At 68.2% G+C, this 57671-nt stretch carries 46 protein-coding genes (3 of these 46 running past the window's edge); 28 read left to right on the top strand and 18 right to left on the bottom strand.

The window, feature by feature from the left end; all coding sequences use genetic code 11:
- A protein-coding gene (locus ACOGXE_RS07815; RefSeq protein ID WP_419933381.1) for a Flp family type IVb pilin crosses the window boundary here: on the top strand, window position 1 shows a 1-nt sliver of it. Its footprint begins 263 nt before the window's first position; a 1-nt sliver of its 264-nt coding sequence is all that appears in the window; its start codon lies beyond the left edge, outside the window; its stop codon straddles the left edge of the window (only 1 of its three bases is visible, at window position 1).
- Window positions 1-450 carry the 3' portion of a TadE/TadG family type IV pilus assembly protein gene (locus ACOGXE_RS07810; protein WP_419933491.1) on the top strand. It extends 75 nt beyond the left edge of the window, so only the last 450 of its 525 coding nucleotides appear in the window; its start codon lies off the left edge, out of view; the stop codon is at window positions 448-450. The genes ACOGXE_RS07815 and ACOGXE_RS07810 overlap by 76 nt, the downstream gene beginning before the upstream one ends.
- 121 nt (window positions 451-571) lie before the next feature.
- Window positions 572-850, top strand: a complete 279-nt coding sequence (locus ACOGXE_RS07805) for a WhiB family transcriptional regulator (protein ID WP_419933380.1) — start codon at window positions 572-574, stop codon at window positions 848-850.
- 101 nt (window positions 851-951) lie between these two features.
- Window positions 952-1146: a twin-arginine translocase TatA/TatE family subunit gene (tatA, locus tag ACOGXE_RS07800; protein ID WP_419933490.1), complete on the top strand. Its 195-nt coding sequence runs from the start codon at window positions 952-954 to the stop codon at window positions 1144-1146.
- A gap of 3 nt (window positions 1147-1149) precedes the next feature.
- Here the strand turns inward: tatA and ACOGXE_RS07795 are convergent, their stop codons facing one another.
- A complete protein-coding gene (locus ACOGXE_RS07795; RefSeq protein WP_419933379.1) occupies window positions 1150-1458 on the bottom strand; it encodes a WhiB family transcriptional regulator in 309 nt (102 codons plus the stop codon).
- A gap of 101 nt (window positions 1459-1559) precedes the next feature.
- Between ACOGXE_RS07795 and ACOGXE_RS07790 the strand changes: the two genes are divergently transcribed.
- The 9 genes from ACOGXE_RS07790 (at window position 1560) to ACOGXE_RS07750 (ending at window position 9856) form a co-directional block, all read left to right on the top strand.
- Complete coding sequence (locus ACOGXE_RS07790; RefSeq protein WP_419933378.1) at window positions 1560-1844, top strand: hypothetical protein; 285 nt, start codon at window positions 1560-1562, stop codon at window positions 1842-1844.
- An 88-nt stretch (window positions 1845-1932) separates the two neighbouring features.
- Window positions 1933-2985 carry a PstS family phosphate ABC transporter substrate-binding protein gene (locus tag ACOGXE_RS07785; RefSeq protein WP_419933377.1) on the top strand — a complete coding sequence of 351 codons (1053 nt, stop codon included), beginning with the start codon at window positions 1933-1935 and terminating at the stop codon, window positions 2983-2985.
- A complete protein-coding gene (gene pstC, locus ACOGXE_RS07780) occupies window positions 2985-3911 on the top strand; it encodes a phosphate ABC transporter permease subunit PstC (protein ID WP_419933376.1) in 927 nt (308 codons plus the stop codon). The genes ACOGXE_RS07785 and pstC overlap by 1 nt, the downstream gene beginning before the upstream one ends.
- A gap of 7 nt (window positions 3912-3918) precedes the next feature.
- Window positions 3919-4851 carry a phosphate ABC transporter permease PstA gene (gene pstA / locus ACOGXE_RS07775; protein WP_419933375.1) on the top strand — a complete coding sequence of 311 codons (933 nt, stop codon included), beginning with the start codon at window positions 3919-3921 and terminating at the stop codon, window positions 4849-4851.
- A 25-nt stretch (window positions 4852-4876) separates the two neighbouring features.
- Entirely contained in the window at window positions 4877-5764 is an 888-nt protein-coding gene (pstB, locus tag ACOGXE_RS07770; RefSeq protein ID WP_419933374.1) for a phosphate ABC transporter ATP-binding protein PstB, read from the top strand.
- 46 nt (window positions 5765-5810) lie between these two features.
- The gene (gene phoU, locus ACOGXE_RS07765; RefSeq protein ID WP_419933373.1) at window positions 5811-6518 is read left to right on the top strand and encodes a phosphate signaling complex protein PhoU; all 708 of its coding nucleotides are present in this window, start codon (window positions 5811-5813) and stop codon (window positions 6516-6518) included.
- A complete protein-coding gene (locus ACOGXE_RS07760) occupies window positions 6515-7855 on the top strand; it encodes a sensor histidine kinase (RefSeq protein ID WP_419933372.1) in 1341 nt (446 codons plus the stop codon). The genes phoU and ACOGXE_RS07760 overlap by 4 nt, the downstream gene beginning before the upstream one ends.
- Window positions 7852-8547 (top strand): response regulator, encoded by a 696-nt coding sequence (locus ACOGXE_RS07755; RefSeq protein ID WP_419933371.1) that lies wholly within the window; start codon window positions 7852-7854, stop codon window positions 8545-8547. The genes ACOGXE_RS07760 and ACOGXE_RS07755 overlap by 4 nt, the downstream gene beginning before the upstream one ends.
- A 7-nt stretch (window positions 8548-8554) precedes the next feature.
- Entirely contained in the window at window positions 8555-9856 is a 1302-nt protein-coding gene (locus ACOGXE_RS07750; RefSeq protein ID WP_419933370.1) for an MFS transporter, read from the top strand.
- On the opposite strand, the gene ACOGXE_RS07745 is transcribed toward ACOGXE_RS07750, so the two are convergent.
- Window positions 9853-10995 carry a zinc-dependent metalloprotease gene (locus ACOGXE_RS07745; RefSeq protein WP_419933369.1) on the bottom strand — a complete coding sequence of 381 codons (1143 nt, stop codon included), beginning with the start codon at window positions 10993-10995 and terminating at the stop codon, window positions 9853-9855. The two genes, ACOGXE_RS07750 and ACOGXE_RS07745, sit on opposite strands and share 4 nt — an antisense overlap.
- 17 nt (window positions 10996-11012) lie before the next feature.
- Here ACOGXE_RS07745 and ACOGXE_RS07740 point away from each other — a divergent pair, with 17 nt between their 5' ends.
- The 5 genes from ACOGXE_RS07740 to ACOGXE_RS07720 are packed head-to-tail and all read left to right on the top strand — an operon-like array spanning window position 11013 to window position 15158.
- A complete protein-coding gene (locus ACOGXE_RS07740) occupies window positions 11013-11969 on the top strand; it encodes an NAD-dependent epimerase/dehydratase family protein (RefSeq protein ID WP_419933368.1) in 957 nt (318 codons plus the stop codon).
- Window positions 11969-12418: a molybdenum cofactor biosynthesis protein MoaE gene (locus tag ACOGXE_RS07735; RefSeq protein WP_419933367.1), complete on the top strand. Its 450-nt coding sequence runs from the start codon at window positions 11969-11971 to the stop codon at window positions 12416-12418. Before ACOGXE_RS07740 ends, ACOGXE_RS07735 begins: the two co-directional genes overlap by 1 nt.
- A complete protein-coding gene (locus ACOGXE_RS07730) occupies window positions 12415-12879 on the top strand; it encodes a hypothetical protein (protein ID WP_419933366.1) in 465 nt (154 codons plus the stop codon). Before ACOGXE_RS07735 ends, ACOGXE_RS07730 begins: the two co-directional genes overlap by 4 nt.
- A gap of 34 nt (window positions 12880-12913) precedes the next feature.
- Window positions 12914-13873: a rod shape-determining protein gene (locus ACOGXE_RS07725; RefSeq protein WP_419933365.1), complete on the top strand. Its 960-nt coding sequence runs from the start codon at window positions 12914-12916 to the stop codon at window positions 13871-13873.
- A 16-nt stretch (window positions 13874-13889) separates the two neighbouring features.
- Window positions 13890-15158 carry an ABC transporter substrate-binding protein gene (locus ACOGXE_RS07720; RefSeq protein ID WP_419933364.1) on the top strand — a complete coding sequence of 423 codons (1269 nt, stop codon included), beginning with the start codon at window positions 13890-13892 and terminating at the stop codon, window positions 15156-15158.
- Between the two features lie 28 nt (window positions 15159-15186).
- Here the strand turns inward: ACOGXE_RS07720 and ACOGXE_RS07715 are convergent, their stop codons facing one another.
- Window positions 15187-15894: a hypothetical protein gene (locus ACOGXE_RS07715; RefSeq protein WP_419933363.1), complete on the bottom strand. Its 708-nt coding sequence runs from the start codon at window positions 15892-15894 to the stop codon at window positions 15187-15189.
- Window positions 15891-16115, bottom strand: coding sequence for a hypothetical protein (locus ACOGXE_RS07710; RefSeq protein ID WP_419933362.1), 225 nt, complete (start codon window positions 16113-16115; stop codon window positions 15891-15893). The genes ACOGXE_RS07715 and ACOGXE_RS07710 overlap by 4 nt, the downstream gene beginning before the upstream one ends.
- Before the next feature lie 71 nt (window positions 16116-16186).
- Between ACOGXE_RS07710 and ACOGXE_RS07705 the strand changes: the two genes are divergently transcribed.
- Window positions 16187-17422, top strand: a complete 1236-nt coding sequence (locus ACOGXE_RS07705) for a PDZ domain-containing protein (RefSeq protein WP_419933361.1) — start codon at window positions 16187-16189, stop codon at window positions 17420-17422.
- Here ACOGXE_RS07705 and ACOGXE_RS07700 read toward each other — a convergent pair.
- Together ACOGXE_RS07700 and ACOGXE_RS07695 are read right to left on the bottom strand one after the other, a co-directional pair.
- Window positions 17419-18567, bottom strand: coding sequence for a hypothetical protein (locus ACOGXE_RS07700; RefSeq protein ID WP_419933360.1), 1149 nt, complete (start codon window positions 18565-18567; stop codon window positions 17419-17421). The two genes, ACOGXE_RS07705 and ACOGXE_RS07700, sit on opposite strands and share 4 nt — an antisense overlap.
- Before the next feature lie 68 nt (window positions 18568-18635).
- Complete coding sequence (locus ACOGXE_RS07695; protein ID WP_419933359.1) at window positions 18636-19604, bottom strand: hypothetical protein; 969 nt, start codon at window positions 19602-19604, stop codon at window positions 18636-18638.
- A 243-nt stretch (window positions 19605-19847) separates the two neighbouring features.
- Between ACOGXE_RS07695 and ACOGXE_RS07690 the strand changes: the two genes are divergently transcribed.
- Complete coding sequence (locus ACOGXE_RS07690) at window positions 19848-23144, top strand: spondin domain-containing protein (protein ID WP_419933358.1); 3297 nt, start codon at window positions 19848-19850, stop codon at window positions 23142-23144.
- Between the two features lie 46 nt (window positions 23145-23190).
- On the opposite strand, the gene ACOGXE_RS07685 is transcribed toward ACOGXE_RS07690, so the two are convergent.
- The 3 genes from ACOGXE_RS07685 to ACOGXE_RS07675 all read right to left on the bottom strand — a co-directional run bounded on the left by ACOGXE_RS07685 (window position 23191) and on the right by ACOGXE_RS07675 (window position 28643).
- A complete protein-coding gene (locus ACOGXE_RS07685; protein ID WP_419933357.1) occupies window positions 23191-27009 on the bottom strand; it encodes a hypothetical protein in 3819 nt (1272 codons plus the stop codon).
- Window positions 27010-27234: 225 nt separating this feature from the next.
- Window positions 27235-27876, bottom strand: coding sequence for a TetR/AcrR family transcriptional regulator (locus ACOGXE_RS07680; RefSeq protein WP_419933356.1), 642 nt, complete (start codon window positions 27874-27876; stop codon window positions 27235-27237).
- A 116-nt stretch (window positions 27877-27992) separates the two neighbouring features.
- The gene (locus tag ACOGXE_RS07675) at window positions 27993-28643 is read right to left on the bottom strand and encodes a TetR/AcrR family transcriptional regulator (protein WP_419933355.1); all 651 of its coding nucleotides are present in this window, start codon (window positions 28641-28643) and stop codon (window positions 27993-27995) included.
- A 111-nt stretch (window positions 28644-28754) separates the two neighbouring features.
- Between ACOGXE_RS07675 and ACOGXE_RS07670 the strand changes: the two genes are divergently transcribed.
- Window positions 28755-30440, top strand: a complete 1686-nt coding sequence (locus ACOGXE_RS07670; RefSeq protein WP_419933354.1) for an RCC1 domain-containing protein — start codon at window positions 28755-28757, stop codon at window positions 30438-30440.
- A 62-nt stretch (window positions 30441-30502) separates the two neighbouring features.
- Here ACOGXE_RS07670 and ACOGXE_RS07665 read toward each other — a convergent pair whose 3' ends face one another.
- Entirely contained in the window at window positions 30503-31168 is a 666-nt protein-coding gene (locus ACOGXE_RS07665) for a hypothetical protein (RefSeq protein WP_419933353.1), read from the bottom strand.
- A gap of 47 nt (window positions 31169-31215) precedes the next feature.
- On the opposite strand from ACOGXE_RS07665, the gene ACOGXE_RS07660 reads away from it, so the two are divergent.
- Window positions 31216-34290, top strand: a complete 3075-nt coding sequence (locus ACOGXE_RS07660; protein ID WP_419933352.1) for a pre-peptidase C-terminal domain-containing protein — start codon at window positions 31216-31218, stop codon at window positions 34288-34290.
- A 14-nt stretch (window positions 34291-34304) separates the two neighbouring features.
- On the opposite strand, the gene ACOGXE_RS07655 is transcribed toward ACOGXE_RS07660, so the two are convergent.
- Both ACOGXE_RS07655 and ACOGXE_RS07650 read right to left on the bottom strand, forming a co-directional pair.
- Entirely contained in the window at window positions 34305-35606 is a 1302-nt protein-coding gene (locus ACOGXE_RS07655; RefSeq protein ID WP_419933351.1) for a HipA domain-containing protein, read from the bottom strand.
- Window positions 35603-35875, bottom strand: a complete 273-nt coding sequence (locus ACOGXE_RS07650; RefSeq protein ID WP_323671226.1) for a helix-turn-helix domain-containing protein — start codon at window positions 35873-35875, stop codon at window positions 35603-35605. Before ACOGXE_RS07650 ends, ACOGXE_RS07655 begins: the two co-directional genes overlap by 4 nt.
- A 295-nt stretch (window positions 35876-36170) precedes the next feature.
- Here ACOGXE_RS07650 and ACOGXE_RS07645 point away from each other — a divergent pair, with 295 nt between their 5' ends.
- Window positions 36171-38090, top strand: coding sequence for a fibronectin type III domain-containing protein (locus ACOGXE_RS07645; RefSeq protein ID WP_419933350.1), 1920 nt, complete (start codon window positions 36171-36173; stop codon window positions 38088-38090).
- Window positions 38091-38335: 245 nt separating this feature from the next.
- Here ACOGXE_RS07645 and ACOGXE_RS07640 read toward each other — a convergent pair whose 3' ends face one another.
- A complete protein-coding gene (locus ACOGXE_RS07640) occupies window positions 38336-38599 on the bottom strand; it encodes a type II toxin-antitoxin system RelE family toxin (RefSeq protein WP_419933349.1) in 264 nt (87 codons plus the stop codon).
- Window positions 38577-38798 (bottom strand): YlcI/YnfO family protein, encoded by a 222-nt coding sequence (locus ACOGXE_RS07635; RefSeq protein ID WP_419863172.1) that lies wholly within the window; start codon window positions 38796-38798, stop codon window positions 38577-38579. Before ACOGXE_RS07635 ends, ACOGXE_RS07640 begins: the two co-directional genes overlap by 23 nt.
- A 128-nt stretch (window positions 38799-38926) precedes the next feature.
- On the opposite strand from ACOGXE_RS07635, the gene ACOGXE_RS07630 reads away from it, so the two are divergent.
- Window positions 38927-43837: a fibronectin type III domain-containing protein gene (locus ACOGXE_RS07630; RefSeq protein ID WP_419933348.1), complete on the top strand. Its 4911-nt coding sequence runs from the start codon at window positions 38927-38929 to the stop codon at window positions 43835-43837.
- A gap of 64 nt (window positions 43838-43901) precedes the next feature.
- On the opposite strand, the gene ACOGXE_RS07625 is transcribed toward ACOGXE_RS07630, so the two are convergent.
- Window positions 43902-45206 carry an RCC1 domain-containing protein gene (locus tag ACOGXE_RS07625; protein ID WP_419933347.1) on the bottom strand — a complete coding sequence of 435 codons (1305 nt, stop codon included), beginning with the start codon at window positions 45204-45206 and terminating at the stop codon, window positions 43902-43904.
- Between the two features lie 50 nt (window positions 45207-45256).
- Window positions 45257-45625 carry a hypothetical protein gene (locus tag ACOGXE_RS07620; RefSeq protein ID WP_419933346.1) on the bottom strand — a complete coding sequence of 123 codons (369 nt, stop codon included), beginning with the start codon at window positions 45623-45625 and terminating at the stop codon, window positions 45257-45259.
- A 210-nt stretch (window positions 45626-45835) separates the two neighbouring features.
- Here ACOGXE_RS07620 and ACOGXE_RS07615 point away from each other — a divergent pair, with 210 nt between their 5' ends.
- Entirely contained in the window at window positions 45836-48646 is a 2811-nt protein-coding gene (locus tag ACOGXE_RS07615; RefSeq protein ID WP_419933345.1) for a cell wall-binding repeat-containing protein, read from the top strand.
- Window positions 48647-48942: 296 nt separating this feature from the next.
- On the top strand, window positions 48943-49140 hold the full coding sequence (locus tag ACOGXE_RS07610; protein ID WP_419933344.1) for a hypothetical protein: 198 nt from the start codon (window positions 48943-48945) through the stop codon (window positions 49138-49140).
- 174 nt (window positions 49141-49314) lie between these two features.
- Here ACOGXE_RS07610 and ACOGXE_RS07605 read toward each other — a convergent pair whose 3' ends face one another.
- Together ACOGXE_RS07605 and ACOGXE_RS07600 are read right to left on the bottom strand one after the other, a co-directional pair.
- Window positions 49315-52074 (bottom strand): cell wall-binding repeat-containing protein, encoded by a 2760-nt coding sequence (locus ACOGXE_RS07605; protein ID WP_419933343.1) that lies wholly within the window; start codon window positions 52072-52074, stop codon window positions 49315-49317.
- A gap of 100 nt (window positions 52075-52174) precedes the next feature.
- On the bottom strand, window positions 52175-54967 hold the full coding sequence (locus ACOGXE_RS07600) for a cell wall-binding repeat-containing protein (RefSeq protein ID WP_419933342.1): 2793 nt from the start codon (window positions 54965-54967) through the stop codon (window positions 52175-52177).
- Between the two features lie 255 nt (window positions 54968-55222).
- Between ACOGXE_RS07600 and ACOGXE_RS07595 the strand changes: the two genes are divergently transcribed.
- The gene (locus ACOGXE_RS07595) at window positions 55223-56407 is read left to right on the top strand and encodes a tyrosine-type recombinase/integrase (RefSeq protein ID WP_419933341.1); all 1185 of its coding nucleotides are present in this window, start codon (window positions 55223-55225) and stop codon (window positions 56405-56407) included.
- Window positions 56408-56735: 328 nt separating this feature from the next.
- On the top strand, window positions 56736-57671 hold the beginning of the coding sequence (locus ACOGXE_RS07590) for a cell wall-binding repeat-containing protein (protein WP_419933489.1). Its footprint extends 1917 nt past the window's final position; only the first 936 of its 2853 coding nucleotides appear in the window; it begins with the start codon at window positions 56736-56738; its stop codon lies beyond the right edge, outside the window.

Below are 57671 nucleotides of genomic sequence, written 5' to 3'. Positions count from 1 at the left end.
AGCTCACGCCCGCGGCGGGAGCAGGGGCAGGCCACCGTCGAGCTGGCCCTGCTGTTGCCGTTCCTGGTGTTCCTGCTCATGTGCATTGTCCAGACAGCGCTGGTGGCGCGTGACGCGGTGCTGGTGTCGCACGCGGCCCGGGTGGGCGCGCGCATAGCGGCGGTGAATCCGTCCATGGACGCCGTGCGCGACGCCGTTGCGTCCGCTGCGCCGCTCGATCCCCACCGGCTGGATGTCGAGCGAATGGTCGCCGGGGATCTGGTGCGTGTCACCGTCCGTTACCGCTCTGCGACGGAGGTTCCGCTGGCCGGTGCGCTGGTCGGCGACGTCCATCTGTCCGAGTCAGCGGCGATGCCCGATGAGCGCTCGCACGGCCAGAGAGCATCGGCCGAAATTGCCGCTTGCGCATGTCACACCCATGGGGTTCAATGGCAAGTCACACACCTGTAATTACAGCTGAGCAATCTCGGCAGCCACTGAACCCGGGGGGCACGGCCCACCGGATCGCTGGACCCAATCCACTGGACCCAGTCCACGGGATGCAGTCGCCGGGGCAAGCCGGGGAGGGCAGATGGCATTCGCAACTGACATGGCGGTCGAGGTGACAGAGGGGAATTGGTGGGACGAGGCGAATTGCCTCGGCGTCGATCCCGATTTGTTCTTTCCCGAGCGCGGGGCGAGCACCCGCGAGGCCAAGGCGGTGTGCCGCGGCTGCGTCGTCAGCGACGATTGCCTCGAATACGCACTCCAGAACAGCGAGAAGTTCGGCATCTGGGGCGGCATGAGCGAGCGTGAGCGCCGCCGCGTACGCCGCCAGCGGGCCCTGACGAGGCGCGCCGCCGCCGGCTGACAGCTCGAGCTCGCTGCAGGGCGGCCGGCCGCCGCTGCAGTTCGCCGGGCGTGCGGGCCCGGCGACCGGTCTGATCGGGCACTGGTACGCTCGCGAGCGTGATGGCAATCGCGCTCGGACCGCCCGAACTGCTCATCCTGCTCATCATCGTGCTCGTGCTGTTCGGAGGCGCCAAGCTGCCCAAGCTGGCGCGCTCGCTGGGCCAGGCTCAGCGCGAGTTCCGTGAGGGCGTCAACGAGGAAGACAAGGCGGCCGGCGACAGCTCGTCGAGCGACTCCAAGTCGAAAGACGCCTGAAGCTCAGGCGGCGCGGGCGGCCCTGCTGGCGCGCCGGCGGTCTCGCAGGATGCGCCGGCGCTGCCGCTCCGAGGTGCCGCCCCACACGCCGTGGGTGATGTTGTTGGCCAGCGCGTACTCGCGGCAGGGGTCCTTCACCGGGCATTCGGCGCAGACCTTCTGAGCGGCGATCACCCCCGCACCGTCATTGGGAAAGAACACGTTGGGATCGACGTCCGCGCACCTGCGGAACGCAACCCACTCGCCGGCCAGGCTCTCTGAGCCCGGGCCATTGCATACTTTCGGCTCATAACTGGGATTGACCTGCAACATCGTGAGAACCAACGCCGCAGGCAGCCAACTGGTTCCCTCAATCGCCGACTCTCATCAAACTCTCATTCAGTACCCTTCAGCGATCGCAATCGAGGAGCACTGTGACCGACATCGCCACCGAAGCTGAAGCCGAGCAACTCCCGCCAGAAGTCGGCATCCGCATCATCTACCTGGGCCCCGTCGCGCCGCACTGGGAGATCGAGGGCATCTACGGCGACGAAGCCGCAGTCGACGAGTTCCGTCGCCGCACCAACGCCCGCCTGCAGCTGCTCCCGCCCCACGACCCGCAGTTCCGCCGGAACCGCGAGCGGGTCGTGCGTGACGCCGAGCGCGAGAACTACGAGCTGCACTGGGACCTCGGCATGCCCGACGAAGAGGACGAATAGCGCGTTCACTCGTTGTTCACGGCATCCGTTCCGGCCGTTCACCTTCACACCGCGGCGATGTCACCGGCCCTTCGTAGCGTGCGCGTCCATGCGCAGGAAATGGCTCACGCTCGCAACGGCACTCGTTGCGTCCGCCCTGGTCGCCGCGGCATGCGGGGGCGGCAGCGAGCCCTCTGAAGCGGGCGACGCCCCCGGGTCCGCGGTCGACGGTGACCGGCTCAGCGGCTCCATCAGCGTCACGGGCTCGTCCACTGTCGAGCCCATCACGAACCTGCTCGCTGAAGCCTTCGCCGAGGCGCATCCCGGTGTGGCGTTCTCGGTTGCCGGTCCTGGCTCAGGCGACGGCCACAAGGCCGCTGCGGCCGGCGAGGTGCCCATCTGGAACAGCTCGCGCCAGATCAAGGAGTCCGAGGCCGCCGACCTCAACGCCGCCGGCATCGAGTTCATCGAGCTGCGCGTCGGCATCGATGGCATCTCGGTGATCACGGCGGCCGGCAACGACGCCATCGACTGCCTCAACTTCGCCGACCTGTACAGCCTCGTCGGCGACGAGGCGACCGGCTTCGGTGACTGGGCCGACGCGAACGCCCTGAACGCCGAGCTGGGCGGCACCGGTCCGTTCAGCAGCGGCGCGCTCGAGATCTTCGCTCCGGGCGAGGAGTCGGGCACATTCGACAGCTTCATCGAGATCGCCCTCGAAGACGTCTGGGAGCACCGTGTCGAGAGGGGCCACGCGGATGAGAACTTCGCGGTGCGTCCCGACTACAACGCCTCGGCAAACGACAACGTGATCATCGACGGGGTCTCGGGCAACCAGACGAGCCTGGGCTGGGTGGGCTTCGCCTTCGCCGACGAGAACCGCGATGTGGTCAAGCTGGTCGAGATCGACGGCGGCGACGGCTGCGTGGCGCCCACGGCCGAGACCATCGCCTCGGCTGAGTTCCCGATCGCCCGCTTCCTCTACACCTACATCGACGCTGCGTATGCCTCCGACCCGGCCGTGAAAGCGTTCGTCGACTTCATGCTGAGCGACGAGGGGCAGACCTATGTGGTCGACGCCGGGTATGTCAACCTCAGCCCGGCTGATCTGGAACAGTCTCGGAGCAACTGGAACGACCTGACGACAGGCCCGACATTCTGATGACACGAGGCCAGCTCACCGCTGCCGATCTGCAGACCTCGGTCATGCGCCGGGTGCGCTCGCACACCGTCCGCTGGCTGTTCCTGGGGGCCGCGACCGTTACCGTGCTGGTCAGCGCGCTGATCATCTGGACGGTGGCCTCGGGGGCGTGGACGTTCATCAGCCAGGTCGAGCTCACCAAGCTCACCGACATCGGCTGGTTCCCCCGCCGGGGCCTGTTCGACCTCACCACCCTGCTGGTGAACTCGGCGCAGATCTCCGTCATTGCCATGGCGGTAGCGGTGCCGTCGGGCTTCGGAGCGGCCATCTACCTCTCCGAGTACGCGCACCCGAAGGTGCGCAAGGTGATGAAGCCCACGCTGGAGCTGCTGGCCAGCGTGCCCAGCGTCGTGCTGGGCGTGTTCGCCATCAGCTTCATCACCCCGTCGCTGCTCACCAACTTCTTCAGCGACATCAACTTCTTCAACAAGCTGGCAGCGGGCATCGCGGTGGGCCTGCTGGTCATCCCCCTCATTGCCTCGATCGCGGAGGACGCCCTGCGGGCCGTGCCGCTGGCGCTGCGAGAGGCCTCGGCCGGTCTGGGGGCCCGCAAGGTCACCACCTCGATCCGGGTGGTGCTGCCGGCGGCCATGTCGGGCCTGATGGCGGCCATCATCGTGGGCTTCAGCCGGGCCATCGGCGAGACCATGGTGGTGACGATCGCCTCGGGCGGCGGCGACACGTCGCTGTTCAACCTGTCGCTGTTCGAGTCCGGCGGCACCCTCACCTCGGCGATGGCTGCGCTGGGTCTCGGCACCGACCAGGTGGCCGGCAGCACCCTGGCGTTCCAGAGCCTCTACTTCCTGGGGGCCCTGCTGTTCGCCATGACGCTGGTGCTCAACATGGTGGGCGACGTGATCGTTCGCCGGCTGCAGAACAGGTACTGAGATGGCCGTGCTGACGACGCCCGCCGGCATCGCCACCGGCACTGCCGACGCCCTGCGTCGGCGCCCCGGGGCCGATGTGGGCGGCGCCGTGTTCAAGTGGCTGCTCATCGGCGCCACCGTGTTCGCGACGGGCTTCCTGGCCGTCCTGCTCGCCGTCATGATCGTGGACGGCTGGGACGTCTTGTCGGGGAACCTCTGGTACTTCCTGACCCACGGCTTCTCGCAGCGCTCGGCGGGCGAAGCCGGCGTCTGGCAGGGCATCATCGGCAGCCTGCAGGTGGCGCTGGTCACGGGCGGCTTCGCCGTGCCGATCGGCGTCGCCACGGCCATCTACCTCGTCGAGTACGCCCAGGACTCCCGCTTCGCCCGCATCGTCGAGCTGAACATCCGCAACCTGGCCGGCGTGCCGTCCATCGTGTACGGCCTGCTCGGGCTGGCGGTGTTCGTGCAGACCATCTCGGGATTCACCCAGGGCAAGACGGTCATCGCCGGCGGCATGACGCTGGCGGCGATGGTGCTGCCGATCATCGTCATCACCTCGGTGGAGGCGCTCAAGGCGGTGCCCGACTCGCTGCGCGAGGCCGCCTACGGTGTGGGAGCCACCAAGTGGGAGGTGCTCTCACGTCAGGTCCTGCCTGCTGCGCTGTCCACGATTCTCACCGGCACCGTGCTGGCACTGGCGCGCGCTCTCGGCGAGGCGGCACCGCTGATTCTGGTGGGTGCCGCCACCGGCTTCCTCAGCTTCGGCGACGCCAACATGCTGGAGACCTTCACCGGCCCCTACACCGCGCTGCCCGTGCTGATCTTCAACTTCGCGCAGCTGCCCGGCGCAGACTGGGGAGTGAACGCCGCCGCGGCCAGCGTCATCATCCTGGTGCTGGTGCTGGCCGTGAACGGACTGGCCATCTACCTGCGCAACCGATTCGAGAAGCAATGGTGAGGCAATGACACCCGAAGAGGCGGTGATGACGCAAGAGCCAGACGCATCGGTTGTGTCGGCAGAAGCGACCCCCGGGTCGCCCCAGGCACGCATCGACGTGAGCAGTGCCGCCGCCGGCAATCATCGCGACGACGCCCAGACCGTTTTTGAGTGCAGCGGCGTGGATGTGTACTACGACGACTTCCGCGCGCTGCGCGACGTCACGCTGGACGTGGCCTCCCACGAGGTGACGGCGCTGATCGGCCCCTCGGGCTGCGGCAAGTCGACGTTCCTGCGCTGCTTCAACCGGATGAACGATCTCATCGAGGGCGCCCGCGTGGAGGGCACCATCAACTATCACGGCGTCGACCTGTACCAGGACGAGGTGGACCCGGTGGAGGTGCGGCGACGGGTCGGCATGGTGTTCCAGAAGCCGAACCCGTTCCCCAAGTCCATCTACGACAACATCGCGTACGGCCCCCGGCTGGCGGGCGTCAAGCGCTCCGAGCTGGATGACGTGGTGGAGGGCTCGCTGACCCGGGCGGCGCTGTGGGACGAGGTGAAGGACCGCCTGAAGACCTCCGCGTACGGCCTGTCGGGCGGTCAGCAGCAGCGGCTGTGCATCGCCCGGGCCATTGCGGTGCAGCCCGACGTGGTGCTGATGGACGAGCCCTGCTCGGCCCTCGACCCCATCGCCACGGGCCGCATCGAGGAGCTCATCGCCGAGCTGAAGGCCGAGTACACGATCATCATCGTCACCCACAACATGCAGCAGGCCGCCCGCATCAGCGACATGACGGCGTTCTTCTCGGTGCAGCCCAACGAGCTCGGGCATCGCACCGGCGAGCTGGTCGAGTACGCACCCACCACGCTGATCTTCACCAACCCCGACGACCCCCGCACGGAGGCCTACATCACCGGACGGGTGGGCTGAGCCGGTAAACGGCCACTAGGCGGCGCAGATACGCCACACTGCTGACATGACCGAGGAAGTACGGACCGAGTTCCATCAGCTGATGGACGAGGTTCGTGCCGATCTCGTCCAGATGGGCGGCATGGTGGCCGAGGGCATCTCGGCGGTGACCGCCGCGCTGCTCGCCGGCGACATCGGCAGTGCCGACCAGATCATCGCCGCCGACGACGAGCTCGACCTGCTCAGCCTCGAAGCCGAGGAGAAGTGCGTGCAGCTGCTGGCCCTGCAGCAGCCGGTGGCGGTGGACCTGCGCACCATCCTGACCGACCTGCGCATGATCTCCGAGATCGAGCGCAGCGGCGACCTGGTCACCAACATCGCCAAGGCGGTCGCCCGGCTGCACGGTGTCGAGCTGGAGCCCCGGCTTCGGGGGCTGATCGACCGCATGCGGGAGCAGGCGGTGAAGCTGACGGCCAAGGCCATGGACGCCTACGCCGAGCGGGACGCGGGCTTGGCGTCGGTGCTCAACGACATGGACGACGTGCTCGACGACCTGCACAACACCTACATCGTGGCGGTGTTCGAGTCGCACGAGCTCGGCAAGATCATCATCCAGCACGCCGTGCAGCTCGCCGTGGTGGGCCGCTTCTACGAGCGCATCGGCGATCACGCGGTGAACGTCGCCGAGCGCGTCGAGTTCCTGGTGACCGGGGAGCTGCCCGAGCACCTGGGCGCCAACCGGGCCCGTGCCCGGCGGGAGCAGGAAGAGATGTGATCGCGGCGCTGGTGGCGGTGGCGACGGCACTGGCAGCAGCGCTGATTGCTGTGCTGCTGCTGGTGCGGGATCGCAGGTCGGCGGGGGAGCGGCTCGGACGGGTGGTGCACCGGTTCACCGGTGAAGGCGACGCGCCCCGTCCCGGCGAGGCGCGTCTCGACGACAACAGCCTGGACGGCTGGATCACCTACCTGGAGTCGATCGCCACGACGGCGGCCATGACGGCCAACCTGGCCGAGCGCGACCGGGCTCGCTGGCAGCACGCGATGAACGAGCTCTCAGTGGGCGTCGTGCTGGTGGACGAGGACGGCACCGTGTGCGCCAGCAACGCGCTGGCCGACGAGATGATGTCGGCCCGCGATGCGATGGCGCTGGTGGGCGCAGGGGTCACGCAGCTCCTCGAGTCGGCCCAGGACGGGCAGGCTCGCTCGCGCACGGTGAAGCTGACGGGCCCGCCGCCGCAGGTCATCGAGATCAGCGCGCATCCCGTCGTCAGCGACAGCCACGCGCTGGGCGCGGTGGCCGAGATGGCGGACCGTACTGACGGTGTGCGCACAGATGAGGTGCGCCGCGACTTCGTGGCCAATCTGAGCCATGAGCTGCGCACGCCGGTGGGCGCCATCGCGCTGCTGTCCGAGACGCTGGCCGAGGAGAACGACGCAGCGGTGCGCACCCGCCTGGTCGACCGCATCGGCACCGAGGCCGAGCGCGTGCGGCACATCATCGACGACCTGCTGGAGCTGAGCCGGGTGGAGCTGGAGGGCTCCATGCGCCAGGAGCCGGTGCCGGTGGTGCCGCTGCTGTACGAGGTTGCGCACCAGTACTCCGAGCACGCCCGCAAGCACGAGGTGTCGCTGGTGCGCCCGCCCGCCGATGAGCAGACTGAGCCCGTCATGCTCCATGCCGACCGGGGGCAGCTGCTGCGTGCGGTCGGGAACCTGGTGGACAACGCGATCAAGTACAGCGATCCCGGTTCGGAGGTCCGCCTGTCCGCAGCGCCGAGCGCGGAGCACCCGCCCTCGGCGGTGGACATCGTGGTTTCCGACGAGGGCATCGGCATTCCCGCCGACGAGACCGAGCGGGTCTTCGAGCGCTTCTACCGGGTGGACAAGGCCCGCGCGCGCACCACCGGCGGCACCGGGCTGGGTCTGAGCATCGTGCGCCATGTGGTGATGAATCACGGCGGCGAGGTGATGCTGCACACCCGTGAGGGCGTCGGCACCACGTTCACGCTCAGGTTCCCGGCGCCAGTCGGCCCCGAGGCGCCAGACGGCCCCGAGGCGGCAGTCGGCCCCGAGGCTGCAGAACCGGCGGCGACAAGCAAGGCGAGCACATGACATCGGTACTGGTGGTTGACGACGAGCCGTCGTTCACCGAGGCCCTCTCGGTGGGCCTGCGGCGCGAGGGCTTCGAGGTGCGCACGGCGGCCGACGGCCGTGCCGCGCTGGCCGAGATCAGCGAGGCCGAGCCCGATTTGGTGCTGCTGGACGTGATGCTGCCGGGCATGTCGGGCCTGGACGTGTGCCGGGAGATTCGCAAGCAGTCGCGGGTGCCGCTGATCATGGTGACCGCCCGCGCCGAGGAGATCGACGCGGTGGTGGGCCTGGAGGTGGGCGCCGACGACTACGTGGCCAAGCCGTACCGGATGCGTGAGCTGGTGGCGCGCATGCGGGCGGTGCTGCGGCGTGCAGGGGTTCAGCCGGCCCAGCCGCAGGCCGATGCGACCAGCCTGGTCGAGGGCGATGTGGTGCTCGACATCGACCGCCACGAGCTGCGGGTGCGCGGCGAGCTGGTCACCTTGGCGCTGAAGGAGTTCGAGCTGCTGGCCTACCTGCTGGCCCATGCCGGCCGGGTGGTGACCCGGGACAGCCTCATGCAGAACGTGTGGGGCTACGAGTACGTGGGCGATACCAAGACGATCGACGTCCATGTCAAGCGGCTGCGGGCCAAGATCGAGGACGATCCGTCGAACCCGCAGCGCATCACGACGATTCGTGGTCTGGGGTATCGCTACGAGCGAGCCGCCTGAGCGGCTGATGCAGCCTTTCACGTGGCTTGCCCGTACCCATCTGCTGTCGGCCGCCGGCGACGCGCTGATTGCGATCGCGCTGGCCGGGTCGCTGTTCTTCAACCTCGATCCTGCGGCTGCCCGGCCGAGGGTGGCGCTGTACCTGCTGGTGACGATGGCGCCGTTCGCGGTGGTGGGGCCGCTGATCGGGCCGCTGGTGGACCGCAGCCGCGGCGGGCGCCGGGGGATGATCATCGGTGCCGGCATGGCTCGGGCGGTGCTGGCGCTGCTGATGGTGCGCCACCTCGATTCGCTGCTGCTGTTCCCCGAGGCGTTCGGCGCGCTGGTGGCGGGCAAGACGTACCACGTGGCCAAGAGCGCGGTGGTGCCGGGGCTGGTGCGCGAGGAGCGCGACCTGGTCGAGGCGAATTCGAAGCTGATGCTGCTGAGCGGGCTGGGCGGCGCGCTGGCTGCGGGGCCCGGCGTGCTGCTGAGCCTGGCGTCGTCGCGCTGGGTGCTCGTGCTGGCGGCGGTGGTGTTCGTGCTGATGACGTTCCCGGCGGCGCGCCTGCCGCGCACGGCGGTGCGCCCGCATGAGCTGAGTCAGCCTCCCGGGCCCGGCCAGCCGATCCAGCCCGGCCAGCCGGCCCAGCCCCGGCAGCCTCGACCTGGGCGGCAGCGGGGAGGGATGCTGCTGGCGGGTTCGGCCATGGGCGTGGTGCGGGCCATGACCGGCTTCACGCTGTTCCTGATCGCGTTCTGGCTCCGCACCGACGGCGCAGCGCCGTGGTGGTTCGGCTTCATGTTCACGGCGAGCGCCGTGGGGCAGCTCGCTGGCGCGCTGTCGGCGCCGTGGCTGCGCCGGCGCATCCGCGAGGAGCTGCTGCTGGCCAGCACGCTGCTGCTGGCGGCCGCCGTGTCGTTCTATGTGGTGACGGCGCCCGACCGCTTCTCGGTGCTGGTGCTGGCCATGGTGATCGGGCTCATGTCCGCGCTGGGGAAGCTGTGCTTCGACGCGATCGTGCAGCGCGACGAGGTGCCTGCCGACCGGGGCCGCACGTTCGCCCGCTTCGAGACTCGCTTCCAGCTGATGTGGGTGATCGGCGGGCTGGTGCCGGTGGCGGCGCCCAGCGGCATCCTGCCGCTGCGGGCCGGGGTGATGCTGCTGGGCATTGCCGGCCTGGTCGCGGTGGTGCTGTATGCGGGCGGGATGTGGGCGCTGGCTCGGGGGCGGCGTCCCCCGTCGGAGATCATCGCCACCCGGGTACGCGCCCGCATCGTGCAGACCCGGATGCGACGACGCAGGGTGAACCGGCCCGAGACCGGCTAGTCCGGCGGCAGGTCCAGGCGGGCCAGCCAGAGGCCCGGCGCGACGAGCTCGCTGGGCGTGGGAATGCCGGCAGGCTCGAACAGCCGCGCCAGCCCCTCGCTGCCGGTTCGCATGACCACGCCTGAGACGAAGTCCTCTCCCCGGTCGCGTGCCTCGACGCTCAGGCGCACGCCGAGCAGCCGGTCGGCGTAGTCGGCGCCCTCGGTGATCTGGCGGCGGCGCACGGCCTCGCTGAGCGCGTCGAAGCTGCCGATGAGGCGGGGGCCCGCTTTGGCGACCACGTGGTCGATGTACGCAGTCAGGACGCTGATCAGCGTCTCGAGCTGGCTGATGTTGTGGCTCTCGTCCCGGGCGATGCCGAGCAGCAGCTCCGGATTGCCGAAGATGCGCTGCAGCTGTTCCTGCATCTGGGCCTGGAACTGCTGCGGGTCGCCGGCGCTGTCGAACGAGGCGGGCAGCTCGAGGTCGCCGAAGTCTTCCAGGGAGGGATCCCTGCGGCGGAAGCCCTCGATGTGCTCGAGCAGCAGCGTGTCGAGCCGCTCGTGCACGCTCGGCACTGCCAGCGCCGAATGCAGGGCGTGCTCGCGGATGGCGACCCACAGCATCACGTCGTCGACGTCGAGGCCCCATTCGCCGGCGAAGTCGCTGATGTTGGCGGTCACCATCAGCACGCGTGACCGGGGCACGATGAGGTCCGAGTTGCCGAATGCCTTGGCACCGAGGTGGCCGGCCATCATGCCCGCGGTCATGGCCACGGTCATGGGGCTCATCATGGAGAGCAGGCTGGCGAAGGGATCGGCGCTGGAGGGGCTGTCCTCGCTCAGCCGCTCCGACAGCCGATCCATCAGCGGGCGGATGGCGTCGAGGGCATCAGCCGCCCAGCCCGAGCGGGTGACGGGCTCGATGTGGGAGGTGACGTCGAGACCGGTGATATGTCCCACATGCAGCTCTGCCACCCGGCTGATCTCGCTGAGGCGATGCCGCTCCACCGGGTCGACGTTGTGCTCGGGCTTGCCGCCGGTGGCGAGCTGGTTGGCCGCCTGGCGGGCGCCCTCCCAGAGCGACTCGGAGCTGCCGCCCAGAATGGAGGCGATGTCGCCGAGGAAGGGGATGCCCTTGAACGGATCTCCATCGGCCACAGTGGCATCGTAGGGGCATGACTCGGCTGGCCGTGTCGGGTGCGGGCGGCGTCATCGGCGCCCGGGTGCTGCAGTGGCTGGCGCAGTCGTTCGATGTGCTCGACGTCGACGATGCGCATCGCTCCGGCGATTACGACCTGGGCGGCGCCGACGCGCTGGTGCACCTGCGGCTGACCCGGGAGGTGACATCGGATCGGCTCCGCCGGGTGCTGGCGGTGGCAGATGTGCGGCATCTGACGCTGGTGTCCAGTGCCAGCGTGTACGGGGCGTGGCCGAACCACCCCACGCCGATCTCGGAGGACCTGCCGGTGCGCCCCAACCTGGAGGCGTCGTGGGCGGTGCACCACGCCGACGCTGAGCGGATGGTGCTGGAGTGGAGCGATGCAGTCCCCGACGGCGCGGGGCGCTCGGTGGCCATCCTGCGGCCGGCACCGGTGGTGTCGAGCGGCGTGGGCGGACCGATCGGCGAGGCGATGCTGGCCGCAGCCCCCATCCGCACCGGCAGCGACGATCCGCCGGTGCAGTTCCTGCACGTCGACGACTTGGCCTCCGCGGTCGTGCTGGCCACCCAGCGCCGCCTGTCGGGCGTGTTCAACGTGGCGCCGGACGGCTGGCTGTCGCCGGGCGAGCTGCGGGCGCTGCTGGGTGCCCGCCCCAAGATCCGCCTGCCGATGCCGCTGCCCAAGCGGCTCGACCGCTACGTGGCCCGGCGGGTGGGCCACGCTGCACCGGAAGGGCTGCTCCCGTACACCCGCTACAGCTGGGTGGTGGCCAATGATCGGCTCCGTGCCCAAGGCTGGGAACCCCGCTACAGCAGTGCCCAGGCGTTCGTGATCGCGGACGTGGGCATGCCCTGGGACGACCTCAACGCACGGCAGCGCCAGTACGCCACATTGGTGGGCGCGGGGGCTGCGGTGGCGGCCGGCGGCTGGGCTGCCGCGGCCTGGCTCCGGCGCTCCTACGCTTTGCGATGATGGATACCTGGCTGGAGCTCACTCACGGCGAGCTGCCGATAGCCGCCATCTACTCCTGGGCGCTTGATCCGGCAGCGGGAGCTGTGGTGCTGTTCTCGGGCACGGTGCGAGATCACGCCGAGCATCGCACGGGCGTCACGCAGTTGATCTACGAGGCGTACGAATCCGAGGTGACACCACGGCTCGCCGACATCGCCGCCGAGATGGGCCGGCGCTGGCCGAGCGTGCGCAAGGCGGCGCTGCTGCACCGGGTGGGCACGCTGGGCCTCACCGAGAGCTCGGTGGTGGTGGCTGCCTCGGCGCCGCACCGGGATGCAGCATTCGAGGCGGCCCGCTTCGGCATCGACACGCTGAAGGCCACGGTGCCCATCTGGAAGCAAGAGCATCATGACGCCGGCACCGACTGGGGCCTGCAGTCGCAGCCGATCGCGCAGGTGCCCCGGTCATGAGCCCGCTGCTGTTCCTGGCCATTGCGCTGGTGGTGCCGCTGATGGGCATGATCGTGCTGGGCGTGGGTGCTCGCATCCGGAACCAGAAGATCACCGACGACGAGACCGGGCCGTTCCGGCGCCGGCTGGAGTCGATCGCTCCGCTGGACGCGAACGACGCCGAGCCGTCGGGCACGCCCGGACTGGTGCGGGCCATGCGCCGGCGCCGGCGCGTCGATCAGCCGGCCACGCGCAAGCCGTCACCTTCGACGACGTTGCAAGAGCGGCCGACACAGGCCAGCATCCGGCTGGTCGAGCGTGACTACTCCGTGCCGCTGCTGCCGCCGATGAGCGCCGACCTCGACGACCCGCCGCCCGAATCGCGGCCGCGCAGCCGCCGGGCGATACCGCGCCCGCCCGCGGCCGCACGACGGCACGACCGGGTGATCTCCCCCAGCCAGAGGCGCCGTTCTGGCTCGTGACCTGGCGATCGATCTCGGCACCGCGAACACGCTGGTGTACGAGCGGGGGCGCGGCATCGTCTTCAACGAGCCGTCGGTCATAGCGCTCAACGAGCGATCCGGCGACGTGCTGTCGGTGGGGCGCGAGGCCTGGCAGATGATCGGGCGCACGCCCAGCTACATCATCGCGGCGCGACCGCTGCGCAACGGCGCCATCACCGACTTCGACATCACCCAGCGGATGATCCGGCTCATCATGCAGGGCGTGGGCGTCGGCCGATTCGGCCGCACCCGCGTCGCTGTCTGCGTGCCGTCGCTGATCACCCCGGTCGAGCGGCGGGCGGTCATCGAGGCGGCCCGGCGGGCCGGGGCGTCGGACGTGAGACTCATCGAGCAGCCGATCGCCGCAGCCATCGGCTCGGGCCTGCCGATCCATGAGCCCACCGGCTCGCTGGTCATCGACATCGGCGGCGGCACTGCTGAGATCGCCATGGTGTCGCTGGGGGGGCTGGTGTCGCTGCGCGCTGTCCGTGTGGGGTCGTTCGACTTCGACACGGCGTTGATGAACTACGCCCGGCGTGTGCACGGCATCGCGATCGGCGAGCGCACGGCGGAGGAGCTGAAGATCAGCATCGGCTCGGCATGGCCCATCGACGACAAGTTCGATGCCGAGGTGAAGGGCCGCGACCTCACCACGGGGCTGCCGCGCACGTTCCTCATCACCCCTACCGAGGTGCGCTCGGCGCTGGCCGACACGGTCGAGCTCATCGTGGAGGCCGTGCTGGAGTGCCTCGGCGAGGCACCGCCCGAGCTGGCACAGGACCTCATCCACACCGGCGCCCTGATGGTCGGCGGCGGCTCGCTGTTGCAGGGCCTCGACCAGCGCATCGCGTCAGAGGCACGGGTGCCGGTGCTGCGCTCGGAGTCGCCGCTGGAGACTGTCGTGCTCGGCGCCGGCCGGGCGCTCGAGAACTTCGAGGCGCTTCACGCCTCGCACACCATTCCCGGCCGCTAGCCGAGGGCTGCGGCCGGTGCGGTGGGCGCTGTCGCTGGCGGCGCTGCTGCTTGCCGCAGGCTGCTCGGCGTCGCCTCCCGCCGCCGGCCCGCCGGCCGCGCCGCCGCCCGCACCTGCCGACGGCTTCGACGTCGGCAGGTTCACCCTGGGCGTGCTGGCCGACCTGTCAGGTCCCGCTGCCGATGCTGACCGGGCGGCGCTGGCCGGCGTGCAGGCCTACTGGGCCGGGGTGAATGCACGTGGCGGCGTGGCCGGGCTGTATCCCGTCGAGCTGTCAGTGAGCGACCATGACGCCGCCGGGTCCGAGGCCGGCGCTGCTGCCGCTGTGCTCGAAGGGTGGGACATCGCAGCGCTGGCCTACCTGAGCCCTGCCATCGACGCAGCCGAGCTGACCGGCGAGCTGCCCGTGCCGGCGGTACCGGCCGTCGCCACGCTGGCCGGCGAAGACCTGGGCTGGGTGCTCACGTGGACGTCACCGGTGGAGCTGACCACCGTGGGTCTGCTGGACCGGTTCCGCGCCAGCGGACCAGGGGCGACCTGGTGCATCATCGTGGACCGTTCGCCGCCGGGCCGTCAGGTCGCCGCAGCGGCCTATGCCGCAGGCGCCGCCCGCGAGACGGTGCCGGCCGTGCTCGACCTCGAGGTGGGCGAGATCGAGGTGCTCGACTTGGATGCGTCGGTGTTCGACGTCACCGACGCTGTCGAGGACCGGCGATGCCGCCATGTGCTGGTCGAGGCGGCGGAGCCCACAGCTATCCACGTGCTCGACCGGCTGCCTGCGAATCTGACCGTCGTGCGGCGCTCCACGCTGGCTGCGGGCCGCGAACTGCCAGAAGGGGTCGAGCTGCTCATCGACGCGGCCCCGCCCTGGTCGGCCGGCGGCTCCGAGGTCATGGACGCGTTCGCCGCCGACTGGACCAAGTTCAACGCCGAAGCTCCGGCCGATGCCCGCGCACGCGCTGGCTGGCTGTCGCAGCTGCGCCTGCATCTGCTGCTCGAGCAGGCAGTCGCTGCCGGCGACGTGAGCCGGGAACGGCTTGTTGCGTTAGCTCCCCGTGTCGAACCGGTCGACCCGAACCGCAACACGCTGCCGGGCGTGCCTCGCGTGGGCATGGACATCTCCGAGCCAGTCGCCGGCGGTCCCGTGCGCACGCTCCGCCTGTACGGGCGCAGCGAGGTGGGTGCCGACCGGCTCGGGCTGCGCCAGGTGCTCGTGCTCGACCTGACGTCGTTTGCGGAAGGGCTGCGAGAGCGCCTGGGCGCCTCGGACCCATTCGATTCGTGACGCTCAGGGCCCGGGCCCGGCGGCGCCCTCAGTGCACCGGCACGCCGAGCAGCTCGCCGGCGACGGCGCGCACCTGGCGGTCACGATCTTCCAGCCCGGCACGCACGGCCGTCTCCGCACGGTCGTCGTCGAACTGGTGCAGGCCCAGCAGCGCTCGGCGCCGGATCTGCGGCCGGTCGTCCATGGCGTCCAGCAGCACCTCCAGCGCCATGGCCCGGGCCGCATCGTGGGCCGCGCCCAGCGCAGCGTCGCTGTCCGGCCCGGCGTCGGCATCGAGTCCTGCAGCGATCGCGCCCAGCGCCGCCACGGCGCTCTCCCGGCACAGCGGCTCGTCGCGGCTGCGTGCCACCCGGCACAGCTCGGCGACAGGTCCCGGGTCGCGGTCGCGCTCGCCGAGTGCGGCCGCCACGGTTTCCACCACCGAGGCATCAGGGTCGCTCAGCAGCCCCAGCAGCTCGACCTCAGGCGGCGCCAGCTCGGCCGCCCGGCATCGCACGGTCGCTGCCTGGTCGCCCAGCGCCTGCCTCACCTGGTCCGCACGCAGCGCACCGCAGCGGGCCAGGGCGCCGAGCGCCGCGGCCCGCACGCCCGCATCGTCGTCGTCCAGCAGCCGCTCTGCTGCCGCCGCCTCGCCCCGGTGACCTGCAACCACCGCCGCAAGCCGGCGTGCGTACGCCTCGTCGCCGGCCTCGTCGTCGCGGCCGGTCGGAGCATCGCCGGCCTTGCCGTCGCTCACCCGATCAGCGCTTCGAGCACCAGCGCCCCCACGACCGCACCCACCGCCACCAGCGCCACCAAGGCGATCACGCACAGCGCCGTGAACGCCCCCAGCCCCAGCACCGCAACCAGCTTGCGCCAGATTGCCGTCGGCCGGTACGGCCAGCGCACCGGCTCAGCACCCGCCGGCTGCATGCGCCCCGATCCGGCGTGACCTGGCTGCGCGTGCTCCGGCTCCATGCCCCCAATATGGCCCATCGGCGACTCCACCGCGCGTGCCCGCGACAAGGCGCATGGCACGCTGTGCGCCTGTGAACGATGCGTCCGGCGGCCCGCCCGCCGACGACCCCGACGACGATCCAGTCGACCGTCCCGACGACGACGAGGCAGACCTGGCTTGGCGTGCCCTCGCAGGCTCGCTCGACGACCTGGGCTTCACCCCGCCGCCACCCGCCACCGCCGCATCAGTCGCCGACGACCTCGACGATCTCGACGAGCCTGACGACTCCCCCGGGCCCACGGCGTCGGGCCACCCGCGTGCCCGTCAGTTCTCGCGGGCCGCCGTCACCGTCATCGTCCTCCAGATCGCCCTCACGCTCGTCATCGTCAGCGGCTTCACCATCAAGCTCTACGACAAGGCGGTCATCGCCCCCGGCGCCACAGCCGACATTGAGGAATTCGTCGACGTCCGCGACCACCCCGCCTACGCCTCCGACGCCTCCATCTCGCTCGTCAGCGTCCGCACCAGCTTCGCCCCGTCGCTGTTCGAAGTCGTCGGCGGCTGGCTCGACGGGGCCCTCGAGGTGGTCGACATCGTCGACATCCTCGGTGAGCGCACCGTCGCTGAGAACCGTGACGCCGGCCGCCTCCAGATGGACCAGTCCACCCAGGTCGCCGTGGCCGTCGCGCTCGAGCACCTGGGCTACGAGATCATGACCCCCATCGGCGCCCGGGTCGAGCGGATCATGCCCGACGCCCCGGCGGACGACGCCCTGCACGAGGGCGACATCGTCCAGGCGGTGGACGACATCGCCATCACCACGGCGCAGCAGCTCTCCGAGACCATCAAGGCCAACGAGCCGGGCTCCACTGCCACGCTCACCGCGCTGGCCCCCGACGGCCAGACCCGCACCGTCACCGTCACACTGGCCGACCGCGACGGCGTCGCCCTGCTCGGCGTCATTGTCACCACTCACGTCAACTTCGACGAGCCCCCCATCGACGTGACGCTGCACATCGAGAACATCGGCGGGCCGTCCGCCGGCCTGGCGTTCACGCTGTCGGTCATCGACGCCCTCACGCCCGAGCCGCTGACCGGCAGTCTCGACATCGCCGCCACCGGCACCATCCACCACGACGGCACGGTGGGCCCCATCGGCGGCGTGCCGCAGAAGTCTCACGCCGTCATTCGGGCCGGCACCGATCTGTTCCTGGTGCCCGCTTCCCAGGTCGAAGAGGCGGTCGCCGTCGCCGAGCCCTCAGTCAGCGTGGTCGGCGTCGAGACCCTCGAAGACGCCCTCGCCGCAATCGAAGCCCACCAGCACTAGCGACCAGACGTAGCTCTCCACCCACCACCGAACGTCAGGCCGTCGTGCTGGGCCACAAAGATGCGCAACGCCACTTCGGACGCGTCCTCGCTGCTCGGTTCGACGATCCAGTTCCCATCCGCACTGGCCCGACCCACGATGTCGGTGCCGAGCACATCGGCGACGTTCTCGCCCAGATACGCCCTGTTCAGCATGGCGCTGACGATCTTGCCGTCGGCGTCGGCGACGAATCCGATCCATTCCCCACCGAGCACGCCGGTGGTGTCGTAGTACGCCAGCGTCGCCTCCAGCCCCGCGAAGTTGCTGGCGGGGTCGTTGAGACTTGCATACAGCTCGGCGAGCCCTTCGGTGCGGAAGATCTCCACGGCAGTCGCAATCTGCGACTGGATGAACTCGTCGATGTCGGTGTACCAGCCCGAGCCGAACAGCAGGCCGTCGTGGCGCACCACCCACGACCGCTTGAGCTCGAAACCGGAAGGATCGAAGCCGGCCTCGAGACGTTCAGGGTTGAGGAACACGTAGGTCACCCAGCGCCCTTCGGGGGTGGCCGACAGCATGTCCGCCCCGAAGTTGTACCCGTTGGCGTCGGTGCCCACCCAGCCCTTGAGGTCGTACCCGCGCCGGCTGGGGTCGTAGTGGCCGATGATCTCGTCGTTTTCGCCGATGATGAACCCGTACCACTGGCCGTCCACGTTGGCGGGGTCGTTGTAGTAGTCGAGCGTGGCCGCCAAGCCCTCGGCCTCGTAGCGACTGATGGCCAGGTCCACGAAGTGCTTCGTGTAGTTGTCCGGCTCAGACCTCGGCGGGGCCTCAGCCTCGGCTTCGATCTCCGCTTCGGCTTCGGGGGCAACCGACGGCTCGGCGACACTCGCGATCGCCTCGTGGATGATCTGCTCGATCTCAGCGCGTGACAGCCCGCTGCCTGCGGCCTGGACGATCTCGGTGACGTCGGCTCGCGACAATCCGCTGCCTGCCGCCTCGGCGATCTGCTCGATCTCAGCTTGCGACAGCCCGCCGCCGCCGGACTCCTCGACGATCTCCTCAACCTCGGCTCGCGACAGCCCGCCGGTGCAACCGGCCAGCACCAACGCCGCTGCAACAGCAGCCGCCACCCAAGCAGTCCGTAGGCGTGCAATGTGAGTCATCTGGTCGCGTCCTTTCCCGCGCAAGCCCCAACAGGAGCGAATGGGACGGTCTGTTCGATCTCGGCGCGTTACACGCCGCCGGCCCGCCAGCCGCACATGTGGTAGGCGTAGAACTTGTCGTCCCACGTGTCGGCGATCCACACCGTTTCGCCGTCAGACCACAGACCTTGTGGGGCGGAGTGGCTGCTCTGCAGATAGAACTCGTTGCTCGAGTCCCGCGCTCCGCTGGACAGCGTGAAGGCGTACACCCGTCCGATGCCGTTGTCATTGGCGTCGGTGCTGACGTTGGTCGACGTCGTCCAGATCGTGGTGTCGTCAGACCACAGGCCGCCCGCAATGGTGCCGTCGGAGAACAGGTTGTTGATGTCTTTGCTGGACTGACGGGCGCCCGGGACTGAGCCAAGCTGATTCTGGTTGCCGGCGCTGTACGCGTAGATCTTGCTCTTGGCCTGGAAGATGATTTCCTGATCGTCATTGCGGACGGTCGTATTGGGCTGCAGCACCCAGAAGGTGTCGCCGTCCGACCACAGGCCGCGCGGATCGTTGTTGTACTCGTAGAGATCGAAGTCTCGGCCTGCGGAGCGGCTGCCGTCGCTCAGCAGATACGCCTTGACATTGGCTGTGTTGTGGTCCCAATCCGTGTTGAACTCATTGGACACGTACATCCAGAAGCCGTCCGACCAGATGCCGCGAGCGCTGTGCGAATCGGCGGAGATGTCGATGTCCTTGCCGGTCAGGCGATCGCCGAACGTGTCCCCAGCCGTGATGTCGTAGGCGAAGATCTTGTCCTCGAGGGGGTCCACCACCCACAGCGTGTCGCCGTCACCCCAAGCGCCCCGGGGCCATTCCACATCGGGCCCGAAGTCGATGTCCTTGCTGTAGTCACGGCTGTACAGCTCGTTCTGGCACGAGGTCTGCGTGGAGCTCTGAGCCAAGGCCGCGGACGGAACTGCCGCTAACAGCAGCGCCAGCACCGCCGCGGACACCAGCAGCCGGCGCCGCTGTGTCGGTCGAGATCTGCCTTCGTTGGTCGACATGCCTCTCCTCGGATCGTGTTCGCCGGTCGATGCCTTCGCCGCCCACGGGCTGCGAGTGAAATACATGGTAACAACTATTATTATCCGGAAAGGCACGCTGACCAGCACTGATCCGCCGGAGTTGTACGTGTCTGTTCCGGTCTCCGGGGAAAGGCGGCCATGCGATCAAGTGGGTCGACGCCGCTGAGGCCGCTAGGGAGTGCTCGCTGGCTCCGGATCGGCGCTGCGCTTGGGGCGGCGCTGGTGCTGTTCCTGGCGCAGTTCGCCGTGTTTGTGGGGCTGGGCAGCCCGGCCCAGGCTCGGGGGAGCGACAACCGGAAGGCCGTCAAGATCGACGTCACCTTCACCGGCAATTTCGTGCAGGACGCGCTGGCTTCCGGTGAGACGCTGCCGACTGACACGAACTTCGCCAGCGTGGCCTTCGCGACGCACGAGAGCACGGTCAGCTATTTCAATGCGGGCGAGGCGGCCAGCGCGGGGCTCAAGGCATTCGCCGAGACCGGTTCGACCGAGCTGCTGGTGGAGGAGTTCGCCGCCCAGACCGACGACGCCAATGTCTTTCCGAAGAGGACGGAGGGGACGTTCCCCCAGGGCGCGACGACTGCACAGACGTTCGAACTGCATCGCGCCTCGCGCGGCCAGGATCATCTGACCTTCATGGCGAGTCTGAGCGAGTCGCCTGACTGGTTCGTCGGGGCTCGCAACATCGATCTGCGGCCGGGTGGCGTGTGGATTTCCGAACTGGAGGTCGACCTGTTCGCGTGGGACGCCGGCACCGACAGCGGCACGGACTGGGATTCGGCGGATTCGGCCACTGACCCGACGGCAAGCGTCAGCGCCCTGAAGGGCGTGGGCAAGTTCAGCGATGAGCCGATCGCCAAGCTGACGATTTCCATGCTGCCCCCGCCCAGCAACGAGAGCAGACAGCGGGTGATGAAGGCGGACGCCAACTCGATGGACGGCGCGCTCAACGTTTTCTGGGACGCGTACCCGGCTCCGTTCAAGATTGTTCGCAGCACCCTGCACATGGTCGAGTTCGACCGCTACTTGGTCGCCTGGAAGTCGGGCGAGGAGGAGTTCCAGACCGATCTGGACGGCAACCGGGTCAAGGTGGTCATGGGCCGCAACGCCAACAACACGGTGATCGAGGGGCTGACCAACGGCACCGAGTACACGGTCAGGGTGACCCACGCAAATGCGGTCGGCCCGGCGGCCGATCACTCGCGGACATCGACGGCGACCCCGGCCGCGAGAGACGGCGTGCTGGTCAGCACCTTCAGCCAAGGGCTCAGTCACTCCAATGGGGTGGCGTTGAATCTGATCACCAACCTCAGAGGGGCCAAGTACACGTACAACCGGTTCACCACCGGCCCCAGCGCGGCCACTTTGGGCAGCGTCACATTCGCGAGGATCCAGCCGTCGCAGTACACCTCGTCGCGCTCAGCCCCGAAGCTCGAACTGCACTTGCTCGAGGACTTGCCGGGCGGCGAGATCGGCGACTCCAACTTCTCCCAGCCGGGCCAGCCCGGTGCGCTGATCGGGACCTTCGTCTCGCCGCCTGAATACCTCGACGGTCCAGCCAAGTTCGTCGCGCCCGGCGACGGTTTCGCGCTCTCGGCCTCGACCGACTACTGGCTGAAGCTGGTGCTGGTCCAGGGCGGCGTGACGATCCCGATGACCATGATCCACGGCCTCGACCCCGACAGCCAACCCGGGTGGGACATCGCCGATGGATGCCAGTGGAGCCTCTTTGACATCTGGCACACCCGACACGTCAAGATGTGCAGCTATTACTCGAACTTCATGGTCTCGCTGAACAGCCCGATCTCCTCGACAGTGCCGCTGGCGAGCATCAGCGGCGGATCGGCGATCGAGGGAGAGAGCATCGAGTTCACAGTCGAGCTGTCCAGCGCGCCCAGCACCCAAGCCACCATCCAGTACGACACCGTCGACGGCAGCACCCCTCTGGCCGCCACGACCGCCGACAACGACTACACAGCGGTCAGCGGGGGCACGGTCACGTTCGAACAGGGCGAGACCAGCAAGACGGTCTCCATCGCGACCGGCGACGACTCGACCGATGAGAACAACGAGCGCTTCATCGTCCGCCTCAGCAGCCCGTCCCCCAACATCGCGCTCAGCGAGATCGACAGCGCCGCCGGCATGATCATCGACGACGACCAGACCGCGTCGAGCGATTCCACCCTGGCCGGCATCACGCTGACCGACCAGGACGGCAACACGATCGCTTTGAACGAGACGTTCGACCCTCTGCGGTTCGTCTACACGGCCGATGCCGGCGCCAGCGTGGAGAGCATGCACCTGAGCATCTCGTTCGCTGAGGGCATCAATCCGGGCCACATTCGCTACTTCGACAAGTTCGGCAAAGTTGCCGAAGGCAAGAAATCACAGGCCAGCAGCGCCGAGTTCACCCGCATCATGCCCGGCGTCAACCTGCTCAAGGCCCTGATCACCTCCAAGGACCACAGGCGCGAGTCGCTCTACAAGGTCATGGTCAGCAAGGCCGCCTCGTCGGACGCGTCGATCGCCACGCTCGTGCTGGAGGACAACAACTTCAACAAGCTTGTCCTGTCGCCGGCGTTCAGCCCATCAGTCACCGAGTACACGGCAACCGCCGAGAACAACCCGCCGTTCTACATCGACGTCGGACTCAACCACAGCGGCGCAGACGCCGAGGTCTCGGTGAACGGCGAGGTCGTCGTTCCCTACAGCTTCACCTACCCCTACGGCACCTTTGGCATGCCGGCCGGGGACAGCACACTTGCCATCGAGGTCACCGCCGAGGACGGCACGATCCAGACCTACACCTTCACGGTCGAGAGAGAAGGCGGCGATGAACCGGTCGAACCGCCGCCGCCGAACCAGGCCGCCACCGGCCTGCCCACCATTGCGGGCACCCCGCAAGTGGGTTCGACGCTCAGCGCGGACACGACGGCGATCGGCGACGCCAACGGGCTCGCCAATGGTCAATTCACCTATCAGTGGATCCGCAACGACGGCAACTCGGACACGAACATCCCCGGCGCCACCGGCCAGACCCACACCCTGACACAAGACGACCAGGGGAAGACGATCAAGGTCAGCGTCTCGTTCACCGACGACGACGGCTACCCGGAGACACTGATCAGCTCCGCGACGGCTGCGGTGGCCGCAATTCCGGTCGAACCGGTCGAACCGGTCGAACCGGTCGATCCGGTAGATCCGGTCGAGCCGTTGTGGTCGGGGGAGATGACGGTGGCGGACTATGGCAACGCCAGCTTGGGCGCGTACAACGACGACACCTTGTTCTCGAACGTCATGGGCACCGCCCAACTCGAGATCGAGTCGCTCTGGTATTTTGCGCCGCAGCGGAAGCTCTACTTGGCATTCAAGGCACCGGTCGCCGGCGCAAGAGACTGGACGCTGCACATAGACGAACTGGCGCTCAGTTTTCCGAGCGGAGATTCGAACTTTGTCTTCAGAAACGTCGACGTGTCCTGGACCGCCGGACAAGTCGTCAACGCAAAAATCACTCGATGAGAACTGTTCCGTCGGACCACATCGCTCGGGATAAGCCCACGCGGTTCTAGTCCGCGGTCACATAGAGCGTGTAGGTGCCGGTCCAGTCGCGGTATGCGCCCGCTGAGATGTAGTGGACGCCGCTGGTCGTCGGCGTGAAGATCAGCCGGCTGTTGCCGCCGATGCCGCTGTCGTCGTCGGCCGGCGGGCCCCCGAGCCGCCCCGTGGGGCCTCGTGGGATGGACAGGTGCGGGTCGCGCAGTGTGCCGTCGCGTGTGCGCGCCCCCTTCAGTTCGATGCGGTAGGCGGTTCCGGCTTGGAGTGTCACGGCGAACCAGTCGCGGTCGCCTTCTCGTTCGATGTCGCCGGTGACCGACCCGCCGACGTCGACGGTGCCCGTGGTGTCGGCGTTGGCGGTGTAGTCGTCGCTGCCGAGTGATGCCGCAAAGAGCGTGTAGGTGCCGCTGTCGCCGCCGGCGGAGACGTAGTGGGTGCCGGTCTGGGTGGCCCGGTAGCGCACGCGGCTGTAGTTGTGGACGCCGCTGTCGTCGTCGGCGGTTCCTGAGATGCGCGTGCCGCTCGGGTTGTGGACGCCGTGCAGGTAGGGGTCGTTGAGCGTTCCGAAGCCGGGCAGCCCGTCCCCGGTCGGTCCGCCTTTGAGGTCGAATTGGTAGATGGCGTTGGCTTCGAGAGTCACTGCGAACCAGTCGCGGTCGCCGGGATGGCCGATGTCCCCGGTCGCCGATCCGCCGATGTCGAGCGAGCCGAGGGTGCCGGTGGTGGCTGCGTCGAAGTCGTCGGGGCGGCTGTCGGTGATGTTGGTGACGCTCAGCGTGTAGGTGCCGATCCCCGAACCGCCGGCGTCCACGAAGTAGTCGGCGGTGGCGGCGGGGGTGAAGAACGTCCGGCTGTTGAAGTAGGTGCCGCTGTCGTCGTCGGACGTGTTGGCTATGAGCGTGCCGTCGGCCTTGCGGATTCCGCCAAGCTCCGGGTCGTCCAGCGTGCCGTCTCCGGTCCATGCGCCCATCAGGTCGAAGCGGTACACCTTGCCGGCCGTGAGGCTCACCTTGTACCAGTCACGGTCGCCTGCCTGCTCGCTGCGGGCGACGACCGAGCCGTCGACCGCGACGGTGGCGGTTGAGGCGGTCGTGGCCGGATGGTCGTCGGCTTGGCCGGGAGTCATGTCGGTCACCCTCACCGTGTAGGTGCCCTCGCGGACGAACAGGCTTGGGCCGCCGGCTGCCACGTAGTAGGTCCCGGTGGCTGTCGGGGTGAACACCTCCCGGTCGCTTGACGAGGGGCCGTCGAAGGTGCCGTTGGCGGCTGTGCTCTCGATCAGCGTGCCGCCGGAGTCGTGGATGCCGTACAGGCTCGGCCAGTCGAGCGTCCCCTTGCCGAGATGGAGGGCAGCGAGGTCGATGTAGTACGTCCGGTTCGCCTCCAGTTCGACCGCGAACCAGTCTTTGTCGCCGCCGAACTGCACCTCGCCGGTAGCCGTGCCGCCCACCGCGACCGTGCCGATCGTGGTGGTGCCGGCCGCGAAGTCGTCGGGCACCCCGCCGGTGATGTCGGTCACCGCCACCGTGTACGTGCCCTCGCCGTAGCCGCCCGCGGACAGGTGGTACACACCCGCCGCGGGGGCAGTGAAGTCGACCCTGGCGTCCCAGTACGAACCGCCGTCGTTGATGTGGGTTCCGGCGATCCGCGTCCCGTCGGACCGGTAGAGCGAATCGATGTACGGGTTCACCAGGGTGCCGTTGAGGGACTGGTACAGCTGCTTGCCCTTCACGTCGAACCGGTACCTCTTGTTCGCCGCGAGGGTGACCGCGAACCAGTCGTGGTCGCCCTCGGCCTCGATCTCTCCCTCGGCGGTCCCGCCGACCGTCACGGCGCCGGCGGTGCTGGTGTCGGCGGTGAAGTCGTCGGGCTGCTGGGCGACGGCCACGGTGTAGGTGCCGATCCGGTCCCCGGCACCGCGCGCTGCCACATAGAACGTCCCGTTCGATGCCGGCACGAAGCGGACGCGGCTGTTGGTGCCGTCGCCGCTGTCGTCGTCGGAGGTGCCCGAGACCCTTCGGCCGCTCGCGTTGTAGATCCCCGCGAGATAGGGGTCGCGCAGCGTGCCGTCGCCGCTCTGCGCGCCCATCAGGTCCACCAGGTATGCCTTGCCGGCCTCCAATGTGACCTTGAACCAGTCATGGTCGCCGGCCTCCTCGATGTCGCCGGTGGCGGTGCCGCCGACGGACACGGTGGCGGTGGTGGTGGTGTCGGCCGCATAGTCGTCGACCACCTGCCGCAGGCTCACCTCGTAGTCGCCGGTCCCCTTGTCGCTGCGGGTACCGATGAAGTACGTGGCGGTTTCGGAGGGCGTGATCTGCGCCCAGCCGTCCCCGAACACCATCGAGCCGACAGCGCCGGAATCGTCGCCGCTGTCCTTGAGGACTGCGGGCATCCTCGAACCGAGGCCGTCGAGCGCTCTGTACAGACCCCGCAACCCCTCAGATTCGCCGCCCGAGTCCTCCTCCTCGGAGATGACGTTGCCTTCCGAGTCCTGGACCTCATGGACATACGGCAGCGCCGGACCGTCCAGATCGATCTGGTAGGTGTGGCCCTTCTCCAGCAGCACCGAGAACCAGTCCTCGTCCCCGGGCGTCTCGATCTGTCCCCTCAACGTGGCGTCCATCTCCAGAGGCGATCCCTCGGCGGCTTCATTCCCATGGTCATCGGTCCCCCTGACGGTGGCCTGCGGGCTGTTGCGCAGCATGCGGCCGTCGGCGGCGCACACCGAGGTGGTCGACACGCAGTCCGGCGCTGCGGCCAGCGACACCGTCACGCTGTGGGGACCGTCGGGTGTCACGGCGAGTTCCCAGGTCCTGCCGACGGGCGACACCTCCGACACGGCCGCCAGTGAGCCGCCGGTCACCGTCAGCGCATCGGTCAGCAGGCTGGAAGTGACGCCGAGGTCGGACTCGTCGAAGTTGAGGCGCAGCGTGAACTGGCTCGATCCGTCGTGCGCGTCGGGCACTCGAGAGAACCATGCTCCCGGCGGCGCCGTGCCGCGCTCGGGCAGTGCGTCGGTGCCAGCGCTGAGCGAAACGTCCGCTGTGTTGCCTACCGCGCCTGACAGCAGCCCGTCGGAAAGCCACCAGTAGGCGCCGCGCAGCGGCAGCCCGGCGGGCACCTGGCTCTGCGAGGCGACGAACTGGTGGCCGTCGATGGCGAGCACGAACTCGGTGTCGAGCGATCTGCGCAGGCCCAGGTACAGGCCGCCGGCGAGCTCCGCGAGCAAGATGACCCCATAGGACGACCCGTCGACATCGAAGCTCTCCGAGGTCAGCGAGCCGAAGTTCGCCCAGCGCGAGTAGCCGACCGTGCCGTCGGTCGCCCCCACATCCAGCACCGAAGTCCACGCCTCGACAAGGTCCGTGCCCGGGTCACTCTCAGTACCCAGGCCCGCCTCAGTGCCCGGGTCCGTGCCCGTGTCCGTCTCGGTGCCCGGATCCGTGCGAGCACCGATGGGGTCGCCCACCGGCTCGGACAGCTTGAGCTTCAACCGGTACCGCACGGGGCTTGAGGACTCCACCCGCACCTCATAGGAGCCTGCCGCCAGCGTCAGACTGAATCGCTCGTCAGAACGCCCCAACTCCTCGCCTGAGCCCAGCAGATCGCCCCCGGCGCTCTCCAAGTACACGTCCGCGTTGGCGGTCAGCCGCCGCAGCACCACCTCCACCGACTTCGGCGACGACAACTCGAACCGGTACCGCTCCACACCTCCGGCCGCGTCGTCAATGGTGCTGTTGACGACGGTCTTGGCCTCATCGGTGATGTCGCCCAGCTCCACCGCCTCAACGTCGTCGCGCAGCTGCAACTCCGGCGACGCCGCCATAGCCGACGCCAACGGCCCCAACACCGCCGCCGCACCCACCAACACCGCAGCCCCAGCCCTCAACAACCGCGACCCACAGCTCCACCGCGCGGTGAGTTCCCGTATCATTCCCAATTGTAGTGACCGTTACTACAAACTCCGGGAGCAGGTAGGCGAGCTGTGTGAGACGCCGATTTTTGGCGACCGGCCGATATTGGTGAATTCGGTTTCGCCGGTGCCGCGGAGCTAGGGCTGCGACGGGCCGATGGACTCGACGAATCGGGTCATCAGCTCGCGCCAGTCGTCGAGGGAGGGAAGCCCGATCTCACGAGGCGCAGCGGCGGCTGCAAGGCGAGCGCCGAGGCCCAGCGCCTGGCAGGCGAACACGATGGCTTCGGTGCTCAGGTCGGCGTCGATGTCGCCCGCGGCTTTGCCCTGCTCGACCACCTCGGCCAACACAGCGGCCTCGACATCGAGCGACTGCGCCACCTCTGCACTCAATGACGAGTCTCGCCGTGCCATCACGCACGCCTCGAGCATGAGGTTGCGGGCTGCGTCGTCACCGTTGTCGCCGCCGAGCAGGCCGCCGCCCAGCTCCGCCAGCTTCCTGGTTGCCGACAGGTCGGCCTGGCCGGAGACGACCTCAGTTCTTGTCAGCCCTCGATGCTCAACCGCAGCGAGGAACAGCTCGTGCTTCGTCAGCCAGCGCGCGTAGATCGCACCTGTCGTCAGACCGCTTCGCCGGGCGATGTCCGCGACGCGGGCCGCTTCGTACCCCTTCTGGCCGAACACCAAGGCGGCGGCGTCCAGAATGCGGTCCGTCGAGATGTCCGAGCTTCGCCTGGACTCGGTCGCCGACGGCGCGTCCGATACCGATGGAGCTTGCATGCCGCGCCAACATTAGCCACAGCCCGAAGGTGTCGGCTGTCCGAAATCAACGGAAATTTACAGGTGTGCATGTGCGAGGCAGTAATTCGTACTATTTGTCACCTCGCAACGGGCCGTCAAGCGCGCGGCGCGAGGCCGCGAATCAGCCTTCCGACGAAACGGCTCCAGCCGTCCGCATCGGGCTCAGATCCGTTGTCGGCCAGCGAACGTGCGACCAGGTGACTTCCGAGGCCGAGGGACTGGCACATGAACACGATGGCCGTCGTGCTCAGGTCGTGGTCGATATCGCCGGCCGCCTTGGCCTCCTCCACGATCTCTGAGAGTTCGCTCGCCTCGACATCGAGCGCAGTGGTCAGCATCGGACGCCAGCCTTCGTCTCGCATCGCATGCGCGCATGCCTCGATCCACAGGTCGCGTGTGTTGTCTCGGTGCGTCGTGAGCAGATTGTCGCCGAGCATGGCGAGCTTCGAGGTCGCAGCCTCCGGAGCGTTCTTGATCAGCAGCAGCATCCGCCGTTCTGCGGCTTCCCTGAAGGCTGCGTCGAACAGCTCCCGCTTGTCGGACCAGCGTGCGTACACGGCGTCCGCGGTCGTGCCGGCCTCGCGAGCGATCTCCGACACCGAAGCCGACTGGTACCCCTTGTCGCCGAATGTCCTGATCGCCGACTCCATCAGGCGTTGCGCGACTGCTGCGTGGTCGTGATCGTCCTGATCGCCTCGGCGGTCAGGTCCTGAACGCTGGGCATCGCCGTGGTCGGAAGCGGGCACGAAAGACAATCATAGTTACAACCATTACTTCACGAATAGATTGCCCTGATGCACTTGTGCAGATGGCGTTCCTCCCACCCCCGTGTCTTCCCCAGACTCGACAAGAAGCGCTTGAGGCGTCCCGCGGCAGCCTGGAGTGCACTGGTGCTGCTGGCCTCGGTTCTGGCCATGGCGAGTCCCGCAGGAGCGCATGACGAAGCACAAGCAGGGGGGGTGGTGCTTCCGCCGCCGAGCTACACGGAGACTGATTGCGCCGGTCGGGTGCCGATTGTGGTTGCGTCCGACGCCGCAGCGCAGTCCGACCTCTACAGCGCGGTGACGCTCGCGGGGGTGCTGAGAACCCGGTGCGTCGTGCTTGCCGGGCCGCGTGGCGAGGCAATGCCCGCCCACCAGCTCGCCCGTCTGGACGCCGCCGCGCCCAGCGGGTTCATCGTGGGCGGCACAGCAGCAGTACCGGACGCGAAGGTGGCCCGTCACGCCCTGACGCGGCTGGCCGGCACCGATCGCTGGCACACCGCTCGCCTGGCGGGCGCCCAGGCGTTGATCTCTGCCGGCGGCGCCAACACGGGCACCGTCGAGGCATCGGCCGGCGCGGAGGACCCGACGACCGACTGCGCCGGCGACGAAGCGATCTTGGTGGCCTCTGACGAGGCGGCGCAGTCTGACCTGTACAGCGCGGTGACGCTGGCGGGCGTCATCGGCACCGATTGCATCATCGGCACCGGCCCGCGTGACGGCGATTGGCCCGAAGACCAGAAGCAGCGGGCGAGAGCCACGGGCACCGGCGGAGCCCTCAAGGGCTACGTCGTGGGCGGCCTCGCTGCGGTGCCCCGGGAGAAGTTCGAGGGGCTGAACTACTCGCTGACCCGGATCGCCGGCGACGACCGCTGGCACACGGCACAGCTCGTCGGCGCCCAGGCGCGCCGCATCGCCCTCGGCCAGCCCGCCGAGGCCACCGAGCAAGGCGCCGCGGTCTTCACGGCGCTGTCGTCGGGCTTCGAGCATTCGTGCGCTGTGCGCTTCGACGGCACCCTCGCGTGCTGGGGTTCGGACGTCGAGGGCAAGGCGAGGGCACCGCAGGGCGTCTTCACTGCGGTGTCTGCGGGCGGGCACCACACGTGTGCGATACGCACCGACGGCACGGTCGTGTGCTGGGGATTGGACGATGAGGGCCAGTCGACACCGCCGGAGGGCACCTTCACTGCGGTGTCTGCGGGCGGACACCACACGTGTGCGATACGCACCGACGGCACGGTCGTGTGCTGGGGATTGGACGATGAGGGCCAGTCCACGCCGCCTGCCGGCGCGTTCGCCGCGGTCTCCGCGGGGGAGCTGCACACGTGCGGGCTGGTTGCGACCAACGACATGTTTCTCTGCTGGGGTCTGCTGGAGGGCAGCGGTTCGGGAGACTTCGTGCAGCTGTCGGCGCATCTCGGCACCCAGGTGTGCGTGCTGAACGGCGATGGCACGGTCACCTGCTGGGGTGCGATCTACCAGGGCGGGGGGCCGGCGAGCATCGCCATCCCACAAGGCGCCATCACGGCAGTGTCGACCGGGGGCCGTCACGCGTGCGGCATCGCCGAAGGAGCAGTGTTCTGCTGGGGAGAGGACTCACGCGGCCAGGTCAGCGGCGGCGGCGGCGGCAACGCCCACGTGATCCAAGATGAAGACGGTGACATCGTGCCGTTCGTGGCAGTGTCAGCCGGCGGGTCGCACACCTGCGGGCTGACCGAGGACGGCGCCATCCGCTGCTGGGGCGACTACCGCAGCGGCCGGTCCACCCCGCCGACGAGCTAGCTGCCGCGCCGTGCCGAGCTGACCGACGTCAGCGCTGAGCTGAGAACAGCTAGGCGACCCGCTCAGAGCCTGCCGCTGGCGCAGAGCATCGCGCCGGCGTACAGATCGTCAAAGTCGCGTACCCGCTCGGCGGCATGCCACGTCAGGGTCTCTCTCGAGCCCCCTGTGTTCTTCGATGTGCCCTTCAAATTGAGCGTGATCGAGATAGACGATGTCCCGTCCGAGCTGGTGGTGTCCGAAGACGGCACCCGGGCCGCGTTCCGGAACATCGTGTCGATGCACCAGTTCACCAACGACCTGCCTGTGCGGCTGCCGTGGCCGGCGTACATCAAGGCAATCGTCGAAGCCGACGTCGACGAGCCCGTCAGCGGCGCAGCGGTGCCGCCCGACCCGTCCGTGTTGTCCGCGCAGGTCAAGTTGTGGGGCTCATTGGGCCCATCGGGGTTCTTCTTCTTGTACTTCATCAGGTACTTCTTGTCGCTCGGAATCGGAATGGGGTCCCCGTCTTCGTCCAGAACGAGATCCCCGTTTGAGTCCCTCTGGTACAGAACATTCCCCATCGAGTCGGTCTCGTACTTGTCCTTGGAATAGCCGCAGACGTTGCCTTCGCTCTTCTCGACTTTGGTGCCGTGGTCGGCGGCAGCCGGCGATGGCAGCAGCGTGAGCGCAACCGCCGCGACGGCAGCGACGGCAATGATCCGGGTGATGAGACGCTTGATTCCGAGCACGAGCGGGCAAGCTATCAGCAGAATGTAATGAGTATTACTATCTCTAGATGCTCTGGAAGAAGCCGCTGGGTACACGCCGGTTCGGGCCGGCGGCGCGGGGCGCTGTCGTCGCGATGCTCGTCGCTGGCCTGCTCGTACCAGCGTCCGGGTCTGTGGGGGCCTCGCCAGAGCTGCAGCTCCGTGACATTCCCGAGGCCACGGAACTGGGTGACATCACCGATGAGGCCAAGACCGTCGTCAACAGCACCATTGACGATGCGACGGGCGATGTGGAGCGGTACCGGTTTGAGCTGTCGTCGCCGAAGTCGGTGGAGGTGGTGCTGCGGCGCTTGACCGCCAACGCGGACGTGTACGTGGAAGACCTCGGGGGTGAGGTGCTCGGCTCGGGCGTGGAGCTCGGAAAGTCAGATGAGCGGTTCAGCCTGACCCTGGCTGCGGGCACCTACGTGGTGCGGGTGGAGTCCGAGAGTCCCGTGCGGTACCGGTTGAAGCTCAAGCTGTCCGAGCCGGTGGGGGAACCTGCCGGCGGGGCCTCGACAGCATCACCATCCGGTCGCAGCATTGACACCGAGACGGAGTCGCTGATCGGCACTCGCACCGGTACCGACCCGGGCACCGGCACAGATCTCGTCGAGGTGTGGACGGCGGTGCTGGATGTGGCGGCAACCGACGGCACGGCCGGATACTCGCGCTGGGCACAGTTGGGTTCGCTGACGCCCGACAGCCTCGATGTCGACGGGTCGACGTACGAGGTCATCCTGCTCGCGGAGCTCGCCGGCGGCCTGTACCTGGGCCTGCGCGCCTCGCTGGACACCGAGTTCGTGCTGGACATCGACGGCCAGCAGTTCATCGGCTCCGAGAGCCAGGTGCCGAACGGGCTGGCGCTGCGCGGCACCTACTGGTGGCCCACCGGCGGCGTGCTGTCCGCCTCCGCAGGCAGCTCAGTGGACGTGTCGCTCAGCGCCGGCACCGACGCGCTCGGTGAACGCAGCGAGGCGCCGCCGGGCGCATGGTTCTCGAGGATCCCCGACACGCACGACAGATCGTCGCAGTTCACGCTGCGGCTCAACTTCGACGAAGCAGACCCTCAGGTCACCGGCGGATCGATGGCCGACGCGCTCACGGTCACCGGCGGCTCGCTCGTCACGGCATCGGAGGCAGCGACCGACGGCAAGACCTGGGAGCTCACCGTGGCGCCCGACGGACCCGGCGACGTCACCGTGACGTTGCCGGCTGCGACCGACTGCGCAACAGACTTCGCGGTGTGCACCGCCGACGGCCGCATGCTGCGCAACACGCCCCAGGCCACCGTCCAAGGATCCATCGACCAGTCCGCCGGCACGGGATTCACGACGCTGTCCAACCACGCGGCCTACACCTGCGCCCTGCGCGCCGACGGCACCATCGCCTGCTGGGGTCCCGCCTCCTATGGCGAGGCGAACCCGCCCGAGGGCACATTCAAGGCGCTGGCCTCGGGCTCCATCCACGCATGTGCCATCCGCACCGACGGCACCATTGCCTGCTGGGGAGACGACTCCTTCAATCAGGGCGATGCGCCCGCAGGCACCTACTCCCAGATAGCGGCGAACGGCCGGACCTCGTGCGCCATCGCCACCGACGCCACCCTCACCTGCTGGGGCTACGACGCCTTCGGCCAGGCCAACGCCCCGGCGGGCACCTTCACTGCCGTGACCCTCGGCTGGGAGCATGTCTGCGCCCTGCGCACCGACCGCACCATCGCCTGCTGGGGCTACAACGACGAGGGCGAGACCAATGCTCCTCGGGGCACCTTCACGGCCATCTCGGCCGGCGAAGTGCACACCTGCGCCATCCGGACCGACACCACCATGAAGTGCTGGGGCCACCATTGGGATGGGCGGTCCAGGTCGCCGGCTGGAACCTACACATCGGTCTCGGCCGGCCACGCGCACACCTGCGCCATCACCACCGAGGACACCATCACCTGCTGGGGCAAGAGCACCAGCGGGCGCACCGACGCGCCCGACGGCACCTACACGTCGATCTCGGCCGGCAACGGGCAGACCTGCGCCGTCGCCACCGACGACACGCTGTCGTGCTGGGGAGAGAACAACTACGGGGAGAGCGACCCGCCCGACGGCACCTACACCGAAGTCGCCACCTACCTCGAGCACTCCTGCGCCATCTCCACCGACGGTTCAGCGGTGTGCTGGGGCTTCGACCGAGATGAGATTGCGAGCGCGCCGGCAGGCGCCCACACCGCCGTGGCCCTGGGTGACTATCACGCCTGTGCGCTGGGTGACGACGGCACGATTGCCTGCTGGGGAGACAACGCGCACTCGCAGACCCGCGCGCCGTCGGGCACCTTCACCGCCATCGCCGTCGGTGCCTATCACGGCTGCGCCCTGGGGACCGATGGCAGCATCAGCTGCTGGGGAGACAACGCGCTCTCCCAGACCGGCTCGCCCGCCGGCACCTTCACCGCCATCGTGGCCGGCGACGACCACACCTGCGCGCTCTCCGACGACGGCACGGTTGCCTGCTGGGGCTACAACTTCTACGGGCAGACCCGCGCGCCGTCGGGCACCTTCACGGCCATTGCGGCCGGCGACGACCACACCTGCGCGCTCTCCGACGACGGCACGGTTGCCTGCTGGGGTGATGACCGCTCGGGGCAGAGCAGCGCCCCGTCGGGCACCTTCACGGCCATCGCCGCCGGCGCAGACCTCAGCTGCGCCTTCGCCAGTGACGGCACCCTCACGTGCTGGGGCTACAACGGCTCCCGGCAGACCAGGGTGCCCGCCGGCACCTACACCTCGGTTGCGCTCGGCCCGAACCACACCTGCGCCATCACCACCGACGGCGCCGTGACCTGCTGGGGCCACAGCCGCTTCGGGCGAACCGATGCGCCCGCCGGTACCTACACCGCGGTCGAGGTGGGCCCGCGCCACAGCTGCGCCATCGCCACCGACGGCGCGGTCACCTGCTGGGGCCACAAGTGGGGCACCCAGCCCGACACGTCAACCAGCACCTACAGAGCCCTGGCCCTCGGCGACGTCCACACCTGCGCCATCGCCACCGACGGCACCATCACCTGCTGGCCACGCTCCCCCGACGGGGTGCGCTGGACCACCAGCACCTGACCACCCGGCAGATCTCAGGCGCCTGCCAAAACGGATTCGCTTCTGAGGACGACCGCGTCGAGCAAGCGCGCCGGCATGCCGCCCGACCTTGCAGCGGCCTCCAAGGCGTCAATCTCGGCTTCGAGGTGTGCGGGGGTGTGCTGGGCGATGCGCAGCACCTCAGCGGCAGCCCATCGGGGGTCCATGCCGAATTCGCGTGCGAGCTGCTGCCAGTCGTCGATGCGGGCGCCGTCGCCTGCCTGGTAGCCGTCGCCGAGCGACATGGCGAGGTCAATATCGCTCGCTGCGACGTCGGTGTACGGCAGCCACGATTCTGTGTCGTACATCGGCGCCAACCGGCAGACGGCACCGGGAAGGTGCAGCAGAGCGTGATTCTTGGCGTGGGCGTCGTTCGCCACGATCAGCCAGCAGTACACCAGCCGCCTGAACCATGACCGAAGATCGGCGCTGCAGTCGCTGCTGTGCATCGCCAGCAGTCGAGCGACATCGCCCGGTCCCGGGCCGCCGTCCCGCTCGAATCGCTCTCCCAGCGGAAGCCCGAGCGCTTGACAGAGGTCTTCTTGATGGATGCGCGCAATGGCGCCGCCGGGGGAGCGCAGGGAGCGGTCGAAGCGCTCCACGACCAGCGTCTCGATGCCCCCGATGAGCGCAACGTGGGTGCGCACCGCCGCGATGCCCAGCCGTCGCGCAGTCGAGAGCGCGAGGTGCTCGCCGACCGCCTGACCGGGGTACCGGGGCAGCGACGGCTTGAGGATGTGCGTGGTGGGCTCGTCGCCGATCGCTTTGCACCACGGCGCCCTGCCGTGCCGCACCGCAAGCTTCGGCATGGTGCCGGCGAGGCTGAAGCCGGCGAGCGGATCGTCGCGCCACCCGCCCAGCAATGCACCCTCGCTCATCTCGGCCAGCACCGCGCCGAGGTCCGTCTCGGAAACCGGCTCCAAGGCAGATCTGCGGCCCGGTTGCTCACCGAGCTGGCGGCGGGCGCCGGCGATGGTCCCTTCGAACTGGACCGCGCCCGCGCACTCGCTGCCGATGGGCGTGCTGAGCAGTCCGAACGGACTTGCTGAGACCGCCCCGACCCGTCGGCGCCATTCCTCACGCTCGACGGAGCGGTCTGGCAGCAGCCCGTCCAGCCACGTCTCGACGAGCGGCCCGACGTGCGGTCGGGCGCGCAACGGCAGCGACAGCGACAGCGGCACCGCATCGGGCCAGGCCAGATAGTCGGCGTCGTAGGACAAGCTGAGTCCGTCGGCGCCCCGCTCGAGGGTGGCAGCCGTCTCGCCGCCGACCCGTACGCGCAGCTCCGCAGGCCTCATTCCAACGGCGCCAACGCGTCGTCGTAGCCCAGGCGCGCCGGATCGACCTCACGCATGACGAGCTCACAGCCGAGCGCAGTGCAGATCTTCACGAGGCCGTCGAGCTGGATGGTCAGCTTCCCTGCCTCGGCGTCGCACACCAGCTTGCGCGAGACCCCAGCGGTGTCGGCGAGCGCTTGCTGGGTCAGTCCGAGCTGGTCGCGCCGGCCCGTGATGGCGCTCGCCAACGACCCGGGGGTTCGCACAACGCGCGTCGCCAAAGTGGCCATGTCCACAGTGTAGTGGATTGTAACCGAACGCATACAGTCAACTATCTGGTGCTGAACGCATACAACACGAGCAAAAAAGTAATCGAGCGCACGCAGGATTATCTGTGGAGAACCCGTGTGACCTGCATATTAGGTGCTCAGGACGATGCCGCAGCACCGGCTTGGAGCACCTGTTTGCAGGGGTAGGACGGCTGCGCGATAGTTGTACAAACTATGAACTGAAGTGATGGCAGCCGGGTTCGCGGCCGAACCGAGCCGCCGCCGGTTGTAGCACCGAGTTCGAGGAGCGAGCGCCATGACGCTGAACCGGTCTCCCTTTCTTCCCCGCCGCCAAATGCGAGCAGCCGTTCTGGGAGCGCTGGTTGCCGCCAGCGTGCTGGTCGCCACCGTGGCGCCTGCGAACCTGGCCTCAGCAGCTCCGCCGGCCGTCACCGGCTTGAGCGTGGAGCCGGGCTTTGAACCCGGAGAGCTGTACGTGAGCTGGGATGCGCACCCGGGCGACCCGGCCGCCTACCGGGTGTCGTGGGCGCCTGACGGCGACGTGTTCAGGACGTACACCGACACCGAGTGGAACGCGTTCCCCGAAGAGAACGAGCTGACCATCTCCGGCCTCGAGCCCGGCGCGCTCTACATGGTGAGGGTGCGGGCCCGCTTCACCAACAACAACGGCGACTGGAGTTGGGTCGAGACCGGTACGGCTGCAACCGAGTCGAGGCCCAAGATCACGCGTTCCAAGAAGGCGCCGTCACCGTCCGCCCAGGAGGCCTGGGGGGTCGAGCCGGACAAGGAAGCCGCTCCGGCAAAGCCCGACAACGAGTCGTCATCGGGGGAGTCGTCGATCGAGCCCCGAAATCACGAGCCCGAACGCGAATTCCTGCTGGACGAATTCGACAGCATCGATTGCGGAAACTCCGCCTGCACGAGGCACAGGAGCTATCGCGTGTCCCTCACCGCGGGGCGCAGGTACGTGGCGGAGGTCTGGGGCAGCAGCAATGCGCGGGGCGGCAACGCGGAATTGCTGGTCATCACTGCGGTGGAATCCCCCAACAAAGCCAATCTCGGCTCCGACTACTCCGCCCTCGGGATCACGCTGAGAGAACCCCTGGTGATCTTCACCGCGTCGGAGATCCCGGGCTGGCACCTGGTCAAGGTCCGCATAGACGCCGAGAAGCACCCACAAGGCGAGCCGTGGACCTTCAGGGTGGTCGTGTACCCCTATGTCCCCTACGAAGACTGCGCGGCCAGCACCAAGACGACCTGCACGGCGGCTGTGGGCGGTGAGACGCCTGGGGAATTCGAGATCGCGAGCCTCAGCAGGAGCGACGAGGACTGGTTCGAGGTGGGACTGGTCGGCGGCCAGCTCTACGAGGTGGTGCTGCGTGGCGACTCGACCGCCCACAAGGCAGTGGGCAATCCGTGGCTGAAGGGCGTGTACGACCACCGCGGCCGGCTGCTGGACAGCTACGGCGACGTGCATCCGTACCCGTACTTCGGCGCAACCCAAGGCACCGCCGACGGCGATTCAGGGCCGGGGAACACCGCGCTCACCTACTTCACTCCCCGCTCCACCGGCACCTACTACGTCGGCGCCGGAGCCGGCGGCGGTGCCAACAGCCGCGACGGCCACTACGTGCTCGCAGTGCATACCCACGCCACCGACGTGCTCGCCAACGATGACTGCCTTCCCGGCATGACCGCCGGCGCCTTCAGCGTCTATGCCGACATCATGTTCCGGTACTTCTACGGTCAACGGCTCGACCTGCCGAACACCCAAGCCCACTACGACGCTGCCAATGCCCGCCTTGCCGGCAACGACCTCGCTGCCCACGACCAGAACTGCGAGATCGGGGTCGGCGAGACCGTGCAGGGTCGCATCGAGCACAGAGGGCTCTTGTCCGGCCGTTTCAGCGGCAGAGTCCTGGTCGAAAGCGAGCGGGACTGGTTCAGGGCTCACTTGACTGCCGGAACCCGCTACCAGGTCGAGGTCAACACCCGCCAGGGCGGCATGCACCACCCCGATCTCGGACCCATGTACGACGCCGACGGCGTCGAGGTCCGCAACGGCAACGGCGGGAGCGGTGACGCCGCCTACAGCGAGCGCTACCACTTCACCCCGACCGTCGACGGCGACTACTACATCGAGGTGGCCGCGGCATCCTCGTCGGGCCCGTTCAACACCGGCCGCTACTGGCTCACCCTCACCGAAGCCCCCTGACCTTCGACGCGCCATCGACGAACGGGATGGGCCGGCTCGAGCGGCGATCGGGGAGTTCGAGATCGCATCCGCGCGGCATCTTCTCGACAAGCCAACGCCCGACATGCACTGCGCGCGGGTGGCACGGCATCGGGTACCGCCGCAGGCGGTTCGTCGGTTTGCTCACGCAGCCAAGCGTAGAGCCGCGGTCGACGCTTGCTTCATGACTCCATGAGCACTACCGGCTGCTTGCCGGTGGGTGATCGTCACCGGTCGTGGCGGTACGCCTCACGCCGGTGGGCGACTCGCACGACGAGCACGATCAGTTCGCCGTCGAGTACCTCGTACAGCACCCGGTAGTCGCCGACTCGAATGCGGCGCAGGCCTCGCAGGCTTCCTTTGAGGCGGCTGCCGGCGTCTGGCTGGTCGGCGAGGCGGTCGATCGCGTCGATGATCCGTCGACGTTGCGGTTTGGTGATGCGGGCGAGTTCGCGCTCGGCGCTGCGCTTAATCCGAATCGAGTAGCGCACGCTTGACCTGTTCCCAGTCGAGTACGGGATCGGACGGGTCGCGCAGGCGCTGCAGTGCGATGTCGAGGTCGTCGAAGTCCTCCACGTAGCGCTCCAGCGCTTGGCGGACGACTTCGGCACGGCTGCGCTGGAGCTGAGCGGCAGCCGAGTCCAACGCCGCCAAGAGTTCGTCGGGGACTCGGGCGGTGATCTGGGTCATTCCTGCCTCCCAAGGAGCGGGCTGCTTCAAGGAGCATACAGCCGTTGACTTCACATGACAGTCATATGATGTCACTAGCATCCGGCCATCCCCTAGCCGCAGAGTGGCGAGAAATAGAGTCCGACATGATGCCTGCTTTGACGCCTCTTGTATTGCCCAGCGGGCTGCGCCGGAGGCTGCGCGGCGGCGCGCTGGCACTCGCCGTTCTTGCGCTGTTCGCTGCCCTGCTGGCACCCGCGGCGTCGGCGCAGAGCCGGTCCATCGGCACCGTGGTGATCGCCAACGGCTGGAGCTCTGCCGACTCGGCCGTTGCGTCCGCCCTCGCAGCCCTCGAGAGCGACAGCCAGTCCGACGCGGTGGTGCTGTACGCCCGCAGCGATGAGCTCACCACCCGTACCGCAAGCTTCATCCGGGACCGCCAGCCGTCGGCGGTGATTCTGGTCGGCGGCACGGCTGCGCTGTCAGCCGCCGTGCACGACGAGGTGGTCGCACTGGTCGGCGGTGCCGCAGTCAGGCGGATCGAGGGCACCGATCGCTTCGACACGGCCGCCAAGGCGGTGCCGTCGAACGCCACCACGTTCATCGTGGCGAACGGCCGCAGCGCCGCGGACACGGGCGTTGCGGCTGCCCTGGCGGCGACAAGATCCAACGCGGCCGTGCTGCTGGCCGAAGCCGACAGCCTGACCGAGCCGACCGAGCGCATCATCAGCGAACGGCAGCCCTTGCAGGTCGAGTTCGTCGGCGGCACGGTAGTGCTCGCAGCGTCGCTCGCAGACCGTGTCCGAGAGCTCGCTCCGTCGGTGACCAGCGTGCCCCGCCACGCCGGCGCGTCCCGCACTGATACCGCAGCAGCCGCCGCGCCGAACCTGTCCACCACGCTGGTGATCGCCAACGGGTGGAGCCCAGCCGACATGGGGATTGCCGCTGCCTACGCAGCCATCACCACTGGCGGCGCTGTGCTCTACTCCCAGACGAACTCGCTGACCGCGCCCACCGAGCAGCGCATCGAAGAGCTGCGGCCCCGCGCCATCGTGCTGGTCGGCGGCAACGCGGCGCTCGACCCCAGCCTGCATGCCCGCCTGCGCACCCTCGCCCCCACGGCGGCGCTCCACCGGATCAGCGGCTCGGACCGCATCGACACCTCGGTGCGCGCTGCGTCAGGCACGCTGACGGCCATCGGCACCGATCCGCCGACCGCACCCACGTCGCTCACGGCGACGTCCAGGAATCTGAGCCTGGCAGTGTCGTGGCGAGCACCCACCAGCACGGTCGGCGCCGCTGTCTCGGGCTACGTGGTGGAGTACCGCACCTGCACGGCCACGCCGGCTACCTGCACGTCCAGCCCGACCTGGGGCGGCTGGACCGCCCATGCCCATTCGGGCACCGGCACCAGCACCACCATCAGCGGGCTCACCAACGACACCGCCTACCAAGTGCGGGTTCGGGCCCGCAACATCTTCGGGCTCGGCCCCTGGTCGCAGATCGTGTCGGGCATACCGATGGTGCAGACGGGGCGGCCCTCGGTGCCGGCCAGCCTGAGGGTCGAAGCTGCGAACGAGCAGCTGAAGGTGACCTGGGCCCCGTCGACGCCCCCGAGCGGCGGCACCCTCGACGGCTACGACGTGGAGTACCGCACCTGCGGTTCCAGCCTGACCTGCGGCAACTGGACGCCGCACAGCCACCAGGGCACCGGCACCACCACCACCATCACCAGGCTGAGCAACGGCGTCAAGCACGAGGTGCGGGTGCGCTCCCGCAGCGGCGGCAGCCAGAGCGCTTGGTCGCCCACGGCGTCTGCGACGCCCGAGCAGCTGCCGAGCTTCGAGCGTGCGCCCGACCTGACGGCGGGCGACCGGCAGATCCTCGTGCAATGGAACGAGCCCGGCTACTCCGGGTCGGCCATCACCGACTACGACGTGCAGTACCGGGCCTGCACCGCGACCGACGGCAACACAGCCGTGCGCACCTGCGAGCCCGCCGCTGATGCGACGTGGGGCGGCTGGCGGGCGCGCAGTCATTCGGGCACCGGCAAGGTCGTGACGATCACCGGACTGGTCAACGGCACCGCGTACGAGGTGCAGGTGCGGGCCCGCAACGCCAACGGCGTGGGGCCGTGGTCGACCGCCAAGAAGGCGACGCCGGTCTCGGTGCCGGCAAGGCCGAGCACCCCGACCTTGGAGGCGGGCCACCAGTCGCTGGTGGTGACCTGGGTTGCGCCGGCCGACAACGGCATGCCCATCACCGGTTATGACGTCGAGTACTGCACCGGCACCTGTCCCGCCACCTCAACAACAGACTGGATTGACGCCGGCGACACGGGCACCGACACCCGGCACGAGATCACCGGCTTGAACAACGACACGGCCTACAAGGTGCGTGTCCGTGCCATCAACGATCTCGGCGGTACGGGCCAGGGCGAAGGCCCGTGGTCGGCGAGCCGGACGGGCACGCCGAAGGCTCTGCCCGACGCTCCCAGCGTGTCGACTCTGGTGGCGGGTGAACGCCAGATCACCGTGACGTGGACTGAGCCAGGAGCGAACGGCACGACGATCAACGGCTACCACGTGCAGTTCCGGGCGTGTACGGCCACGCCAAGGGACTGCAGCACGAATCCGCGCTGGGGCGGATGGTCGACAAGAACCCACACCGACATCGCCAACCGCGAGCTGACGATCACGAACCTCACGAACGCGACCGCGTACGAAGTGCGCGTACGGGCTCGCACTAGTACGAACACCTTCGGCCCGTACTCGGCGGCCGGGGAGTCAACGCCGCTCGGCAAGCCGGCCAAGCCCGCGACGCCCACGCTGACCCCGGGCAATGAAACGCTGGTGGTGACCTGGAAGGCCCCGGCGGACAACGGGGCCGCCATCACCAGCTACCAAGTCGCCTCGTGCGTGAGCACAGCGGATTGCAGCCTGGACGGCGATTGGACGGATCCACCGATCGACGTCACGGGCGACCCGCTTCCTACTACCGAAACGATCCGCTCGTTGAACAACGGCACGACGTACCGGGTGCGGGTCCGGGCCGTCAACAGCGTGGGCAACGGACCGTGGTCGTCGTCGGCGTCGGGCACGCCGTCGTTGCGGCCCGATGCACCCGCTCAGCCGAGCATCAACCCGGGCGACCGCAAGTTCAGCCTCTCGTGGAATGAGCCCAGCGGCAACGGGCTGGCGATCAGCCAGTACATCGTGGCGTACCGGGCCTGCACGGCGACCGACGGTGATACCTCGGTCAGGACCTGTGCCGCAGGCACGACGCCGACCTGGGGGAACTGGGCTGAGCGCACCTATGGGGCCACCAGCACTGCTGCGACCATCACCAGCCTGACCAACGGCACCAAGTACGAGGCGCGGGTCCGAGCCCGCAACGCCAACGGCGTCGGGCCGTGGTCGCCCTCCGCCAGCACGACCCCTCTGGCAGCACCGTCGACGCCAACCGGGCTGACGCTGGAGCGAGGCCACACCCAGCTGGTGGTGTCGTGGACCGCGTCGGCAGCCCGCGGCTCGACCATCACCGGCTACACCGTGGAGTACCGCGACTGCACAGCCACACGGAAGGACTGCACCTCCAGTCCGAGGTGGAACGCGACGTGGACGCCGCAAGCGGTCACCGACGGCACCACGACCACGACGATCACCTCGCTGACCAACGACACCGCCTACCAAGTGCGAGTGCGGGCCGACAGCGCCACCGGCAACAGCGGTTGGTCGTCGACCAAGTCGGCCATCCCGGCTGCAGTGCCCGCTGCTCCGGTGGTCGGGACACCCGAGCCGGACGATCGCCAGCTGCGCGTCACGTGGGCAGAGCCAGACGATCGTGACTCGACGATCGAGCACTACGAGGTGGCCTACCGGGCCTGCACGGCGACCAACGGTGACACCACGGTCAAGACCTGTGACTCGAATCCGACCTGGGGCAACTGGCGGCTGCACGGCGACACCGGCGCCAGCCTGTCCAGGATCATCACCGGCCTGACCAACGGCACCGCCTACCAGGTGCGAGCGCGAGCCCAGAACGAGAAGGGCTGGGGGTCGTGGTCCGAAACGCCGGCGGTCGGCACGCCGGTGGGCGCGCCATCGGCACCCACCACGCCCAGGGTGACCACGGGCAATCTTGAGCTGACGGTGAACTGGATCGTGCCGCGATCCAACGGATCGGTGATCGACGGCTATGACGTGCGCTACCGGGCGTGCGAGGCGACTAACGGCGACGCAACGGTGCTGACCTGCACCTCGAACCCGACCTGGGCCGCCGCATGGGAGACGCACACGCATTCAGGTACCGGCACCAGCACGACCATCGGCAGCCTCGTCAACGGCACCGCGTACCAGGTGCGCGTGCGTGCCACGGCCGGCCTGCGCGAGAGTCCGTGGTCGGAAGCGGCCACGGGGATGCCGAGAGGCACGCCCGATGCGCCCACGATGACGCTGGCATCGGGCAACCGGCAGCTGATCGTGACGTGGCCTAGGCCGAACGCCCGCGGGTCGACGATCACGAGCCTCCAGCTGCGGTACTGCGACAACACCGACGCCACCAAGGACTGCACCAGCGACTACGACGACTGGACGACCAGGACCGGCATCGGTTCGACCTCGACCCGCTACACGATCTCGGGGCTCACCAACGGCAACTCGCACCTCGTCGAAATGCGCACTCTCAGCCGGAGCCACGGCGACAGTGCCTGGACGAGCCAGGAGACGGGAACGCCGGGCGGCCCGAATCCGCCCTCGACACCTCGAGTGACGGCCGGCAACGCTCAGATCACCGTGACGTGGACGGCACCCGCCAGGAACCACTCCGACATCGTCGAGTACGAAGTGGACTATTGCAACGACACCGACGAAGACTGCACCGCTCTCGGCGCCGGCTGGGCAACGAATACGGCTGTGTCCCACACAACCCTCACGGACCTGGAGGTAGTGCTCTCGTCCCTGACCAACGGCGACAGCTACAAGGTTCGAGTCAGGGCCCGGAACACCGAGGGATGGGGTGCCTGGTCGTCCATGGCAACAGCCAGACCCACCTCCGCCTAGCCACAGGCTTGCTCAGCCGCGCAGCCACGTTCAGCGCGAGCTAGGCGAACTCTGGCGCGAGGCGCTATTTGGCCTGATGCCGGGCGTAGTCCCAGGCGGCCCAGTGCCAGGGGAACTCCGCCACGTGCTCGCCGATCGCCTGCTCGACCCACGCCAGCAGCAGACCCCGGTCGAGCACGGGCGACTCGCTGCCGGCAAACGCCGGGAACGTCTCGGCTCGTTGCGGGTACGGCCGATGCTCGCCGGTGCCGTCGCCGAGCTGTCCGCGCTCGTTGCCTCCCCAGCACGACACGCCGCCGTCACGGTGCAGCACGCATGAGTGGGCGGTCACCTCGGTGGTCTGCCGGCCGAGGCTCACGTCGATCGCATCGCTGATGCCGGCGAGCCGCACCGGTTCTGTTCGCTTTTCCCTCGTGCCGTCGCCCACCTGGCCCACGTTGTTGTTCCCCCAGCACGACACGCCGCCGTCTCGATGAACTGCGCAGCCGGTGCCGAAACCCATGGCCACGTCGACGACGTCCGCCAGGCCGGGCATCTTCCTCGGCGTGGAGCCGCCCACATAGGTGGACCAGCAATAGACGTCGCCTTCCGACACCACTGCGCAGGTCAAGGTGCCGCCGATCGAGATGGCCGTCACGTCGCTGAGACCCGCAACAGCTTGGGGCGGTCCTGCGACGTCGCCCCATCCCCAGCACGTCACCGCACCGCTGCTGCTGATGGTGCACGCTGCATCGTTGCCGGCGCTGATCGCGACGGCATCGGCGACACCCGGCACCCGTGTCGGCAGGTGGATCTCGGATACCTCTAACCCGTGACCCAGCTCGCCGACATGGTTCGAACCCCAGCACGACACGCCGCCGTCGAGGTGTACCGCACAGGTGAACCGCTCCCCGGCAGCTATCGCCACAGCGTCGTCGAGTCCCTGCACGCTCACCGGCACGTAGTGCGTCTCCACGTCGCCCTGGCCGAGCTGTCCGAAGTGGCCCGACCCCCAGCACGAGACGGTCCCGGCCGCGTGCAGTGCGCACACGTGCAGCGGCCCACGCCCCCCGAAGGGCTCGTCGCCGCTGCTCAGCGCAACGACGTCCACCAGACCTGCCGTGCTCAACCGTTGGCGCAGGCCGTAGTCGCCCCAGCACGTCACCGTGCCGTCCGCACGGACCATGCAGGTGCGTCCGCGTGACGCAGCCAGGAACAGGTCGTCGCTGCGCGGCCCCTCGACAGCCGGGTACGACGCAGGCCGATCCGCAGCGGAGGCCGGTGCGCCGTCATCGGACGCTGCGGAGACCGTTCCCGACGGCACGATGGCGCCGCCGAGCGCAGCAAGCCCGACGAGCACCGCCAGCACTGCCGTCCTCGTCCGCCGCACCCAGCGGACCCTAGTGATCGAGTCCTAGTGCAGTCGTGGCCAGGTGGCGTTCAGCCGCGCAGCCACTCGGTGACGGCGACGACTGCTGCGAGCGCCACCACGATCTCGATGGGCAGTGCAATGGCGAGCCGCCGCAGGCGCTGGTCCAACGTCTTGCGGTCGGCCTCGCGCTGCGCGGCCTGTGCTTCCCGATCCGCTTCGCGCTGCGCCGCGGCTTCCTTGCGGACTGCCTCGAGCTGTGCGGCCATTTTCAGCTCGAATGCGGAGAACCTTGCTGAGAGCACGGCTTCCAAGTGCTGCTTGGTCACCAGGTCCGACAGCGGCGCGGCCGGCAGGCACGACATCAGGTACTCCGCCAGCGGCTCGTCGGTCTGCTCACGCAGCCAAGCGTAGAGCCGAGATCGATCTTCTTCAGACACGGCGACCTCCCGGTGCGAGCTGCGAACTGCCGGGCACCGTAGAAAAAGTCGGTCTGGCGTTCAAATGAATTTCAGACCATTTGATTGGTTACCAGAATCACTGCTTGACACGGCGGCCCGAAGAGAGCGGGTGCCTCGTGAGCGGCTGATGAGTGGCCTGTTGGGGGCCGAAATCACACGGAAAGGAGCCGAACAAGGAGAAACATAACCTTGACTACCTACTCGAAGCGGCGAGGCAGGCGCTCTCTCGCAGCGATCTTGGCGGCGATGCTCATTGCATCGGTGCTCGCGGTCGTAGCGGGTTCGCCAGCCCAGGCCGCAAACACAGCAAGCGAAGTGCGGGTCGATCACGACAACAACCCCAAGACCGCGACGGTGCGCCAGTTCGCTGGCGACACTCGCTATGAGACCGCTCTGGCGCTCGCGAAGTCCTTCGCCGACAACAACGGTGGTATCGGCGGCCTGCCTGTCGCATTCGTTGCCTCGGGCGAGTCGCTGGTCGATGCCGTCACGGTGTCGGCCTTGGCAGGCGATCTGAACGCGCCGGTGCTGCTCACCCGTGGCGGGGAGCTGCACCGAGGCGTCGGCGACTTCCTCGAGAACTACGGCGTCGGCACCGTTCACGTGCTGGGCGGCACCGCCGCTATCTCCGATGCAGTCGTCACTGCGATCGAGGCCTTGGTCCATGAGCCAACAGTGACGCGCATCGCCGGCGACAACCGGTACGCGACGGCCGCTGCAATCGCCTCGGCCCTGAACGGATCCCGGTCGTGGTGCGACGCCGACGAGGAGGCCGCTGTGCTCGTCAACGGCGGCGACACATCACTGGCCGCCGCAACGGTCATCGGTCCGGTAGCGAACCGTCTCGCCGTGCCGGTGCTGCTCACCGCCTCCGACGAGCTGCCCGAGGTGACCCGCACCTGGATCGACGACAACGGCATCGAGCATGTCGTCATCGTCGGCTCGACTGCCGACGTGTCTGCCGACGTCGCCAAGATGCTCACAGCCGACGGAGTCGATGTAGTGGAGCGCATTGGCGGCGACACTGCCGGCGAGCTGTCGGTGAACGTCGCCAAGGCCATCACCGGCGACTGCGCCGACGATCTCGCGCCGGTTGCGCTCAATCAGGCAGCGCTCGTGAACGGCTGGGGCCGCGACGTGGCCCCAGACGCCATCACGGCTGCCCCGGTGCTGTCCGACGGCGACCTCGTGCCGATCCTGCTCGTTGGTGACACGCTGCCTGCCTCGGTGCGCGAATACCTCGCCGCTACGCCGTCGCAGCGCGGTGCCGACAAGGTCCACTACCGGCTGCTCGCCATTGGTGGCACAGCCGCAGTGTCCGAGGCGGTCATGACAGCAGCGATCGCCGCCGCAGCCTCAGCGGATGCGCTCACCGTGGCCATCACCAACAACGTCGACACGCCCACTGCCGACGGCTACGGCAACCCGCCCGCTATTGGCGACACCAGCTTCACGCTGCGGTTCAACGACCGTGTTGCCCACGGCGACAGTGACAACCTGCAAGGCAAGCTCAGGGACATCGTCCTGATCAACGGCGTCCCAGCCACCTTCACCGTTGCTGCCGCCGACACTGATGGCACCTTGGAAGCCACCGAGTCGGGTTACCGCTGCGACTCGGCCATCGTGCGCATCACTGGCGTGACCGCGCTCAAGGCGGGTGACGTCATCTCGGTCGCAGGCTCAACGCTGGAGATTGGCGACGGTGGCGACCAGCGCACCGTTGCGTCGACATCGGTGACGGTTCCGGCAAAGGCCGTGGACAACACCGGACCGAAGATCACCATCGTGGGCGTCGAGGACCAGAACGGCACCGACCCCGGAGTCGTGCAGGTGACGGTTACCTCCGACGACCTCGGCACTGAGAATGGCGACGCTGCGCTGACTATTGACAACGCCGAGACCGCCAACATTGCCAACGATGGCGAGGTGCGTGCCACCCGCGGGGGCAAGTCGCTGGTCCTCTCCGCTATCAGCGATGTGACGCTGAATGCTCAAGGCTCCGCGACGTTTGAACTGACGTTGGGCACCCAGGACGCTGGCGTCGATGCCGAGTGGAAGGCCAACGACCAGATCACGTTCATGCGGGGCGCGCTTGTCGATGCAGAAGGCAACGACAGCCCGCGTGCACACGGTCGTGTTGAAGCGGCCAAGGCGTTCCCCAAGGCGACCGCTATCCGCGTCAGCGCCCAGAGCCATACCAATCAGGCGGGCATGTCCCTGGCTGACGCACTCACCGGCGGCACAGCCGATCAGGTGATGCTCTCGGCGAAGAAGGACGGCAATGCAGGCGGTGTGTACGGCAACGGCTGGATGTTCCGGCTGCGCAAGGCAAGTGGCCATGCGACTGCAGGCGACGCCGTCAACATCGTTGTGTCAGTCGACCCGAAGGGCCGACGCGTGGTGGCCACGATCAACAGCGGTGTGCCCACATACGGGGATCTCAAGTCCGCGCTCGAGGCACACTCTGCATTCGCCGCATTGTTCGACGTGAAGATCGCGTCGACGACGGCGACCGAGACAGCGTGCGCGTCGCCCCTGAGCGACACCAAGCTCGTCATCGCTGATGGCACCACCGGCCTCGACACCGCAGCCCCCTTCGCTGGAGGCCGCACGACGATGGCCGCTGAGGTCACATTCAACGGCTACGTGCAGACCATCGACACGACGCAGGCATCGGCGCTTCTTGCGGACGTGCTCGCAGGTGCGGCTGGACGCGGGATCGACGTTGCGAACGTCGCGCAGACTGCCGGCGACGCCACCACGAGTGCAGCGGTCGTGTTCACTGCACCGTCCAAGATGGCACGCATTGAGATTGTTGCCGTGACCACCAGCGCAGGCATCCTGCTCCAGCCTGGGCAAGGCAAGGACCGCGTCGTCATCGACGCGAACACCGTCGCCACCGGCTACGCCGACGACGGCGATACGGAGACCGACGACACCGGCAACGCTGCAAGCACGCTGTGGATGCACCGCAGCAGCAGCGTCAAGGCGCCTTCCTAGGAGTTGCTGCACAGTTGACCTGAGCCGCTCGGGCGACTCACCTGCCCGACCGGTACACAAAAACTGAGAGGAGCCCCGGGGTTTCGGCCCCGGGGCTCCTTCGCGTTTCCGCCGACGAGTGGCGCTTCTGGCAATAAACCAAATGATCTGAAATTCATTTGAGCGCCAGGCCGACTTCTTCTACGGTGACCGGGCAGTTCGCAGCTAGTGCGCCAAGCACCACCGTCGCCTGCCGTAGGTCGATGCCCCCATAAGCTCACGTGCCGTAGGACTGCGTTCTGAGGAGGTGTTTCCGAATGAGCAACAGCTATGACGATGTCAAGGTCATCCACTACACCGACGACGACGTCCGCGAAGGCAACCAGCACATGCTCGATGACGTCGGATGCACCTGGGAGCAGTTGAAGGCTCAGGCGGAAGCCGGCCGCTTCGAGAGCGAGCAGGCCCGCGACGCCTGGCTCGTCATCTCGTCCTTTGAACCAGCTCCAGCGTGATCTGGAGCGCCAGGCGAAGCAGTTCGCCGGCGCCACCCAGCGAACGGTGCGGACCGGCCCGGCGACACTGCTCTGGGTTGTTTTCGCTCACGAGGACGGCGACGCGAGGAACTCGGGGCTCAGCCGGCCGGTGACCGCGGTGGGGGTGAGCGACCCCTTGGCCGCCAGTGGGGGTTAGCGCGGTGGGGTGGCGCCGCTGCCGATGGTGAAGTTCGTCTGGGCGCGGTTTACGCTCTCGTTCACGTCGGTAGTCGTGACGTCCTGTGCGTAGCCGTCGGCGATGGTGTCCGCTTCGATGTTGATGCGGTCACCGGGTTTCGGCAGCTGGCCCACGTCTTCAGTGGATGCCACCCAGCGGACGGTGCGGACCGGGCCGGGGACATCGGTCTCGCTGTCCAAACCGATGTCGGTCAGCGTCGCCGCCGGCACACGGACGATTGTCGGCGCGTACACGTCTGCGAGCAGCTCCGAACTGTGCACTGCCAGCACGTGGCCGGTGAAGTTGGCCTCGATGGCCATCATGGTGTTGCCGTCGCGGACCTTGTCAGTCGACGTGTCGTCGCCAGGCGCAGTCACTGCCGCTCCCACAGTGAGCTCCTTGTTGGCTGATGCGCATGCACCCACCACGTTGTCGACACTGACCTCCCAGAGGCTGTTGAAGACACTGTGCGACCGCAGTGCAGCCGCCAGGTCAGAGAACTTCGGCTTGCCGCCGCCGAACGTGATGAACGCACGCTTGCCGGTCGTGTTCACCAGCACCTCGATGCTGAGGGGCCGGTTCTCGTTGTAGGTGCTGGCCTGGCGGAAGTCGAACGTCCAGTCGTTGCCGTTGGCGCCGGCAGCTCTGCCGGTGGGCTTGGCCGTGAAGAACACATCCTCGGCTCCGCCTTCGGCGCTGTTGCCGCTGGTCAACGCCACGGGCACCGCGTACTTGGCTTGCGTGTTGTGGAAGTGGCTGCTCACGCGAAGGCTGGTCAGGCGCACATCGGGTGTCGGCGTGACCGGCGTGGGGCCGGTGCGCTCGACGTTCTCGTTGCCGGCTTCATCGGCGATCGCGTCCTTGGCGATCTTGATCCGATCGCCGCTCACCAAGGGCCTGTCCATGGTCACGGTGAAGGTGTGCTCGGTGACCCTGCTCGCAGGGGCCGTGGGCGCTGGCACTGGGCCACCGCTGACGCTGCTCACGGCCAGGTTGGCACCAGCGCTCACCGTCACCTCGGCGGCCAACAGATCTTCGCCTTCGGCGAGACCGGTGTCGGTGTTCTGATTGTCCTTCGCGATGACGGTGAACGTGCTCTGGCCGATGATCGAGATGATCTCGAAGGTCGGCCTTCTCGTTTCCTTGCGGACCACCGTGGTCTGCTTGCCGGCAAGCGGGCGCTGGTCCGATTGGGCACCGAATTGGATCTCTGTGGCGGCGATGGAGATCTGCTGGCCCGCTGTCAGCGGCGAAGCGAGGTTCACCGTCACCGTGTCGGGGTTGCAGTCGGTGGTGCTGCCGCCGAAGTCGACGCCGAACGGCGCGGACGCTTGGTCGGTCAGCACGGCAGGCACGCCGCCGATGCGCAGCACGTCAAGCAGCCGTGCCCGCAACTTGGTGGTCGCGTCCGCCGTGTTGTCGGAGCTGCCTGCGATGTCATCGCTGAAGTGCAGCTCGAACGAGGTCTCGCCTGCTCGAGGCTGATCGTCCTTCTGACCGTCGTTGTCCCAGTCGGTGGGCGAGACGATGTTCACCGTGAGCGCCGGCGCGAAGGCTGCTGCAGCTCGTGCTGAGTTCATGGCGCCCGGAGTTACGGCTGCAGGCCCGCCGATGGCGACGATCTCCATGTGCAGCTTGTTGCCGGCCGCGTCCTCCTGCGGTGTGGCGTTCAAGTATTCGGTCACTGCGGCGGGCAGTCCGTCGCCCACCACCAGCATCGGCACCAGCAGGCCGGCACGGTACGAACCGGCGAGCACCGGCGATGCGGCCACGCCGTCGGGCAGGCCGCTCTCGGCCACCAGGGCGACGGTGGTGTCGGACACACCGCCGAGGTCGCCGCGGCAACCGTTGGTGGCCAGTTTGGCCAGCGCTGCCGACGCGGCAGCAGGGGTGTCGCCGTTGATGCGGGTGATCGTGTCGACCCCCGCTGCGGTCAGCTCGCCCGAGACGTCGGCAGACACGCTGGAGGTTCCGCCCACGATCACGATGTGCTCGTAGTCCTCGTCGCTGATGACGTCGCGGGTCGCGGCTGGCAGCTCATTCTGTGCGGTCAGCAGCACGGGGAGCTGCAGGCGGCTGGCGACCGGGCCCACGAGCATGGCGTAGGCCAGCGAGACGTCGCCGCCGTTGGTCAGGATTGCGGCGTTGTCCGTGCCGCCGCACCACACGTTGCCCCCGGCAGTGCCGCCGCTGAGCGTCGAAGCAATAGCGGCTGCAGTGGCGTAGCGGTCCGCACCTTGGATGCGGGCCACCGTCGGGGAGTGGTCGAGGGCCGCTAGCGACGCGAACACCGTCTCGGACACGGCGGCAGGGCCGCCGAGCACGTGGATGTTCCGCACGCCGTAGTCCTCGAGATAGTCGGCCACAGCGCGAGGCAGGCTGTCTCGCCGCGTGAGCACGACCGGGGCGTCGAGGTAGCCGGCGAGACCGGAGACGGCCACGGCGTCGACCAGCGTCTCGCCCGATGCGACGAACACATCGGCAACGCCGCCGAGTCCTTTCGATTCGCCGAAGTTTTGCGCCAGCCGCAGCGCAGTGTCATAGCGGTCGCGCCCGCCGAATTCGCGAGCGTCACCGACTCCGTCGTTGTCGGTGTCGATGAGCGCCTCGCTGGCCGTGTTGGCGGCCGAAGCCGGACTGCTCGTCACTGCTGCCAGCGCAGCGGCGCACAGCAGCACCGCCGAGATCGCAGCAAAGGAGCGCCGGAGGCGTCGTGTGGTGCGTGGTGTGTTCATGATCGCCTCGGAACTCCTGATCCGAAATAGTCCGAAATAGGCAGCACCGGCCGGGCGGACAAGCCGCCCGGCCGGTACCAATCACCTATGCAGCTAGCGCCTACTTGAAGTCAGGTGCTTTGACGCTGTTGCTCTGGCTGATGCGGACCTGTGAGGCCGCGTTCTCTGCCTCGTTGGCAGTCGTCGTCCCCGCAGCGTCAGCTGCGTAGCCAGTCGCAACCGGTGCGTTGTCGGGAGTCGCACCGTCAACCGAGCCCGCCAGCGTGTTCACCAGGTCACGGACCTTGGGCAGCAAGAGCGGGTTGTTGGTCTCCAGCTCGTAGGTTGCCGAGGTCCGCGGACCAGCAAGTGTGGCACTGAGATCCACGCTGGTGCCGTCGGAACCGTCCGCAGCGTTGACCAGCGATGCCGCGAGCCGGGTGCCCGTGAGGTTGTTGATGGCACCCGCCAGACCTGCGGCATCCAAGTCGGTCTCCGTAACCGCGTTGTACCGCTTGGCAGTCTCCGCGAAGACGTCGTTGCCGAGTTCGGTGAGAGCGTCGATGCTCAAGGCGTAGGCGTTGAACCTGACCTCGATGGCAACTGCCGTCTCGCCGCCACTGGTGGCAACGGTCTGGCCACGGGTGACTGCACTGATTTGCAGCGGGTTGTTGGCCGTTGCGCCGCAGGCACCGCTGGCATCTGGCGGCAGTGTCACCATGAACATGGCGCCGAACGCACTGTTGGCTTCCAGCGCCGACTTCAGGTCGGCGAACTTGGCGTTGCCGGCGTTGAACCGCACCGACACCAGCCGGTCCTTGGCGCTGATATGCACGTCGATGTCGACCGCAGCCTTGGGGTCGGCCTTCCAGGCGGTTGCCCGGTCGAACCTGATCGTCCAGCCATTGCCGACGGCACCATCAGCCGGGCCGCCCTTCTTGGCCTTGATCATGATGTCGTTGGCAGGGTCACTGTCCGGACTCGCCTCGGAGATGGCCTCCGGAACGTTCACACTCGCCTGCGCCGTGTGCGCCTGTTCGCTCATCGTGACCGCTGTGATCCGCGGGCTCGCCTGAGCAGCCAGCACGGTGAAGGTGCGAGCACGGCTCTTGTTGCCAGCACTGTCGACCAGGGCGCCGCTCTTGATGGTGATGCGGTCGCCTGCCGCGAAGGTCGTGGTGGTGCCAGACGGGGTGCCGTCGGTGTTCGCTGTGTCCACCGAGATGGTGCCACCGGTTGCGAGGGTCTGAGCCGCGGTCGCGGCCTTCGCGGTCGCGCTGGTGATCACGATCTCGTCAGTGTCAACAGTGTTGTTGTTGTCGTTGGTGTCGAGGTCTGTCGCGTCGAACTGCACCAAGGCAACGTCATTGGACTCGACTCCGGCGTCAATGGCGATGACATTCACCACTGGGGCGCTGGTGTCGCGTGCGACTGCAGGCACAGTGACAGAGGCAGCGGCAACCGTCCGACGGTCCATGTTGGCACCGAACTTCGCGCCGCCAGTCAGCGAGACCACATCGCCAGCCTTGAGGGCCGACGCGAGAGTCACCGTGACTGTGTCAGGGCTGCAAGCGCCGCCTGTGCCGTCAGCGCGGCTGATGGGCGTGGTGTCGCCGAGCCGTGCCGGCACGCCGTTGACCATCAGGTTGTCGCGAATCAGGTCGGTCAGGGCCGTCGTCGGAGGCGAGGCACTGCTGTCATCGTCGACGATGTTGTCGCTGAACCGCAGCGCAACCATGGAGTCGCCCACCTGCGGGGCCTTCTCCGCGTCGTCGGACTTGGTGATCGACACGGTCAGTGAGTCGGCTGAGGCCGCGGCTGCAAGCGCAGCGTCCATGACGCTCGAGCTCACCGCAGCATCACCGCCGATGGCGACGATGTTGAGGTGCAGCTTGCTGGAGCCAGACAGCGCCGGTGTGCCGGCCAGGTAGTCGCTCACTGAGGCGGGCAGCGTGTCGCCCACGATCAGCATCGGCACCAGGCTGCCGTTCTGGTAGCTCGAGGCCAGCACCGGTGAGGCGGCAACGCCGTCAGGCAGGCCGCTCGCGGCGACCAGCGCCACGGTGTCGCCAGACACCAGGCCCAAGTCGGCCTTGCAGCTGCCAGTGGCCAGCGCCGCCAGCGCCGCCGATGCGGCTGCGGGCGTGTCACCGTCGATGCGGGTCACGGTGTCAACACCTGCGGAGGTCAGCGCTGCCGACACGTCGTCGGACACGCTGGACTCGCCGCCCATGATCACGACATGCTCGATGTCCTGATCGGTGATGAAGTCCTCAGTGGCTGAAGGCAGCTCATCGGCAGCGGTCAGCAGCAGCGGAAGCTGCAGGCGGTTCGCCACCGGGCTGATCGCCATCGCGTACGCCAGCGACACATCGCCGCCGTTTGCGAGGATCGCTGCAGCTTCGGCACCGCCGCACCACGAAGCGCCGCCGCCGCCCAGGTTGGAGGCCACCGCAGCAGCCGTCGCGTACCGGTCGGCACCGTAGATGCGGCTCACCGTGGGCTTGTTCGCCAGGCCCTCGATGGCCTCGACCACCGAGTCGGACACCGCAGCAGGACCGCCCAGCACGTGGATGGTCTGCACGCCGTAGTCCTCGATGAAGTCGGCCACGCCGGCGTTGAGGCTCTCAGACGGTGTCAGCAGCACGGGTGCGTCCAGGAAGCCGGCAAGACCGGCAACTGAGATCGCATCCACCAGCATGTAGCCGGAGGCCACGAAGGCCACCGGGACGTTGCCCAGGCCTTCGGCCTTGCCGAAGTTCGCGGCGAGTCGATTCGCCGTGTCGTAGCGATCGCGGCCGCCGAACTCGCGTGCATCGGGCACGCCGTCACCGTTCGAGTCGACCAGCGCTTCGCTGGATGTATTTGCGGCCTGAGCCGGGGCTCCTGCTACGACCGCGAGCACCGATGCCATGAGCAACGCCGCCGCGATTGCAGCCAGGGAACGCCTGCCCCGCCGCTTCGAAGAGGTAGTCAAGGTTATGTTTCTCCTTGTTCCTCGCGTCGAACTACCCATCGATGTGAGGAATTCCCGATAACCGCAGGTCAACGATCAGACAATCGAACGACTGACGACAACCCGTTCCCAACCGACACGCGATAATCACCATTATTAGGGGGCACGACGGGGAACCCGAGGGGTCCAGCGGGGAACCCGAGAGGCACACACGTGGCACAGCCAGGCAGACTCAACGCAGCCGACATCCAGCACGCACCGCCGGGGAAGCACGCCGACGGCGGCGGGCTCACGCTCGTGGTCAAGCCGTCGGGCCGGCGCTCGTGGGTGGCCCGGATCACCACCGACGGCAAGCGCCGCGACATCGGGCTGGGCGCCTACCCCACCGTCAGCCTCGACGAGGCCCGGCTGCGCACCGCAGAGCTGCGGGCGCGGGCCCTGCTTGCCGACGCCCGCCACGTGTCGGCCCGCAACCACCAGATCGCCGCCGCGCCCACCTTCGCCCACGCGGCGGCAGCAGTGCATGCCCTCAACGCGCCCCGCTGGCGCAACCCGCGCCACGCCCAGGAGTGGCTCGGCTCGCTGCACCGCCATGCCGAGCCGCTGATGGATCTGCCGGTCGACCGCATCACCCGAGCCGACGTGCTCGAGGTGCTGCACCCCATCTGGCACGACAAGCCCGAGACGGCCCGGCGGGTGCGCCAGCGCATCCGCACTGTCCTCTCTTATGCGATGGCGCTGCACGAGCACATCCCGTCCAACGCCGCCGGCGACGGCATCGACGCCGCCCTGCCGCCGATGCCCCGGGTCCGCAATCACCAGCGGGCACTGCACTACCGCGGGGTGCCCGGGGCGCTCACCAGGGTGGCGGCCTGCAATTCCTCCAGCGCAGCCAAGCTCTGCCTGCGGTTCCTGGTGCTGACAGCGGTCCGCTCGGCCGAGGCCCGGGGTGCCCGCTGGAGCGAGATCGAGGACGCAGACGCGGCCTGGCGCATCCCCGGCGAGCGCATGAAGTCGGGCACCGAGCACCGTGTTCCCCTCTGCGGCCAGGCCCTCGAGGTGCTCGAAGCGGCCCGCGAGCTCGACGACGGCTCAGGCCTGGTGTTCCCCTCCCCGCTCAAGCCGGGGAACCCGCTGAGCTGGCAGACACTGCTGAAACTGCTGCGCACCAACGGTCTCGACTGCACCGTGCACGGGTTTCGCTCGTCGTTCAAGACGTGGGCCATCGAGGCCACCACCACACCGTGGGCGGTGGGCGAGGCGGCGCTGGCCCATGTGGTGGGAAACACCACCGAGGCCGCCTACGTGCGAGGCGACCTGTTTGAGCAGCGCCGCGAGCTCATGGCCGCCTGGGCCGACTACGTCGCCCCCCGCCCCCGCCGCCGCAAATCCACCTGATGCCGTGCTGGCACCGATGCAGTTACCGGCCCGTCGTGGCACCTCGAAAATCGGGGAGAAATTCCCCTATGACGCGGCGGGCAAGACCGTTACACTGGACCTGTTCCGCGTACCCCCGGTATGCGGAACAAGCAGGTGGGGCTCATCGCAGGCAGTAATGCCGAGGTGAGCCCTTCAACCGGTCGGCGCTGTCACAAACCGCGGCGACGCGGGGTTTGACAATGCAGAGCGGGAGCATCTCCCGTCGTACAGAACAAGGAGAAAAGGAACCTTGACTATCCGAACGAAGCGGCGGGGCAGGCGTTCCCTCGCAGCGATCTTGGCGGCGATGCTTATGGCGTCGGTGCTAGCGGTCGTAGCGGGGACTCCGGCCCAGGCCGCAAACACATCAGGTGAGTACCTCACCGCCGCAGGCGCACGCGAGTTCGCCGGTAGCGACCGCTACCAGACGGCGCTCAAGCTCGCCACCCGCTTCGCGGACGACCGCGGCGGCATCGGCTCGGTCTCGAGTGCGTTCGTCGCATCGGGCGAGTCGCTGGTTGACGCCGTGTCGGTCTCCGGTCTTGCGGGCTTCATGGACGCCCCGGTCCTGTTGACGCGGTCGGGCTCGCTGCATGGCGGCGTGGCCGACTTCCTCGAGGACTACGGCATCGGCAACATCTACGTGCTCGGCGGCGAGGCTGCCGTCAGCGGCGGAGTGGAAGATGCCCTGAAGGGTCTGGCCCACGGTCCGAATGTGAACCGCATCCAGGGCGACACCCGCTATGACACTTCGGCTGCGATTGCGTCGAACCTGTCGGGCGAGTCGTGGTGCGGCACGAACGAGAACTCAGCGATTGTTGTGAATGGCTCCGATGACGAGCTCTTCAACGCTGTGGCGATCGGCCCGGTGGCGAACCGTCTCGAGCTTCCGGTGCTGCTGACTGCTGGCGACGATCTCGTCGACGCTGTGATCAGCTACATCGACGCTCAGGACGTCGAGCATGTCGTGGTGGTCGGCGGCGAAGGCAGCGTGTCTGCTGACGTCATGACCGCGCTGGGCGATGCTGGCGTCGACACGGTCGAGCGCATCGGCGGTGACTCCGCTGGTGAGGTGTCGGTCGCGATTGCCGGCGTGATCGCTGGCGACTGCGCTGATGACCTCTCGCCGGTGTCCGGCAACACGGTGGCGCTGATCAACAGCGACAGCGTGATCGACGGCATCCCGGCTGCTCCGGTGCTCGCTGACGACCTCGACCAGCTTGGCGGCGGTCTGATCCCGATC

Origin of the sequence: Candidatus Poriferisodalis sp. (genome assembly GCF_965208555.1) — a bacterium.
Classification (GTDB): domain Bacteria; phylum Actinomycetota; class Acidimicrobiia; order Acidimicrobiales; family Poriferisodalaceae; genus Poriferisodalis.
Note: the sequence above shows the minus strand (reverse complement) of the source record. Positions and strands in the feature narration are given on the sequence as shown.

Coding starts and splice junctions, on each gene's coding strand:
- ACOGXE_RS07805 (WP_419933380.1), top strand. CDS start 572: ATGGCATTCGCAACTGACATGGCGGTCGAGGTGACAGAGGGGAATTGG.
- tatA (WP_419933490.1), top strand. CDS start 952: ATGGCAATCGCGCTCGGACCGCCCGAACTGCTCATCCTGCTCATCATC.
- ACOGXE_RS07795 (WP_419933379.1), bottom strand. CDS start 1,458: ATGTTGCAGGTCAATCCCAGTTATGAGCCGAAAGTATGCAATGGCCCG.
- ACOGXE_RS07785 (WP_419933377.1), top strand. CDS start 1,933: ATGCGCAGGAAATGGCTCACGCTCGCAACGGCACTCGTTGCGTCCGCC.
- pstC (WP_419933376.1), top strand. CDS start 2,985: ATGACACGAGGCCAGCTCACCGCTGCCGATCTGCAGACCTCGGTCATG.
- pstB (WP_419933374.1), top strand. CDS start 4,877: ATGACGCAAGAGCCAGACGCATCGGTTGTGTCGGCAGAAGCGACCCCC.
- phoU (WP_419933373.1), top strand. CDS start 5,811: ATGACCGAGGAAGTACGGACCGAGTTCCATCAGCTGATGGACGAGGTT.
- ACOGXE_RS07755 (WP_419933371.1), top strand. CDS start 7,852: ATGACATCGGTACTGGTGGTTGACGACGAGCCGTCGTTCACCGAGGCC.
- ACOGXE_RS07750 (WP_419933370.1), top strand. CDS start 8,555: ATGCAGCCTTTCACGTGGCTTGCCCGTACCCATCTGCTGTCGGCCGCC.
- ACOGXE_RS07740 (WP_419933368.1), top strand. CDS start 11,013: ATGACTCGGCTGGCCGTGTCGGGTGCGGGCGGCGTCATCGGCGCCCGG.
- ACOGXE_RS07735 (WP_419933367.1), top strand. CDS start 11,969: ATGGATACCTGGCTGGAGCTCACTCACGGCGAGCTGCCGATAGCCGCC.
- ACOGXE_RS07730 (WP_419933366.1), top strand. CDS start 12,415: ATGAGCCCGCTGCTGTTCCTGGCCATTGCGCTGGTGGTGCCGCTGATG.
- ACOGXE_RS07710 (WP_419933362.1), bottom strand. CDS start 16,115: ATGGAGCCGGAGCACGCGCAGCCAGGTCACGCCGGATCGGGGCGCATG.
- ACOGXE_RS07700 (WP_419933360.1), bottom strand. CDS start 18,567: ATGACTCACATTGCACGCCTACGGACTGCTTGGGTGGCGGCTGCTGTT.
- ACOGXE_RS07695 (WP_419933359.1), bottom strand. CDS start 19,604: ATGTCGACCAACGAAGGCAGATCTCGACCGACACAGCGGCGCCGGCTG.
- ACOGXE_RS07685 (WP_419933357.1), bottom strand. CDS start 27,009: ATGGCGGCGTCGCCGGAGTTGCAGCTGCGCGACGACGTTGAGGCGGTG.
- ACOGXE_RS07680 (WP_419933356.1), bottom strand. CDS start 27,876: ATGCAAGCTCCATCGGTATCGGACGCGCCGTCGGCGACCGAGTCCAGG.
- ACOGXE_RS07660 (WP_419933352.1), top strand. CDS start 31,216: ATGCTCTGGAAGAAGCCGCTGGGTACACGCCGGTTCGGGCCGGCGGCG.
- ACOGXE_RS07655 (WP_419933351.1), bottom strand. CDS start 35,606: ATGAGGCCTGCGGAGCTGCGCGTACGGGTCGGCGGCGAGACGGCTGCC.
- ACOGXE_RS07650 (WP_323671226.1), bottom strand. CDS start 35,875: ATGGCCACTTTGGCGACGCGCGTTGTGCGAACCCCCGGGTCGTTGGCG.
- ACOGXE_RS07645 (WP_419933350.1), top strand. CDS start 36,171: ATGACGCTGAACCGGTCTCCCTTTCTTCCCCGCCGCCAAATGCGAGCA.
- ACOGXE_RS07635 (WP_419863172.1), bottom strand. CDS start 38,798: ATGACCCAGATCACCGCCCGAGTCCCCGACGAACTCTTGGCGGCGTTG.
- ACOGXE_RS07630 (WP_419933348.1), top strand. CDS start 38,927: ATGCCTGCTTTGACGCCTCTTGTATTGCCCAGCGGGCTGCGCCGGAGG.
- ACOGXE_RS07610 (WP_419933344.1), top strand. CDS start 48,943: ATGAGCAACAGCTATGACGATGTCAAGGTCATCCACTACACCGACGAC.
- ACOGXE_RS07605 (WP_419933343.1), bottom strand. CDS start 52,074: ATGAACACACCACGCACCACACGACGCCTCCGGCGCTCCTTTGCTGCG.
- ACOGXE_RS07600 (WP_419933342.1), bottom strand. CDS start 54,967: ATGGCATCGGTGCTCGCGGTCGTAGCAGGAGCCCCGGCTCAGGCCGCA.